The sequence below is a fragment of the Occallatibacter sp. genome, assembly GCF_036502485.1.
Lineage (GTDB): Bacteria > Acidobacteriota > Terriglobia > Terriglobales > Acidobacteriaceae > Telmatobacter.
This window is the reverse complement of record NZ_DASXYM010000173.1, coordinates 1-57053: the sequence shown is the minus strand read 5'-3', so window position 1 is coordinate 57053 and position 57053 is coordinate 1. Positions and strand designations below refer to the sequence as shown.

Below are 57053 nucleotides of genomic sequence, written 5' to 3'. Positions count from 1 at the left end.
CCGCGGAGGAACCCCGGATGGCGAAGAATATCACACCCGGATGAACGGGAAAGTCTATCGAGCGAATAGGTTTGTTGTCATCCGCATTCCTCCGCCTGCCGGCTGCGACGGCTCCCCGAAGGTGAGATGCGTCTGTTGTGAAATCCGCTTGCGCCTCAACGGGACCGAGGTTCTGCCACTTTTCGAAACGGTTCGCCGGCCAGAATACTTGAAGGGCCGGAGCATCCGCTCCGGCCCTTCGATTTGCAGAGGCTGCCCTGTCGGCCAACCTATTTTTTGGTTTTTGGCAGGAACCTGTACTCGACGCCTACGGAGAACGCGGCGTTCACATCCCACTGTTTTGCCTTGGTTCCGTAGTTGATGCCGTAGTGGGTCCACACCGCATCGGGCGACATGCGAATGACCCAGCGCGCCGAGCGGTTGAGATCGAAGTGGCCGCCCATGATGGTGGCAAAGGCGATCTGGTTGTTGTAGAACCCGACTGTCTCGGCGGTAGCGTGATAAGCGCCGAGGTCATGCTCGAAGTCGCCGTAGGTTCCGCCGGCAAGCACGTGCGCGGTGATAGCGCCGTGTTTATTGTGGGGGCCGAGCCATTCCGGCCCGGCGGCGAACATGTACTCGGCGATGAACGGCCCCTGAATGCCAGCCGCGTTGGGTGCGGCGCCGCTGGTGCCCAGGGAGGGACGGAATGTGCCTTCAAGCCGCCAGCGCCGGGCCAGGCGATACGAGGCGTTGAATGTGGGGCCGCCCAGGTTGGCGCCCTGCAGCAGGTTGGGGCCGGCCTTGATGTGGCGGTAGGCCAACTCCACGGACATCTCCCATTTGTTGTCGTAGCGGACCCCGGCGAGCGGGTCGATGGCGATGTAGGCGGGCTGGGGGGTGGTGTCCGCGGGTGGCGGCACCTGGGACTGGCTGGACGATTCTTGTGCAGAAACACGAACACCGGCGCACACGACGAGCGCGGCAACAGCCAAAGAGGCGGTAAAACTTGCTGGGAAACGCATCGTTTTCAAGATTACAGGACCGTGCCAAGGCCGGACAACGCGGCCGATGGCCTTTTCGGTAGTCGGTTGGTACAGGGGTGGGACGATTTTGGGAACTCAGGGTGAGCAGCGCTCAGCCCACTGGGAGTAGAGCAGGTAGTAGCCGGTGTGCAGAATCTCGCTGACGGTGTCATCCCATTCCGAATCCTCTCCGGGGGCGGCGAGCGAGGGAGCGGCATGGCCATGCCAGAGGATGGGTGTGCGGCTGAAGATCAACTTCGACCGGGGCAAATGGCTTGTGCTGGTCACTACCTCGGCTGTTTTCCATCCATACTGCTTCATGATCCGCACGGAAAAGCAGGCGTTTTCGATGGTGTTTTCGGATTTGGGTTCGAGAACGATGGCGGACGAGGGAACGCCCTGCGCCTCAAGAAGACGGGCCATGACCGCGGCCTGGATGTAGCGACCATTTGGGCCGCCCGAGACGATGACGTGCCCAGCCACGCCACGATCGTACTCGTGCACGCCTTCAGTGATGCGCGAAACGAGGGCGGGAGTGGGGGTGCCGTCGGGGTCCACGTGGGCACCCAGGATGATGATGGCGTCAAAGCGGCTGGCTGTGGTGTTTCCCTGGGGGGCGAAGACGCGGGCCAGGATTGCCCAGAGGAGCAACGCCACACCCGTTGCGAGAACGGCGAGGATGATCCGGGTGCGCGGCTTGAGGCGGCTGCGGGACCGCGAGACGGCGCGCACGTGCGCGGTGGAGGAGCGTCGCGGGCGCTTCATGGGGGTTTGTTGGCGGAGCTGTCTGGGAGTGGATTGCACGGAATCGCGGGGCGGCCTCTGGCTTCACTTTATCGCGAAGGGCGGGGCTGGCGGGAGAGCCGATGCTTGATCCGCGGATGGCCAATCTCTCCTGATGGATCGAAACAGGACGGGCGTGGTCAGATCAGGTCGAGCGGCTGCTCCCACCCGGAGAAGACGATCTCCGCGAGCGGCTTGCGGGTGCGCGGTACCGTTTCAAGGTTGCGCTGGTACTCGACCTTCAAGGCCGCGGGCTCGCCCAGGTAGCCGATTGCGTTGACTGAACCGAGGTGGTAGTCCTCGGGAATATTGAACAGCCGGCGCGCCAGGGCGTGATCGAACCCGGCCATCTGGTGGCTGTGCAGGCCCAGCGCCGTGGCCTGATAGCAGAGCGTCGCGTCGGCCGCGCCCAGGTCGTGCATGGCGTACTGGTTGGCGCTGCCATCCTTGGAGAAGCTGGCTTTCGCGAGGCCCAGGACCAGCACGGGCGCCGAGCCGGCCCAGGCCTGGTTCCACTCGCCCAGTGACTGGAAGATTTTGTTGTAGGCGTCGTGATGCGGTTCGGGCTGCGTTTCCGGGTGCGCTTCAGGGCCCGATTCGGGGCCGCGGAGGCCCACGATCCAGCGCCAGGGCTGCTCATTGCTGGACGAGGCCGCCCAGCGCGCCGCCTCGAACAAGATGCGCAGGTCTTCGGAGCTTACATTGCGGGAGGCATCGAAGGAGCGCGGGCTCCAGCGCTCCAAGACGACGGGCAACACGCGCGGAACAGCCGGAGCGTGCTTGAGTTGTTCAACTTCCTGGGCGGTCAGGGTCATGCGGGGAGCTCCACAAAAGGGGAATGGCTGCCCTAATTGGATTGCAAGGAGGCGGGGAGGATTCCCGGATTCAGCCGCCGCGCCGCTCAGTGTTTGTCAGACGACGCGAAGGCGGCGAAGCCGCCGGCGATGGCGACCACGGCCAGCAGGCAGCCTACCAGCAGGGCTGCGCCGGTCGCGTTTTGCAGGGACTCGGGAACCAGGGCTTCGAGGTGGAGGGCGCGGGGCGCGTCGGCGATCCAGGCAAACCAGCCGGCACTGTTGCGCACCTGGGAGATGAGGAACGCGACCGCCGCCACCAGCGCCACGGCAACGGCAAACACCTGCGCGCCGAGGAGAGGGCGGCTGATGCGCTGGATGGCTGCATTGCGGCGGCGAAGCTGGGCGCGCCACCACAGCACGCCCGGTGACTCCAGGCGAGGTTCTGACGATGCCATGGCCCGTTCACGCCGGAAGGCCTGCGCCAGCAGTACGCGCTGCGAGCAGGCATTGCAGGCAGTCACATGGGCGCGGAGTTCTTGGGCCGCGGCATGGGGCCAGTGGCCGGCGCGCAAGGCATCGGCCAGTTCCCTTTCGCGAGTGCACGTGCCGAAACTCATCGCGCGCCTCCGCTGTTGGGACCTGCATGGTTTGGACCGGACTGGTTTGGACCGGACTGGATGAGATGGGCGGCCCGGCGCCGCGCCCGGAACAGGAGGAGGCGGACGCTCGCCGAGGCCAGCCCGGTGATGGCAGCGATTTCACGGTGGGAGTAGCCCTCCGCATAGGCGAGCCAGAGTAGCTGCCGCTCGCGTGGTTTGAGAAGCAGCAGCGCCGGGCCGAGCAGCGCGCGGGTGTCCGCGGCCTCTGAGGTATCGGGGGCGCGAAAGTGCTCTTCAGAGAGATCGTCGATGGCGGTTGTTTTGGGACGACGCCAGTGATCGCGCATGAGGTTGGTTGCGATGCGGAACAGGTAGCGACGTGCGGCCACCTCACCATCTACATCGGTGCGCGGGGCGTCCGCGGCCAGAAAGCGGATGTAGCTCTCCTGCAGCAGGTCGTCAGCCAGCGCCGGATCGCCGGAGACGCGGGCGAGGTAGGCCCACAGGGGCCGTGCGGAGCGCTCATAGAATCCTGCGAAGGCATCGCTATCCATGTCCGCCCACGAGGGAGCCCCAGGTCTCACTTCTGAAACCCGGGCTCCTGCGATCGGCTGCGGAATGGTGTTTTCGAGCGGCATGGGTCTGTGCTTCCTCACTGTACGCTCTCCGGAGCACTAGCGGTCCAGAGGCGTGTCGAACGTTTGCGCGTGCCCTGCGGGCGGCATCAAGCCCAGCCGCCCGGCCAGCACCCAGGTGATGCCTGCGGAGATGATGAAGCCGACTCCGGGCATGAGGGTCAACACGCCCAGGACCCGCATGGGGGCCTGGTAATCGGCACCGGTGTTGCGCAGCAGGAGGAATCCCGCGCCCAGCAGCACCAGCACCACGCCGATCTGGATGGGTGTGAGTACGCGCGCCACGGCATTGGGCATGCGCTGGGCATTTTCGGCATGGAGCGGGATGGGCGCCGCTTCGAGGAAGCGGCGTCCGGCGTCCGTCTCCATGTACGCGGCGAGCTCCTGGCTGGAGGAGAACTTGTCGATGAGGCGGCCATGGACGTCTGACTGCAGCTTGAAGATGCGGCTCCAGCGGCGGCTCTCGATGAACACGCGCGCGCCCCAGACGGCGGCGGCCAGGAAGCACCCGAAGGCCAGCAGCGGACCCAGGGCATCGCCGATGAACGAGTCGAAGCCGGTGTGGCGGTTCACGCGGTACACGTCGGGCCACACCTCGCGGGAGAGCGCCTCATCGGGCGAGCCGTCCTGCGGGTCCATGTGGGTGAAGAGGTAGAAGTCGGGATTGCGCGCGACCTCAGGATGCGAGGTGAGGAAATCGGCCAGCTGGGGATTGTTGCGGCTCACGTAGCTCTGGTCGGACAACAGGGACGGATCGTGGGAGATGACGGTGGTGAGGGTGGGGCTCAGTCGCAGCAGCTCGATAAGCTGCCGCTGGGTGGCGGCTATTTCTTTCTTGCTCAGCTCGGGATTTGCGGGCTGCTGCGGGGCCTGCGCGGCGGGGGGCTGCTGTGCGGCGGGGTGCCGGGGGGCGGGGCTGGGAGCCTGAGCGCCGGCGACGGCCAGCGGGAGAGCCAGGAAACAGGAGAGCCAGGGAAAACTGCGTTTGTATGCCATTGGGACACCTCGTTCAGCGGTTCTACTGAGACAACGTTTAGACAACGGACTTGGTTAACCGATGATTCCGTTCCGCTGCGTTTACAGAAGAGTGAAGTGTCAAAAAAGTCCTAACGCTATGTCACGCCTGACACGTCACAGGCGCATGAGTTTTGCACCTGATTTCACAAGTGCTGCGCGACAGATCTGGCGTTTCCGAGGGAATGGCGGGTTCAGTTCTTGGGGGCCCTGACGGATCTTTTGCCTGATTCCGCGCCGTCCACCTCAAGGGACGAGCCAACACCTCTCATCGAGGGGCAATCCATTGAGGGTGCGCCTGAAGACGAAGAATCTCTTGAGAACTGACCGTCGTACTGCCTTCGCGCGCGGTCTTATCAAGGATTCAGAGGGTTTATCATCATCAAGGGTCGTGGCTTGAAGTTGCCGCGCTTTTTTTGTGTGTTCGGGGCGCGGGGAACAGCGGGTCCTTCGCTGCGCCAGGATGACAAGTCCTTGGGGTGTTTGGACAATTCCTTGGGGTGTTGGGACAATTCCCTGGGTGTCCGAACGATTTTCTGGAATGTCCTGGAATGTCCGAACGGGAAGACGGAAGAGACGTGATGCGAGCAAAGACGGCGGTAGTGCTGGGCGCCCAATGGGGCGACGAGGGCAAGGGCAAGATTGTGGATGTGCTGAGCGAGCGCTTCAGCGCCGTGGCACGTTACGCCGGCGGGCATAACGCCGGGCACACGGTCATCATTGGAGGGCAGAAATTCGTCCTCCAGCTCATTCCCTGCGGGGTCTTGCGGAAGGGCTGCCAGGGCGTGATCGGCAACGGCGTGGTGCTTGATCCCATTGCGTTCCTGAAAGAAGTGGCGCGGGTGAAGGAACTGGGCGTTGAGGTGGATGGCGCGCTCAAGGTGTCGAACCGCGCGCAGGTCATCCTGCCTTATCACCGCATGATCGAGCTGGCCGCCGAGTCGGCGCCGGGGCGCAAGAAGATTGGTACCACCAGCCGCGGTATTGGGCCGGCCTATGAGGACAAGATGGCGCGCGGCGGCCTGCGGGTTGTGGACCTTCTGCGGCCCGACCTGCTCAAGACGCACATCGAGGCGGCGTGCGCGGAGAAGAACAACATCGCTCACGCGCTGTTCGGCACGGATCCGCTGGACTCGGCAAAGATTTACGACGAGTACGCCGCGGCAGCCGAGCAGGTTCGACCGTACGTGACGGACACCGCGAGGCTGCTCAACGACATTCTGCGCGACGGCGGCAGCGTGATGTTTGAGGGCGCGCAGGGTACGATGCTCGATATCGATCATGGAACCTATCCCTTCGTCACCTCTTCGAGCGCCACGGCCGGGGGCGCCTGCATCGGCACCGGCGTGGGGCCGACGGCCATCGGCACGGTGATCGCAGTGACCAAGGCTTATGTGACGCGCGTAGGCGAGGGACCCTTCCCCACCGAGATTCACGAGCCTATCGGCGACCAGCTCCGCGCCCGCGGCAACGAATATGGCGCGGTCACTGGACGGCCCCGGCGCGTGGGCTGGCTGGACATCCCGCTGCTGCGCTATTCCAACCGGGTGAACGGCGCCGAGTGGCTGGTGATCACGAAGATGGACGTGCTCGACGAACTGTCCGAGATCCCCATCTGCGTGGGCTACGAGATTGACGGCAAGGTCACCGATGAGATTCCCGCCGATGTGCTGGGGCTGGAGCGGATCAAGCCTGTCTATACAAATCTGAAGGGCTGGCATTCTTCCACGGAAGGGATTACCGACTTCGAGAAGCTGCCGGCGGCGGCGCGCGAGTATCTCCGTTTCCAGGAGCGGGAGAGCGGGGCGAAGATTGGCATGGTGTCCACGGGCCCGGATCGGGACCAGACCATGGTTCTGCCCGAGTTTGCCGCGGCGCTGGACGAAATCCACCGCTAACGTGTGGTAAAAGCAGACAACAGGCCCAGTCCGGCACTACGCGGCAGGCGGAAGGATTGCCCCAGATGGTTGTCACCTTTACGGTTCGAATGACGTTTCAATCAGAAGACCGGAACGAGATCCAGGACGCGCTGCGCAAACTGGCGGAAGCGTCACGGCAGGAGCCGGGCTGCGTCACCTATATCCCGCACTGCGTGCAGGGCGACCCCGACGCGGTGCTTATTTACGAGCAGTACAAGGACAATGCGGCGGCAGAGGCGCACCGGGCCTCCGACCACTTCAAGAAGTATGCGGTGGGCTGTCTTTACCAGAAGATGCGCGAACGCAGTCGGGAGGACCTGATCGCTCTCGTATGAGGAGCGGCTGCGTCCAAAAGGGTAAGTGGCAGGCATGCGCTCTCAAATGAGAGAGATTACAAATAATTCATGGCAAATCGTTTGACCGGCACGCCAATTCAGGGCTACTATCCGGTACGCTTATGCCCCACATAGTTGTACGCTTCTCTATCCGAAAGGCGCTTTCGGTGATCGCCGCGCTCGTGTGCCTGAGCACAGGAGCAGCCCTGGCGAAGCCGGCGCTGGACCGTGCCGAGCGGCACGAGAGCCGGCATGAAATCGACCAGCTCGAACAGAGCTGGAAGGATGCCATTCTGCGGCGGGACGTGCAGGCCATGGATCATCTGCTGGCCGAGGATTACATCTCCATCACGGCCAACGGCACGCTGCAGTCGAAGGAGCAGACGCTTCAGGAGCTCAGATCCGGATCATTGCACTTTAATTCCATCGATTTCGCCGACCGCAAGGTGCGGTTCTACGGGCAGACCGCGCTGGTCACTTCCCGCGCAGAGGTGAATGGAGACTCGGGAGAGGGCAAGATCATTGGCAGTTACCGGTTCACCCGGGTGTATGTGCGCGATCCGCATGGCGAATGGAAGATTGTAAGCTTTGAAGCCAGCCGGATCCGCGAGGCCGGAGAACGCAAGTAACCGTACCGCCCGCGATTGAATTTGCCGGCGAGCATCCTTCCGCAGTACCTCTCGCCAGGCGATGCCGTTACTTTATATCGTTTGAAACATTGACCCGGGCAGACACATACTAAAGATCAGGGAAATTGCCGCCAATCAAACTGTGTGGCGTATTCGCAGTTAGGATCAGGCGGGAGAAGCAGCAATCCAGCTGGGGGCGTGCTTTCAGCCGATTCCGGCGGCAAGCATACAGAAGCTTCGGGTTTGCTTCTCTCTGCGCACAGCATCCGCAGCAGGCCTTGAACGTCAGGAGTGGACACCATGAACCATCGGCAACTGGGGCTCCTAAGATCTTTTTCGCTATTCTTCCTGCTTCCGGGACTTGCCGGTCTTTTGTTTTCGGCCATGGTTTCCACGCACTACCTGGACACGCTGCCGCGTCTGCCTGTGCCAGCCGAGATGCGCATGGTCCCGCGCAATATTCACGGGACCGTGGTGTACCAGACGGAGCAGGAAGATCGTATGCTCACGCTGGTGGAAGATTGCTCCGTGGGCGTCTTTCTCATCGGCCTCGGGACCGGACTGGTGTACCTGAGGAAATGGGGAATCGCGCAGGCGCTTAGCGCGGAAGACGACGACCAGGTGCCTGAACAAGCCTGAGACAAATTTCGTCATTCTTTGTGCAGGGCGCATTTCGGGGCGCAATTCTCCTCTTCTACAATCTGGATCATGCCTGAGCTTCCCGAGGTAGAGACCATCGCGCGAGGCGTGAACGAGCGCGTTCGCGGCGATCGCATTGCCGAAGCGTGGTTCAGTTCCGCGCCGCAGACCTTCAAGACCGCGCCGCAGATCCAGGCGGAGGGGTTGGAGGGCAGCGTCATTCTGGAAGTTCATCGGACGGGCAAGCACATTGTGTGCGAACTCAGGTCCGGAACGGCGCGGGGCGGGGGAAGAGCGGGCAAAGAGGCGCGAGCGGATGGACTGGGGCGCGATGCGCAGTCCCCGGATGCGCAATGGATCGTGCATCTGGGAATGACCGGCCGTCTGCTCGTCACCACGCCTGACGGAATGGTGGAGAAACACACGCATGCCCGGCTGCGCCTTGTCAGCGGCCGCGAGATCCGCTTCGTCGATCCGCGGCGGTTCGGACGGCTGGAATATCGGAAGTTGAAGCACGACCAGGGATTCACGGCGCATGGCGCCGAACCGCTTACGATCGCCAACGAGGATTTTGCGGCGCTTTTCCGCGGCCGCAAACTGGCGATCAAGGCAGCCCTGCTCAACCAGACGCTGCTTTCCGGTGTGGGCAACATCTATGCCGACGAGAGCCTGTTCCGGGCCGGTATTCGTCCGCGGCGCGCTGCCGGACGGATGACGCGCGCCGAACTGGAGCGGCTCCGGGAATCGCTGCGGAGCGTCCTTCAGGACGCGATCCGGCTGGGGGGCTCTTCTGTATCCGACTACGTGGATGCCGAAGGGGTGCGCGGCTTCTTTCAACTGGAGCACAGGGTTTATCAGCGTACGGGGGAGCCCTGCCGGGAGTGCAAAACGCCGATTCGCCGCATCGTGGTTGGCGGCCGGAGCACGCACTACTGTCCGAAATGCCAGAAGTGAAGGCACGTGCCGGGCTTTGGGTGGCCGAGGCCGACGGATTCTATGAAATTCCGTATCAGCTTCTACCAGGAACTCTATAAATTCGGTATGAAGAGCGTCGCGTGAGCCACAAGTGGCTGAAAACAATGAAAGCCAGCATTGGCACGGTGATTGCTATATAGAGGGTGCCAGTGATGTACAGGCTGTCAGGAAAAGCGGCAGCCCAGGAAACAGCGGCACCCGGATATGAGTCCCCGCCTAAGAGCGGATAAGAGTGGCCAGCCGGGGCCCGATAAGAGACGGTAGGCTTAAGCCGCCGCGCAATCATAACGGGGGAGGCCAGTGACCCCGATCGTTACCGAGAACGCCGCTCCTTGCGAGTGGCGTTTGTCGTATACGACAGTTTTCCCAGGGAGTTCAGTGACGCAGTTCCGGGAACACCGGAGCTTGTGTGAGGGAAGACACGAAAGTGCTACTTGCCACTGGAGCCCGGGCACTGTAGTATCAGATTTGCCGAGAAAGTGGCTGAAGCGAGCCCCCGTTTCCGGGGAGAGCGCGCTCGCCACCAGACTAGGAAATTCGCCCGGGAGTTCTGGATTCACGGCTCAGGATCGGCGCAATCTCCCCGTTGAACGGCATCACGAGAGGATGAGAGTAGCGGCGCTGGGATAGAGGCTGTGCGCCTGACTCGTCGGCTGTGAAACTCGGGGGCCGAGTCAGATTGAGCGCTTAGATTTTTCCGCGATATCCGCAGATTGCTGCTCTGAACACGAGAACTCCGGTGCGCCCGAAGGCGTAGTCACCCATAAGTAAGCCGCGATTTTTTAGAGAAAGGCCCCGCATAGGTCAGCACATCAGCGCAACAGACGTGACGAACCGGGTCATAGCCGACGCCGGGCAGAAGTTGCAGCGTTTGATGACCGAAGGGTCCTCTTGAAGAGAATGTGGCGCGTCGCAGTTCGCTGCGCAAGCAGGCCGACGCGCACAGGGTAGTGCTGATTCCGGTAAGGAAGCAGCAAAAGCAAGGCAATCCAACAGCACAGTGCCAGGAAGTGCACGCATGACGACAGAACCAACGCAGCCCCAGTCTGAATCGGGGCCGGGCCCGGCAAATGGCCAGGGCCAATCCCAGGGGCATCGGCGCCGCCGCCGCCGCCGCAAGAACAAATCGAGCCACTCGGGTGCTCCCCAAACGCAGCAGGGCCAGCAGCCCCAGCCCCAGCCCCAGCAGGCGCCGCTGCCGCCGCCGCCCCAGGCCGCCGCTCCCAGACCGCCGCAGCAGCAGATGCAGCAGCGCCCACAGGGACAGGGTGGCAGGAAGAAGAAGAAATTCTTCCAGAAGGGCGGCTCTCAGCAGGCCCAGGCAAGCCCCGGAAACAGCATTCATCCGCCGCAGAACAAGCGCAAGACCAAGCAGCGCGGTCCGCGCGAGTTCGTCGGTCCCATGGACCATAGCTACCGCGTGGCAAATGGCAATGTGGCTGATATGGCTGGATCCACCATTCCCTCGCCCAACAACGGGAATTTTTATCCAGACGTGTACGTGTCGCCCACAGCGGCGGCGTCTGTCCGCCATGACTCCCCTACGCGCATCTTCTGCTTCATTGAAGACTTGTTCTTTCTGGCGAAGATCAACGAGACCGCGCGCAAGCTGGGCGTAAAGGTGGAGTTCGTCAAGGGAAGCGAGAAAGACTCGGTTGCCCGCATCCTGGAGGCTCCGGAAAACGAGCGAGCGCGCCTCATCGTCTTTGACCTGAACAACGCCAACGCCAAGCCGATGACGTTGATTCCCAAGTTCAAGACGAAGTTCAAGCGCTCCACCTCGATTGTCGGCTTCCTCTCGCACCTGCAGGGCGACCTGAAGGCCAAGGCGGTGGAAGTGGGATGCGACACGGTGATGCCGCGCTCCGCGTTCTCGCAGAGCCTGCCGAACCTTCTGCGCCGGTACGGCCTGGAAGAAGAAGAAGAATACGTCCCACAGCCGGTGTAAGAAGGCAGGGAGCAGGGAGTAGAAAAGCCAAGAGCGCATCCTCGCGGGTGCGCTCTTCTTTGTTCGAAATCTACCACCAGAGCTCCGAGCTGCCCCTATGTTCCCTATTCCTGTTCCCTGCTTTTATCCCGGCGGCCAGCTCAGATGTCGGCCGCCCAGCACATGCACGTGGAGGTGATCTACGGTCTGCCCGGCGTCGCGACCGCTGTTCACGACCAGGCGATATCCGTTCTCCAGCCCTTGCGTGCGTGCAATCTCCGCGGCTTTCAGCAGCAGGTGGCCCAGCACATCGGCATGCTCGCTGCTCGCATGGGCGATGGAGGGGATGTGCTCGCGCGGCACAACCAGGAAGTGCACCGGCGCCTGGGGATTGATGTCGGCGAATGCGTACGAGTGCTCGTCGCTGTGCACGGCTTTCGACGGAATTGTTCCCGCGGCGATTTTGCAGAACAGGCAATCCATGGCGACCAGTGTACAAGAGGGGGGACGCACTCAAGGATTGCGCTCTTGCCAAGGTAGGGCAACTTCGATGTTTGAGGGCGGCATCCTAGCACTCGGAACAAGAAGCCCTATCTTACTTGGAGACACTTACAATGAAACTAAACCCCACCTTCAGGCGGTTGCTGGGAGGCCTGGCACCTGTGGCGCTGCTTCTGGCATTCGTCGCACCCAGGACCGTCGCTGCGCAGGCAACTGATCAGGATCACGTCGTGTCCTCGCAGGCGCTCGACCAGCAACTGGCGAACTCCTCCGCCGCACGCCAGCAGAACATCGACACGCTGCAGAAGCTGCTGGAAACGCCGACCGCGCAAAAAGCAATGCACGATGCGAAGGTGGATCCGCAACAGGTGAAGAGCGCCATTCCCACGCTGAGCGACGACGAGCTGGCGAATCTCTCAGGACGAGCTAACAAGGCGCAGAGCGATCTGGCTGCTGGGTTCATAGGACCTGGGCTGTTCACCATCATCATCCTGGCCATCATCGTCATCATCATCATCATCGTGATCCACTGACGATGCGGAAGCCGGCTGTTTATGCAGGAATGGCGCTTGCCGCGGCCATGTTGACCGCGCAGGCGCCGGCTGCTTTCTTCATCGATGTTCCCTTTGTGCATCAGCCGAAGGAAGGCTGCGGGGCCGCGGCCCTGGCAATGGTGATGCAGTACTGGGATGGGCAGGCCGCGCACGCGAATAGCGCCGCGGCGGTGCCGGCCGATCACGATGTCGCCAGCATTCAGGAGGCGCTTTACTCGCCGCACGATCACGGCATTACCGCGTCGTCGATGCAGAGCTATCTGGAACAGCATGGGTTTCGCGTATTCGCTTTGAACGGGACCTGGGATGATCTGGAGCAGCACCTGCGCAAAGGCCGGCCGCTCATCGTCGCCATCCGACCCGACGGGCAGCGCGCGTTGCACTATGTTGTGCTCGACGGTCTTGATACGGCGCGTGGACTGGTGATGATGAACGATCCCGGCGAACGCAAGCTGCTTACCGAGGAACGTACTTCATTCGAGAAAGTCTGGAAGGCTACACACAATTGGTTGCTGCTCGCCGTTCCTGCCGCCGCGCACTAACTGCTCTCGCAGGTCTCGCGATCGTTCTCTGCATACGTGCGGAGTCGCAGTGCCGTGCGGCTGAAGATAAGTGGTCGCAGATACATCAGCTCTACTTACAAAAGAACTGGGAAGCGGTGGCGCGGGACGCGGAAGGATCCGGCGAAGCGTCCGCTGACGTGGCGTTCGAGCGTGGCATGGCCCTTGCGCATCTGCAGCGCTGGAGCGATGCCCACGCCGCGCTCGTCGAAGGTCATCGGCACTGTCCTGAGGACAAGCGATTCCCGGTTGAGCTCGCGGGTGTCTCCTTCCAGCAGAAACATCTGCCGGAAACCGCGGCGTGGCTGCGCAACGCGCTGAAGCTCGATTCACATGACGAATACGCGCTGAACTTTGCGGGCACCACCTATTACCTCATGGGCAATCTTGACGCGGCGTTGAAGTACTGGAACCGCGTGCACAAGCCGTATATTGCGAGCCTGAAGGTGGATCAAAATTTGCAGCTCCAACATCGTGTTCTCGATCGCGCGTTCGCGTTCAGTCCGGCGGCCGTTTTGCGGCGCGACGAGTTTGCCGCAACCGAGACGCGGCTGCATGCCCTCGACATTTATCCGATCTACAGCCTCGGCCTGCAGGCGCGCCCTGATGGCAAACTTGACGCGGAGTTTCACGCTTTCGAGCGGCACGGTTTTGGCAGCAATCGCTGGCAGGCGCTGATCTCCATTTTCGGCGGCCTGCCCTATGAGACCATCTATCCCGCTTATTACAACGCGGGGCACGGCGGCCTGAATGTGGAATCGCTCTTTCGATGGGATGCCGAGAAGCAACGGGCCTGGGCCGATATGAGCGCGCCGTGGCATGGTATGCCGCAGTGGCGCTGGAGGGTGTCTGCTGACAATCGATGGGAGAACTGGAGCGTGCGGCCGTTGTCGGCGAATGGCTCCGAAGCCGGATCGCTGCGGCTCACCAAGCAGGCGGGTAGTGCGACCTTTGCCTCGTTCCAGAGCGGGCGCACGCAATGGGCGCTGGGCGCCGAAGTTTCGCATCGCCGCTTCACGAACGTGGCGTTCGGGGCCGGCTCTGTCTCTGGGCTCAATTCCGAACTGGTGAATGGCGGCTTCCAGGTCAAGCAGCTTGCGTCGATGGACGACAACACCGTTGACCTGCCGGAGCACCGCTTCACGATCCACACGGGCGCTACCTCTGAAGTGGCGCGCCTGTGGTCGACACCAGCACGCATCTACGGCAAGTTGCAGGGCGATGCGCGTCTGCGCTGGTTCCCACGGCAAAGCGGCGATGCCTGGGAAGTACAGCAGCGCGTTCGCGGAGGGACGACGTTCGGCACGCCGCCGTTCGACGAGCTGTGGATGCTGGGCGTGGAGCGCGACACAGATCTGTGGCTGCGCGGCGATCTGGGAGCGCGCGGCGGTCGCAAGGGCAGCTCTCCACTTGCCTCGCGCTACATGCTTGCGAACTCGGACCTGATTCGACGTGTTTATTCAAACGGGCTCATCAGCATCAAGGCCGGGCCCCTCTTCGACGCTGCGCGCGCTGCTGCTCCTGCGACCGGTCTCGCACCCAACCAATGGCTGTTCAGCACGGGAGCCGAAGTAAAGCTCACCGTGTTGGGCGTGGGCGCGGTTTTCACCTACGGCCGCGATCTGCGCACCGGAAATAATGCGTTCTTCGCCACGCTGGCGCAATAGTTCTCAATCACTCACTTCGCGGTTGCTGCCGGCTGTGGCGCGGATTCAGCGGCAAGACGCCGCAACCGCTCACTCACATTCCAGAAGGCGCGGCCGTCGTGATACGCCGCCTTCCAGATAGACCCTTTGTCCTGGGTCAACGGCTTCCCGTCCGCTGTGGTCAGGTTGAAGTCGCCGCCATTCTGCCCATCGATGGTGTGATTGCGGATAAACTCCCACTGCGCCAGAAAGCGCTCGAAGTATACGGGATCATCTTTCCCGTACCGCTCGTGCATGAGGAGCAGGGCATTCAATCCTTCGCACTCCACCCACCACTCCTTGCTGGTATTCTCCGGCTGGCCGAACGTGGTGCCCTCGTGAAAGAAGCCTCCGTTCTTCGCGTCCCATCCGTAGGCCAGGGCATGATCCACCAGCATTTTCGCCATACGCTCAGTGGCCTCGCTGGCTTTCTTGTGCAGCACCTCATCGGTCTCGAGCATCAGGTACGCGGTTTCCACGTCATGCCCATAGGAGTCGTGATCGGGGATGGCCTGCCACTCATTGGTGAAGTAAAGGTTCATCACTCCGGGCGGCCCGCTGATTTTGTCGCGCACAATCGCAAGCAACTCTTCGAGCCGCGCGCGGATGGTCGCATCCGGCCACACCGCATAGAGCTGCGTAAAGGCCTCGAGCAGGTGGATATGCGTGTTCATGGACTTGAAGCCGATGGGGCCAATGCCGTTGCTCTCCACACGGCCATTCACAATCCGCATGGGCACCGGTGTGCCATCGCGCGTCAGCCACTCGAAATAGCCGCCGCTCTTCGTGTCATGCGCGTGCTGATCGATCCAGGAAAAGCCCTTCTTCGCAAGTTCCAGCGCCTGCTCGTCATGCGTGGCCTGGTAGGCGGCGGCGGCGCCGTAGATGCAGAATCCGATTCCGTAGAGTTCTTTGTGATCGCCGAATTGCGGCGTAGTCTTTCCTTCGTCATCCAGTCCCCAGAAGAAGCCGCCGTCCTGCTTGTCCCACATCACGTCCCGCAAAAACTCCACGCCGTGGCGCACGATGGGCGCGAACTCCTGCTTTCGCTGCGGCTCGCGCATGGCGGCCTGCGCGGCGACCCACGTCATGCGCCCCTGAAACACTGAGAACTTGCCATCGCTGGGCAGCTTCTTCCAGTCGCGCGCAAAGTGCGAATGAAACCCGCCATGCTCGTTGTCCACCGCGCGGGGAAACCACACGCCCAGCACGTCTTTGTGCAGAGCATCTTCCACTTCGCCTGCCAATTTGAGATACGTGTCACGCGTGGGCTGCGGCTGCGCCGCAACGTCGGGCGACTGCGCCACGCACATCCCGCGCACCAAGAGCAAAAGCAAAAGGACGGAACGAAACCGCACAGGCGAACACCTTTCATGCAACCGGAATCCGCACGATGCTAGCACACGGGTGGGGCAGAGCGCGTCCGCCGCAGGGTTCTGTCTACGCGATCTTTTCCTCACGCTCACGCGGCGGTATCAGGAACAGCCGCAGGCGCAACAACGCGTCGGCGTGAATCAGCACCGCGATACCAGCTCCGATGGCGGTGCACCACCCGCGCCGGTGCGCAATCTCGATTCCGGGGATCTGATTCAGCGAAAGAAGAAACACGATATATCCCGTTAGAGCGGTGGTGAACAAGGCGTAGTTCACCGCATTGGTGGCATATGCAAGGAGGGCGAAACACGCCGCAATCGCCGCCAGGTAGACTGGACGCGGCGCGATGTGCGCGATGAACAAACTGCCTAGCCATGCGCCGGCGAGCGTACCCAGTACGCGAGCCGCCGCGCGGGTCAGGCTCTCCGCCCAGGCTGGTTTCTGCACCAGCAGCGCCGTCATTGGAATCCAGTAGCCGGATTGAATACCGAGGCGACGGTAGACCTCAGTTGCCAGCAGAATGGTGATTAACAGGCGCAGAGAATAGCCCGCCGCCTCACTTGTGGAGAGCGCCGGAATGCTGAGCGGAATGTCGTGCAGCAGTTGCCGCACTGTCCCGTCTTCCTGGCGCACGGCGTCCAGCAGCGACGAGGCTACGGTCCACACGTCCCTGTGCAGGTTAGGCAGCAGTTTCAATCCTGCCGAGGTGACCACCAGTTGCACCAGTCCGCCTGCAGCCACCAGCCCCGCGCGGGTCAGCGCCGGACCCGCTGCGGTGGGGAAGGCCGAGGCCACGAGCAGCGCGACGCCGGCCTGCTGGCCCACCCACGCGAGCCCCGAGTGCCGCGTAGTCAGCACTCCATAGACGACCGCGCAGATGCCCGCGGCAACCAGCAGCGAATAGTCGCGGTGCCCGGCCACGGTGCCCGCCAGGGTCGCGACGGAGGTTGCAATGACGGCGGCAATCATGGGAATCAGCCGCGAATCTGCAATGCGCTGATTGGGCCCGAAGCCCACCGTGAACGCGCCGCCGCCCGCGATCAGGCCGCCCGCGGGGTGACCTACCGCCACGCCCGTAAACAGACATGCGGCTACCGCGGCGGCACTCACCAGCGGCAATTCGAACATGAATGCAGACCAGTTGAAGCTGTACAGGTCCGCAAAGAAGTGCGGACCCGCCGGGGCACTGCCGCGGGAAACTTCGTTGGCTGCCATCGCAAGAATAGGATGCGGGTCGTCGCGGAAGTGCTCGCTTTTGTTGGGAGCCCGAGTTCCGACTCCGCTCGCATCGCTAACTCCGGCGCCCTTCAGCTCGTGTGATCCAGAACGACTTTCCACCCCTTCGGCCCCTTGCGCCACACCAGCGAGAAGATGCCGTCGTCCTTGGTCGCTTCGCCTTTTTCAGTGCGTTTCAGGTGGAACTTTCCCGTCACCAGCGCCACGTCTTCTTTGCCGCAGGCTGCAGGCAGCAGCCGCACGTCAATATCAGAAAACGTCAGCGTGCCCATCTGCGCGGGGGTGCTGTACGCCTTCTTATAGCGTTCCAGAATCGGACGATATCCCTTGCCCACCTGCGTTCCGATGAAAGTCGTCTCGGGCGAATCCTCGTAAGCTTTCATGAAAGCGTCCACGTCGCCGCGGTTCCACGCGGCCGTCTGCTCCGTCATGATGGAGCGGATGGCGGCCTCGTCGCCTCCTGCGGCCGGCGCGCCCAATTGCGCCCAGGCTGGGGAGGTGCAAGCCAGGCGACCACAGCAGATAAGCATCGTCAAGAGAATCAGTTTCCGCTTCACGGCGGACCTCCGAGGAAGTAGTTTTCGATCAAGCTTACAATGAAATCATGGCCTCGGCTGCAGCTTCCTCCCCGTTTCGCGTGGTGCACACGGTCTGCTCGCACGACTGCCCGGACAGTTGCGCCGTGCTGGTTACGGTGAATGAGGAGGGCCGCGCGATCAAGGTGGAAGGCGACCCTAGTCAGCCCGTCACCAACGGATTCCTGTGCGGTAAAGTGGCCAAGTATCTTGATCGTGTCTACGCCCCGGACCGGGTCTTCTATCCTCTGCGCCGCAAATCCGGAGTTCCCAAAGGCCCGCTGAGTCGTGGACGAGAGCTCGATAATTTCGAGCGGATATCCTGGGACGAAGCGCTGGACGGTATCGTCGCGCGCCTGCAGCAGATCGCCGAGCGATACGGCCCGGAGTCGATTCTGCCCTACAGCTACGCCGGCAACATGGGCCTGCTTGGTTACGGCTCCATGGACCGCCGCTTCTTTCATCGGCTGGGCGCCAGCCAGCTTGACCGTACGATTTGCGCTGAGGCCGGCGGCCAGGCATGGAACCACGTCTACGGGCAAAAGCTCGGCACGGCCACGGAAGATGTGCGGCACGCCAAACTGATTCTTGCGTGGGCGGGCAATATCCACGGCAACAACATCCACCTGTGGCCCATGGTGGAGCAGGCGAGGCGCAACGGCGCACGCCTGATTGTGATCGATCCGTACCGCACGCGCACCGCGGCTCTGGCCGACTGGCACATTGCAATCCGTCCGGGCACCGACGTGGCGCTCGCCCTGGGCATGATGCATGTCATCCTGCGCGAGGGGCTGGAGGACCGCGCCTATATCGAAGGCATGACGCTCGGCTTCGAGCAGCTTGCGGAGCGGGTGCGCGACTACACGCCGGAAAGCGTGGCCCACTGGACCGGCATGACCGCGGCCGAAGTGGAGCAGCTTGCCCGCGAATACGCCACCACCCACCCTGCTTTCATCCGTATGAACTATGGCGTGCAGCGAGGCGAGAATGGCGGCGCCGCCACCCGCGCCATTTGCATGCTGCCCGCGCTCACTGGGGCCTGGAATCATTGTGGCGGCGGCGCGCAGCTCTCTACCTCCGGCGCTTTCAAGTGGAACAGACAGGCGCTCGAGCAGCCCGACCTCGCTTTGAAGTCGCCGCTGAAGCGGCTGGCTCGCGTAGTGAATATGTCCACTCTCGGCAAGGCTCTCACCGAACTGGGCCAAAACGGCGATGCGAGCGACGGCCCGGCGGTGCACGCGCTATTCGTCTATAACTCCAATCCTGGCGCCGTCGCGCCCAATCACAACGCGGTGGTCCGCGGCCTCGCTCGGACTGATCTTTTCAGCGTCGTGCACGAGCAGTTCTTTACCGATACGACGGACTACGCCGACTACATCCTGCCCGCGACCACGTTCCTGGAGCACACCGACGCGCAAGGGGCCTACGGTCATTACTTCGTGCAGTACTCGCATCAGGCCATTACGCCGCTGGGAGAAGCCCGCTCCAACGTGTGGCTGTTTGGTCAACTCGCCGCGCGCATGGGCTTCGACGAACCATGCTTTCAAGACACGCCCGAGGAGATGATCGCCCAGGCTTTGGCGCTGGATGAGACCGGCCATTCCACGAATGCCGGGATGGACAACATCACGCTGGCCGAGTTGCAGCAGAAGGGCCATCTCCCGCTTGCGTTCCATGGCGACCCTGAGAATCGGCCGTTCCTGCCCTTCACCTCGGGAGCAGTTCCGACGCCCTCCGGCAAGATCGAGTTGTACTCCGAGACTCTCGGCTCCATGGGGCTCGACCGTCTGCCTGGTTTCGTTCCCCCCACAGAGTCCCGCTGGTCGGAGGCGGCAGAGCAGTATCCGCTCGAGCTTCTCGCCCGCAAGAACGACAACTACATGAACTCGACTTTTGCCAATCTGCCGGGCCACCGCAAGATGGAAGCCCGCACCAGCCAGAAGCTCGAGATCCATCCAATGGACGCGCAGCCCCGCGGGATCGCCGCCGGCGACGCCGTCCGCATCTTCAACGACCGGGGTTCGCTCAAACTGACGGCACTGCTGAACGACGCCCTCCCGGCCGGTGTTGTGGCCGCTCGCCTGGACTGGGCCAAGCTCCACCCGGACAGGGTCAATATCAACGCCCTGACCAGCGAGCGACTCACCGACATTGGCGCCGCGCCTACTTTCTACTCCACGCTGGTCGAAGTTCTGAAGGATCAGGACGCGGACACATAGGCTGCGCAAGCCGTCAATCGTCAGCGAATGTCCACCGTTTTTACCGGGATGGGGAGGCTGAGAGCTGAGGGGTGAGAGCTGCTTTCCAGGAGCTCAATCAGGTTTTCAGGGATTACACGCGCGGCCCGGAAGAGTTAGAATTCCCACCGCGGGCCCGCCGGGACTGGCGCGGCCTCTGGAAAATCAACAACCATGAGCATTACGACTGTTCTCATCGTGGTGGGCGTTCTTGCCGCATTTCTGCTGTTCAAGCGGATGGGGCAGATCTCCTCCAAAGCCGCGCGGGCACACCTGCTCAAGGGCGCTCTCATTGTGGACGTGCGCAGTAACGCCGAGTTCCAGGCGCATCACCTGCCCTACGCGCTGCACATCCCGCTGGAGGAACTCGAGACGCTGATCGCCCGCCGGGTGCGCGATAAGAACCAGGTTTTATTGCTGCACTGTCAAAGCGGTATGCGGAGCCAGACGGCGCGGCGCAAGCTGGTGCACCTTGGCTACGCTCATGCCTTTAATCTCGGGTCTTATTCCCGTGCCGAGCGCATTGTCGGGCATCGATGAACTCAGCCTTCGTGCCGACTTTCCGTCTGCGCGCCGCCACAGAAGATGACCTCCCGGCACTGCACGCCGTCATTGAGGCGTCGGTCCGGGGCCTCCAAGCAGGCGACTACACACCTGCCCAGATCGAAGGCGCTCTTGGGACGGTACTCGGGGTCGATACGCAACTCATCCGTGACCGCACCTATTTCGTCGCCGAAACCGCAGGCGATCCGGTCCGGATCGCCGGCTGTGGAGGCTGGTCCATGCGCAAGACTCTCTTCGGTGCAGATGCAGGTCCAAAGCGCGAGCCTGCCCGCCTCGACCCGCGCACCGGTGCCGCCAAGGTCCGCGCCATTTTTGTGCACCCTGACTTCGCGCGCCGCGGCCTCGGCTCGCTGATCCTTGCCACAGTCGAAGATGCTGCGCGCCAGGCAGGCTTCAGCCGCTTCGAGATGGGCTCCACACTCACCGGGGTTCCTCTCTACCGGCTCAAAGGTTATGTTGAAATTGAACCAATCGCCGTTCCTCTCGCCAACGGCGAGTTTCTGCGCGTCGTGAGGATGACGAAAACTGCGGAGGATAACCGCGGGTGAGATAGCGCCGCAGGAGCGCGTTCACACCCGCGCGCCCGTTCTTCGATTTTTGGCCTCAACGGCGTTTTTCAGTTCCCCTGCTCGAACAACGCTCCTAATTTTCCTCCAGCCTGGGGAGCCTGCGTGTCAAGGAAATGAACGAGCTCTTTCAGGACTGCTCCTATGGAAGCTGCATTTTGCGGGTTCATTTCCCGCATATAAACATCCAGAGGCCGCAGATAGGGAGCTCGACGAAACGCATCCTCACTGTCCAGATCCCTGCACAATTCGGCATAGGTCATCCGTGAGCCCTGCGCGGTGGTGAAAGTGTCTCCGATGACCTCTTGCACGGGCAGCCAAATTCCTTTCTCGCCTCGGTCCCATACGAAAGCTCGTCCGGCACTTACCAGATGCTTTTCCAGTTCGACGCTGAACGAAGGCACAATCTCCCGGAAGGGCGCCTGCGCCATAAAGCCTCGGGCGCACTGAAAGTAGCAGCATGTGTAGTAAATGGTGCTGACTGAGAATACGCCTTCATAGCAGGCCCACACGGCGAAATCCGGACGCGTATGATCGCGAGCCACGTGGTCTTTGAGCAGCGTGAACCAGCCGAGCACTTTTCCCTGTTCCGGCGAGTTCAATTTGTCCCCCAATTCGTCGAGGCGACCGGACAGCATATCGGTGTAATACCGCAGAGGCGCGAGGTATTTCTGCTTGAGCGCCTTGATCTGCTCGCGTTGTTCGGCCAGCTTCTGCGCGTCTATCTGTTCATAGATCCGCTGCTTTTCGCGTTTGAAGTTCGCCCGCGCGGTAAAGTACGCGATCAGGCCGCTCACGACAGCCAGCAGCAGACTGGCCACTCCGCCAATCAATGCCAACAATGCACTTTCGTGAAAGCTTAGCGGCACGGATACCAGGAAAGCCAAATTGGACGACACTGACAGGTGCGGCATGGGAAACTCCCTCCCGTTCTGTGACCGGGGTCGGATTGGCCGTAAGGAACAGCGAGTGTAACAAGCCGAATGAGGCGGAGCAAGTTCATTCAGCGCGCAGCAGCGTGACCGCGGTGTTGACACCCCTAGCAATCTAGGTCTACTGTGTCCATACCGAGCTGCCTAGGGGTGAAACGATGGCCACCAATGATCTGCAGGGAACACTTGAACTATTGGTCTTGAAAACGCTCGCTGCAACGGGATCACTGCATGGCTATGGAATCGTGCTGCACATCCAGCGCGCGTCCGATGAGTTGCTCACGGTGGAGGAAGGGTCGCTCTATCCTGCACTGCACCGTATGGAGCAGAACGGCTGGATTCAGTCGGAATGGGCGCTGACGGAGACCAGGCGCAAGGCGAAGTACTACACGTTGACGGCGCAGGGCCGCCGCCAGCTCGATCGCGCGGAGAAAAGCTTCGATGACCTGGTGAAGGGCGTGAGGGCGGTCTTGCGCTATGCGTGAGAAAAAGCAGGGGGCCTCAAGGACAAAGGGGCGCAGGGGCAAGAGCAGGTCGGGGAGGTTGTGATGAGTGCATTACGCCGTATCGCTAATTTGTTCCGCAGGCCGCGGATGGACGCGGAGATCGCTGAAGAACTGAAGGCGCACGTTGATATGCGGATTGAAGACAACGTGGCGCGCGGAATGCGGCCGGAAGAGGCGCGGCGCGAGGCGCTGCTGGTTTTTGGCAATACCACGGTGATGCGGGAAAAGGTGGCTGCGGTGGATGCGAGCCTGGCGCTCGAGAATCTGGCCCGGGATACGCGGTTTGCGCTGCGGCGCATGCGCAAGTCGCCGGGGTTTGCTGTGACGGTGCTGCTCACGCTGGCGATTGGCATTGGCGCCAACGCGGCGGTATTCAGTGTAGTGAACAGCGTGCTGTTGCGGCCGCTGCCGTATCCCCATTCTGACCGGCTGTTGTCGTTGTGGCTGGATGCGCCGGGTGCGGGTGGCCTGTCGAACTTCGAAAGCGGGCTGCAGATGTCTCCGTCAATGTACCTGACGTTTTCAGGGCACAACAAGACTTTTGAGTCGATCGGGGTGTGGGCCGCGCAGCCAGTGAGCGTGACGGGGCTGGCGCAGCCCGAAGAGGTGCACGCCAAGATGGTGAGCGGAGGTGTGCTGGAGGCGCTGAGCGTGCCCGCAATTGCGGGGCGTTGGTTCAGCCAGGCGGACCAGGACCCGCACGGCGCGAAGACCGTGATCTTGGGCTACGGGTACTGGCAGCGCCGTTTTGGCAGCGATCGAAACGTGATTGGTCGCAGTATTCAGGTGGATGGAATCACGCGCGAGATTGTGGGCGTGATGCCGCGCGGCTTTCGCATTGTCGACAGGGATTTCGACGTGCTGCTGCCGCTGGCTTTCGATCCGCAGCACCAGAAGCTGGCGCCGTTCGGGTACAGCGGGGTGGGGCGGCTCAAGCCGGGAGTGACAATCGAGCAGGCGGACGCGGATGTGTCGCGGCTGATGGGTTTGTGGATGGATTCGTGGTCGAACGGGCCGGGGACGAATCCGCACTTCTACGAGCGGTGGAAGATCACGCCGCACTTCAAGAGCTTGAAGAACCTGGTGATCGGCAACGTGGGCAGCGTGCTGTGGGTGGTGATGGCCACGGTGGGGCTGGTAATGCTGATTGCGTGCACCAACGTTGCGAACCTGCTGCTGGTGCGCGCGGAGGCACGGCAGCAGGAGCTGGCAGTGAGGGCCGCGCTGGGCGCGGGCCGGGCGCGGATTGCCCGCGAGTTGCTGGTGGAAAGCGTGCTGCTGGGCGTGCTCGGCGGGGTGCTGGGGATCGGGCTGGCCTACGGCGGATTGCGGCTGCTGGTGTCAATCGGGCCTGCCAATCTGCCGCGGCTGGCGGAAATCTCGATGGACGCACGATCGCTCGTGTTCACGCTGGCATTGTCGGTAATGGCGGGGCTGCTGTTTGGATCGATTCCGGCGTGGCGCTATGCACGGGGTAAGGCAGCGCTGAACACAGGCGGCCGCACGGCAAGCGTGAGCCGCACGCGGCAGCGAACGCGCAACGCACTGGTGGTGGCGCAGGTGGCCATGGCGCTGGTGCTGCTGGTGAGCGCGGCGCTGATGATCCGCACGTTTGCAGAATTGCGTAACGTGTCGCCGGGGTTCACAGGTGCGGAGCACCTGGAGACGATGCGGATCGCGATTCCGGACACGATGGTCAGCGATCCGAAGATGGTGACGCGCACGGAGCAGCAGATCGCCGAGAAGATTGAGGCAATACCTGGGGTGCGGTCGGTGGGCTTCGCTGTGGCGGCGCCCATGGAAGGAGTCGATCCCAATTGGGATGAGATCGGCGTAGAGGGGAAAGTGTATCCGGGCGGTGAGCCGCCGCTGCGGATGTTTAACTATGTTACCCCGGGATTCTTCTCGACGATGGGAACGCGCATTGTGGCAGGGCGCGACTTCACCTGGGACGAGCTTTACGGCCTGCGGCCGAGGGTGATGGTGTCAGAAAACTTTGCACGCGAAAATTGGGGATCGGCAGCGAACGCGCTGGGCAAGCGGGTACGGCAGTTCTCGAAGATGCCGTGGCAGGAAGTGATTGGCGTGGTAGAGGACGTCCGTGTGCACGGGGTGGACGAGAAAGCTCCCGCAATCATCTACTGGGGCGCGCTTCTGGAGGATCCTTACAGCGCGCAGCCTGCGATCGAAACCGAGCGTATGGTGCGGTACGTGATTCGCAGCGACCGCGCGGGGACGGAGAATCTGCTGAACCAGGTGCAGCAGGCCGTGTGGAGCGTGAACGCAAACCTGCCGGTTGCATTGCCGGGGACGATGCAGGAGATCTACAGCCAGTCGATGGCGCGGACATCGTTCACGCTGGTGATGCTGGGGATTGCCGGCGCGATGGCGCTGCTGCTGGGGGTGATCGGGATCTACGGCGTGATCTCGTATGCCGTATCGCAGCGGACGCGGGAGATCGGCATCCGGCTCGCACTGGGCGCGCAGAAGGGCGAAGTGCGCTGGCTGTTCATGCGGTTTGCCATGACGGTGACCGGCGTTGGAGTGGCGATTGGACTGGTGGCGGCGGCGGGGCTGACGCGGCTGATGTCGTCGCTGCTGTTTGGGGTGAGTCCAATGGACCCGCTCACGTTTGTGGCGATTCCGCTGGTGCTGGCGGTGGCGGCGGCAGTGGCCAGCTACCTGCCGGCGCTGCGCGCGTCGGGCGTGAACCCGGTGGAAGCTCTGCGGGCGGAGTAAGGAAGCGAGGGTCAGGGGTATGGCTATCATTCGGCGTATTGCGAATCTCTTTCGGCGTTCGCGCCTCGACGCGGACATTGCGGCGGAACTCGAGGCCCACATTGAAATGCGGGTGGAAGAGAACATCGGGCGTGGCATGAGCAGCGCAGAGGCGCGTCGGGAGGCGCTGGTACGGTTCGGCAATCAGACGTCAACGCGGGAAGGGGTGATGGGCGCGGACGCGGCGCTCAGCATCGATTTGTGGTGGTCCGATGTGCGTTATGCGATGCGCAAGCTGGTGAAGACGCCGGGATTCACCGCGATTGCGGTTGTGTCCCTGGCTGTGGGTATCGGCGTGAATACGGCCATCTTCAGCAATATGGATGCCGTGGTATTGCGGCCGCTGGCTGTGCCCGCCCTCGACCGCGTGGTGACTGTGGCGTCGCAGAATAATAGCGGCTATCAGCCAGTGTCTCTGGCCGATTACGAGGACTGGCAGCGAGAGAGCCGGACATTTGAGGAACTCTCCGCACGACGTGAAGCGCAAATGAACCTGACGGGTGCGGGAGAGGCCGTACAGATTGAAGCCGCGTTGACTTCGGCCAGTTTCTTCAGTGTGCTCCGCGTCGACCCGGTGCTGGGAAGGCTTTATGCGGAGAGCGAGTGCCGGGCCGGGCGGGATGGGGTTGCCGTGCTGAATTACGGGTTTTGGCAGCGGCGTTTCGGCGGAGATGCGCAGGTACTGGGCCGCAAAGTCGAATTGGACGAGCGCGTGTACACGATAGTCGGGGTTCTGCCGAAGTCTGTGCAGTACCCGTCAACGGCGGATGTATTTCTGCCTTTGGCGCCGCCGCCGTTACAACTGCAGGACCGAAAGGCGCACGACTATCTTGTAATCGGCCGATTGCGCGAGGGCGTGACGGTGGGGCAGGCGCAAGCGGAAATCCGCACCATCGCCGACCGGCTCGCGCAGGCTTATCCTGGCACTAACACGGGCCTGACAGTGCATGTGGAGCCGCTGCTGAACGGCATCAACGGCGACTACACGCCCCTCTTTTACCGGCTGGTGATGGGCGCGACGCTGTTTGTGTTGCTGGTGGTGTGCGCCAACATCGCCAATCTGCAGATTGCGCGGGGGATCCAGCGGCGTCCGGAGATTTCCATGCGCAGGGCTCTCGGCGCGAGCCGCTGGCGGCTGATGCGGCAACTGCTGATTGAGAATGTGCTGCTAGGCCTGGGCGGCGCGGCGGGCGGGCTCGTGGTAGGGCAGGTGTTTCTGAAGGTGATGAACTCCTACATGCCGGCAAGCATTGCACGGTACATGTCGGGTTGGTCGAACATTCACCTCAGCGGGCGCACGTTCTTCTTCTCGATGGTGCTTGCAATGCTGGCGGGCGTGGTGTCAGGTCTCGCTCCAGCAGTGGAAGCTGTGCGGGTGAACCCGGCGGAGCAGATCCGAGCGGGCTCGCGGTCCAACATCGGGTCGAAGCGCAATCACCGGCTGCGCAGCGTTTTCGCGGTGGCGCAGATCTCGCTAGCGGTTTCGCTGGTGATTGGGGCGGCGCTGATCTCAAAGGGCATGCAAGCGATGCTGCACGGGGCAGATGTGTACGAGCCGCAGAAGACGCTGATGTTTGACGTAAAATTGCCGGCGGCGCGGTATGGCACCGCGCGGGAGCGAGCGGCCTTTTACACAGCTTCTCTGGCACGGCTCAGGAGCCTGCCTGGTGTAAAGCACGCGGAACTGATGAGCGCCCTGCCTTACAGCGATAACGATTGGGTGAGGGATATCGAGATTGAGAATCGGCCGGTGATGCCGGGGAAATTCCAATCGGGCATGTATCTGCCCGTGAGCGAAGGGTTCCTGCCGGCGCTGCAGATCGCGATTCAAAAGGGGCGTGGATTCACTCGGAACGACACGCTCGACACGGTTCCAGTGGCGGTGGTGAGCCAGCGGTTTGTGGAGCAGTTTTTCCCAAACGACGATGCACTCGGGCACCGGGTTCGCATGGGAGGGCACAACAGCACGGAACCGTGGCTGACGATTGTCGGGGTAGCGCAGGAGACGAGCTATTCACAGTGGGACTCGACCCCGTACGCTGCGGTGTACGTGAGTACGGCGCAGGTGGCGCCGGCGAGCACAGAATTTGCAGTCATCGCAAGTAGCGAGAATGCTTTGCCGATGGCGCCGGCGGTCAGACGCGCGCTCGCCGGCATCGATCCGGCACTGCCGCTGAACGCGCTCCAGACATATCAGCAGTTCATGCACGAGAAGCTCACGGGGTTGATTTACGCATCCGCCATGCTGGTCATCGACGCGTTCATTGGTCTGCTGCTGGCGGCGATCGGTATCTTTGGTGCGATGGCCAATCTGGTGGGCGAAAGGACGCGGGAGATCGGAGTGCGGCTGGCGATGGGGGCGAGCCGCGATGATGTGCTGCGGATGATACTGCGGCGCGCTTCGTGGCTGGCGGGAACGGGGCTTGCACTGGGTCTGACGATGGCGTTCTGGCTGGCAAAGGTGCTGGCAAACCTGCTGCGCGGGGTGAGCCCGCACGACGCCGTTGTGTTCACGTCGATCAGTATAGCGATCGCCACGGTGGCTCTTGCGGCGAGTTGGCTTCCCGCGAGGCGTGCGGCGCGCATCGATCCGATGGAAGCGCTGCGCGCGGAGTAGACCGGCTGGTGCGTGGGCGGCCGGGAGGCCGTCCTCTGCCCAACTGACTCCTACCGAACTGGCCGCGGCTGCGTCCAATGGGCATCGGACGCCAGGGGACGGTTTTCCGGGGAAAGCCCGCGCCGGATACAATAGGTCAAAGCTGACCATATTCCCGGCGTACGGCCATTTTGGTGTTTTTGGAGCAGGTGCACGTGAGAAGTAGTTTTTGCCGCCTGGCGCGGCTTTCAAGGTTTGCTGCGGCGATGATGGCTGCGGCTCTGCCCGCCTTTGCGGCTGCGCAGCAGGCCACGCAAACCAGTCTCTCCGCGGAGACGCGGGATATAAATGGCCGCACGCGGGCCACCCTCTCAGTTGCGGTTGCGGCCGCTGACGGCCAGCCGGCCGCGGGTCCGGTAGTCATCCAGGATGGCAAGCAGCAGCTTGCCGGCGCCGCGCTCGATGCCGAAGGCAAAGCGCAGATCGTCGTGGATCTGCTGCCCGGTGACCACCATCTTAAGGCGGTGTACGCGGGCGGAATCGGCTTCCAGACCTCGAAGTCAGACGCCTCTGCCGTGAGTGCCGCCGCACCCGCGGCGGCGGACTTCGCCATTTCGGTAAGCCCCGGCACGATGTCGCTGACACAAGGCCAGTCCGGAACATTGGTCGCTTCCGTGACGCCCATCGCTGCCAGTGCGCTTTCCGCGCCGATGTTTGTCACGTTGTCGTGCGGGGGGTTTCCTGACCAGTCTTCGTGCTCATTTACGCCCGAGAACGTCGAGATTCTGCCCGGCGCAACCGCAGCGGTGAAAAGCAACCTGGTGATCACGACCCAGGCCGGTAGCGCGAGTCTGGCGAAGCCACCCATGAAGCCGGAAGCCAACCCGGTGAGTTGGGCGCTTATTCTTCCAGGCGCATTGGGATTTGCAGGCATGGCATTCGCCGCCCGGCGGCGACGCTGGCTGAGGCAGCTGTCGCTTATTGCCTTCATTGGGGTGGTGACCACCCTGGGAATGACGGCCTGTGCTCCGCGCTACAACTACTTTAATCATGGGCCGACTCCCAATCTGCCCACCCCAGCCGGTACATATACGCTGAACGTCACAGCGCAGTCGAGCAACGGCGTTACGGCGACAACGCATAACACGACGTTTGTCTTGACGGTGAAGTAAACCGCTGCACCGTTTTCATGCAAAACTGGCATCCTCTTCCGGCGGGGGTCTACTCGGTCATCGAGCAGACCCCCGCAAGCGTTTTGCTCGAATCTGCGGCGCGCGGGACTCCGTCGCTGGGTGCACAGGTTTCACGTCTGTTTCTTGGGCCAGCGCAGATTCTAGTTCCACGCACCCGAGCAGAGGTCGACGAGTGCCTGGTGCAGATCGAGACCGCGGCGGCTGGGGGGCAGTTTGCCGCCGGATTCATGACGTACGAGTGCGGCACATGCTTCGAGCCGCGTGCGGGGATGCGCGGCCCTCACCATGCCGAGCCGCTTGCGTGGTTCGGCATCTACGACCGGTGTTACACCTGGGATCACATGGCGGGCAAGTTTGTTGGCGTGGTACCGCCCGAGTTCAATTCGAGTCAGCGCACGCACCACGAAGACGCGGGAACGGCGACGGTGGTCGGCTCCGTCTCACTGGCGCTGACGGAAAGTGAGTACGCGGCGCGCATTGCGGCGATCCATGAGTGGATTCGGGCCGGGGATGTATATCAACTCAACTTCACGCTGTTATCGCAGTTCCAGGCGCCGGAGCAGTGCGCTGCGCTCTACGCAGAACTGCGGCGTCGCCAGCCGGTGGAGTACGGAGCGTACATTCACTGGGAACAGGGCAGGCACATCCTGAGCTTCTCGCCGGAGTTGTTCTTCCGTATCGATCGAAAGGGCGAGTCGCGGCATATGACGACGCGGCCGATGAAGGGTACCGCGCGGCGCGGCAGAACCACAGCTGAAGATCGAAATGTTGCACAGTGGCTGCAGAACGACCTCAAGAATCGCAGCGAGAACGTAATGATCGTGGACCTGTTGCGCAATGATCTGGGCCGGCTGTGTGAATTCGGCACCATCGCGGTCTCAGATTTGTTCGCGGTAGAGCGCCACCCTACGCTGTGGCAGATGACATCGACCGTGTCAGGCGCGCTGCGGCAGGGCGTGTCGTTTGGCGATGTTGTGCGCGCGTTGTTTCCGTCGGGATCGGTGACCGGTGCACCCAAGATCCGCGCGATGCAACTTCTGGCTGAGTTGGAGGTGCAGCCGCGCGGCGTGTACACCGGGATGATCGGATTCTTGTCGGCGCAGGAGGCGGTTGCCAGCGTGGCGATTCGCACCGTGGAAGTGGAGGGACGGAGCGCGAAGATGGGCGTGGGCAGCGGGATCGTGATCGACTCGGATGCGCGGGAGGAGTATCAGGAATGCCGGCTGAAATCGCAGTTTCTTACCGAGCGTACGCCGCACTTCGAGCTGATAGAGACGATGCTTTGGCGCGGAGCGTTTCCGCTGCTGGAATTGCACCTCGATCGTCTGGAAGATTCAGCGGACTACTTCGGATTTGAATTTGATCGCGCTGAGGCGCAGAGCCGGCTCATGGCTGCGGGCACTGCCATGCGCGACGCTGAGGCGCGCAAAATACGCATGCTGCTGTCGCCGGACGGCAGCCTGACGATTGGCTCAGAACTGCTGCCGGGTCCATCCGCAGCGCCGCTGCGCGTGTGCATCGCAAGCGAGCGGACCGATGCTGCGGACAAATTCTACTTCCACAAGACTACGAACCGGCCGCTCTACAGGCGCGCACTCCGAGCCGCGCAGGAGGCGGGATTCGACGATGTGCTGTTTTTGAATCTCGAAGGGCAGGTGACGGAGAGCGCGCTGGGAAATGTTTTCCTTGAGAAAGACGGACAGCTCTTCACGCCGCCCGCTGCCTGCGGGCTTCTTGCGGGCGTATTTCGGCGGCATCTGATGGAGACACGCGGCGATGTTGTGGAGCGTGTTCTTTGGCCCGAAGACGTGAAAGCCGCGGATCGCGTTTACTTGTCGAACGCGGTCCGCGGCCTTCGTGCGGTGGATTTCCGGTTTACGGGAGAAGCTTTTCCCTCTGCTTAGAACGAGTAGGACAGGCCGGTGATGACGGTGTAGTCGGCAAAGGCGGCGTCACCATGAATGCCGTTGGCCAGATCCGTTACGCTCGTCTTGCGGTTACGCTCCATGGCCCATGGGCCGCTCGCGGTGAACATGTAACGGCCACGAGAGTACATCATGCCGGGCTCGATGGAGATGACGTAGCCAGGGCGGCGGAACCCGTTACTCGAGCCAAAGGCATCGCGGACCGGCACGCCCTCCATGCGACCGCCCATGCTGAGCGCCAGGCCGCGCAGAACATTGACGCCGGTGACCGGCCGCGAGAATCCGCCGCGCCACAGGTACTGATCCGTGGCGGAGACAACCTGCTCGCCGGGCTGCTTGCGATAGGTGAGCACGCCGGTGGTGTCCTGCGGGCTGAAGAGCCAGGAACCCGTGAAGTAGGCCGTGGTGTGCAGGTAGAAGGGGTGATAGGCCTCCGTGCCCAGGCTGAATCCCCATGTTCCATCACCGGGCTGAATCGATTCATCGAATGGCCTTGTCTGCGCGCCGCCGCCGGCCAGGGTCGTGGTGCCCTTGGCATCGTTGATGCCCGTGGGGAGCTTGAGCTGCGCGGAAATAGATACGTTACCGCTATTTTCTGTGGGCGGACGGAAGATCCAGCTGTGCACGCCAACCGTGACGTCGCCGATGCCGCCGGAGTGGTAATAGTTCGTGTCGGTGGACTGGCCGTGGCGCGAAGCCGTCATGCCAGGGATGCTGGCGATAACGCTGAGGCGCGGGGTCATCTGGTAATTCAGATCAAGTTCGAACAGGTTCACGTGATTGACGACAGCAGAGTGCTGTTCCTGGCGCTGTTCCTGGTAATCCGTGCCGATGTAGTGGCGGTACGAATTGTAGACGCGGTATCCGGTGGTAATGGTGAGCCCGTGCAGCAAGCCACTGCCGGCATAGTGGTGTGCCTGGGCCTGGGTGCCAGGATCCAGCCCGGAGATGACCGGCTGCGGAGAGTGCGCCGCGACGCATCCCTGGGCGTGGGCGGAACGATGCGTTCCGAGCAGGGACACCAGGAGAGCGGCGGAGACAGCCGCCGGCTGAAGGATTCGTTTCATCGAACTGTTTCTCCTCAGGGAAGTGGGGAATGCTGCGCAAGGGCAGCGTGGCCTCGTTAAACCCGCCACGGGCTCGATCCACGAGCGACTAAGGCGGGCAATGCTGACGAAAGTAACAGGCTTTCAGTGATGGAGTCGTGAGAAGAGCGATGGAGGGGAATCTCCAACTTTCGGTGGGGGAAAGGAAAGCGGCTCGGTCGCTATCGTGAGAGAACTATGCTTTGGAATTTTCGGCTTTCCCGATGGATTCTGGCGCTGGCCGTGTGTGCCTGTGTCGCGGCTCCGGCCTTTGCAAAACACGCGCCGGATCCTGGTTTCAAGTCCATGGATGGGCAATCGCACAAGCTGTCAGCGTTGCGAGGCCAGGTGGTGGTGGTGAACTTCTGGGCAACCTGGTGCGGGCCATGCCAGGAGGAACTGCCGCGGCTGGCGCAGATGGCGGCGAGCTATGAAGGCAAGCCGGTGAAGTTCGTGACCATCTCCATTGACGCACCCAAGGATCAGCCGAAGATCCCCGGCGTTCTGCAGCGGCTGAAGGTTCCCGCAGACAGTTGGGTAGGCGGAAACACCGACATGCTGGCGGATTTTGGTTTGGGAAACATCGTGCCCGGTACCGCTGTGCTGGACGAGCGCGGCGAGGTGGTGGCGCGCATCATGGGCGAAGCACGCGAGCAGGATGTGCGCACCGCGGTGGATTGGCTGCTGGGCGGGAAGACGGGGCCAGCTCCAGCGGCGGTGACGAAGCGGTATTAGAGCAACGAACCTGCTCTCGGCCAGGGCTCAATGTTAAAAATGTTTGACATCGATTGAGAGGCGCGCTAACGTTGCAATGTCAAACGTTTTTGACATGGAGCGATCCCCATGGCGACCCTTTCCTATCGAGAGAAATCCCTCTACGCCTCCCTTGCCGCTGAGTTTGTGGTTTACGGTCCCTACTTCTTCCTGCACCAGCAGAACTCGGTAAACAACGTGGCGGGAGTGATTGTGGGCATCATCGCGCTGCAGTCTGTTCTGCAGGCGATTATCGCGCTGGTGACGAGAAACCGCGTGACCGACGAGCGCGACCACCTGATCGAATTGCGCGGCTATCGCGCTGGCTATCTGACCATCGCCACGCTGATGGTCGTCGGCCTGGGAATGCTGTGGTTCCATGCCACGATGGGCCATATTCACCTGGAGAACCGGCAGGCCGGACTGCATTTTCTGAGCGTGTTCTTTGGAATGTTGATCATTGCCGATATTGTCAAGACGGCGACGCAAATTGTGTCGTACCGGAGAGCCCTGTGAAGTCCGGGATCCGCAATCAGATTCGAGAGCTGCGGGCTGGCCGCGAGATGACGCAGCAAGATTTGGCGGATCGCGTGGGAGTAACGCGGCAGACGGTCATCGCCATGGAGCAGGACAAATATTCGCCTTCGCTTGAGACTGCCTTCAAGGTCGCGATTGCGCTGGGCGTGACGCTGGAGCAGTGCTTTCGCTATGAGCCAAACGGCAAGCGGGCCTGATTCGAGTTCGTGTGGTCAAGCTTGCATCAAGTGTCGGCTGAATCGGGCCCACTGCACGGGACGGGTCCTTGCAGGCACACGGGGTGTTGGAGAATGATTGCCGGAGTGGCGGTTGGTCTCATCACCCGGAGCGACACCAACGTCCGGCTGCGCACGCCGTGAGGGTACTCGATGAAGGCATTGGTAAAGAGCAGGAGCGAACGCGGCCTGTGGCTGGAAGACATTCCCGAACCCACGATTGGGATCAATGACGTACTGATCCGGGTTCAAAAGACGGGCATCTGCGGGACCGATGTGCATATTTACCAGTGGGACGAGTGGGCGCAGAAGACCATTCCGGTTCCCATGGCCATCGGGCATGAGTTCGTCGGCGAAATCGTTCAAGTGGGCTCGAACGTACACGATTTTCATCCCGGCGACATTGTGAGCGGCGAGGGGCATGTGACCTGCGGCCATTGCCGCAACTGCATGGCTGGCAGGCGTCATCTTTGCGCGCAGATTTTCGGGTTGGGAGTTGACCGGCCTGGCGCGTTTGCGGAGTTCGTCTCGCTGCCCGTGGCCAACATCTGGCGCCACGATCCCGGGATTAATCGAGAGGTCGCCGCCATCTTCGACCCGTTCGGCAATTCCGTGCACACGGCGCTGTCATTTCCGGTTACGGGGGAAGACGTCTTGATCACAGGCGCGGGACCGATCGGGATCATGTCCATTCCGGTGGTGAAACATGCGGGCGCGCGGCACGTGGTGATCACCGATATGAATCCTTACCGGCTGGAGTTGGCGCGGAAGATGGGCGCGACGCTCGCCATCAATGCCAATGAGACTCCGCTGGCCGAGGTGCAGAAGCAATTGCACATGGCGGAAGGTTTCGACGTAGGCCTGGAGATGTCCGGCAATCCGGTTGCGCTCCGCGACATGATCGCCAACATGTGCCACGGAGGAAAGATCGCGCTGCTGGGCATCCCCGCAAGGCCGTCGGAGATGGACTGGCGGAAGGTGATCTTCAACATGATCACGATTAAGGGCATCTACGGGCGGGAGATGTACGAGACCTGGTACAAGATGAGCGTGATGCTGGAGTCGGGCGTGAATATTTCGCCGGTGATTACGCATCGGTTCGATCATACGGAGTTCGAGAAGGGATTTGAGGCGATGATGTCGGGTCAGACGGGGAAGGTGATTCTGGACTGGACGACGGCCTCGAGACGTTAATCACGTACATAGATGGGTGCCCCGTTCAAGCTCTGCTTGGGCGGGGGAATCTCCCCTTGTGAGCCCATGAGGACAGGGTGGTACAACGGTAGCCATGCGCGACGGATGGGTGCGGATTTCACGAGGGATGCGAAAGAGAATCGGTTTCGCTGTGGCTTTGCTCGCTGCGGCTGTGAGCTTTGATGTTGCCGCCTTGGCGCAAACTGCGCAAGACGGGTGGCTCAAATACTCCGCTGAGTTCGGAGTAGCCATCGACGCCGACCACTCGCTTGTCCGGACGAAAGTGCTCGGTTCGGGTAATGTCCTGGCGAGCGCACAGGGCGAACTGAGGGGTCTACGTGACTCTACACTCCCCGCGAAGCGGCTCAATAAAGCAGATGTTTATGTGGTTCTTGGCATTGCGTCGATGTTTCGCAAGGAGCTTCCCTCGGTCGCGATTCCTGCTGACCTGCCAGCCGAAGGCTATTGGATCAAGGCTCTGACGCTCGAGGGGAAGAAGACCATAGTCGTTGCCGGCGGGGATGAGCGCGGAGTGCTGTACGGGACGTTCGACTTGAATAGGCGGCTTTCGCAGCGTGAAGACTTCGCCAAGCTCGAGATACGGAATCAGCCGGCGATGCCTATCCGCTGGGTGGATGAGTGGGATAACGCGGATGGCTCCGTCGAGCGCGGGTATGCGGGACGGTCGATCTTCTTTGATGGCGGCCACGTGCGCGAAGACCTCAAGCCCGCAGCAGAGTATGCGCGGCTGCTGGCTTCGGTCGGTATCAATGGATGCAACATCAACAACGTGAATAACGCGGCACCCTTCCTGGAGCCCGGAATGCTCAAGGAAGTGGCGCGCATCGCCGATGCCATGCGGCCGTGGGGCGTCCGAGTGGGCCTGAGCGTTGATATCGCCAGTCCGCAGAAGATCGGCGGCCTGAAGACATATGACCCCGTCGATCCAGATGTGATTGCGTGGTGGAAGAAGAAGGTCGATGAGGTGTACGCCACGATTCCGGATCTGGCGGGGTTTACGGTGAAGGCCGACAGCGAAGGGCAGCCTGGGCCGGCGAGTTACGGGCGTACTCCCGCCGATGCGGCCAATGTGCTTGCGAATGCGCTCATCTCCCATGGCGGCGTGGTGCTGTATCGCGCATTTGTCTATAACCACCATCTGGATTGGAAAGACCCGAAGGCCGACCGCGCGCGGGCGGCGTATGACATCTTTCATCCGCTGGATGGGAAGTTTGCGCCCAACGTGATCGTGCAGATCAAAGAGGGCCCCATCGATTTCCAGGCGCAGGAGCCGGTGTCGCCTCTGTTCGCGGGGCTCGAGAAGACGAACCAGGCGATGGAGCTGCAGATCACGCAGGAGTACCTGGGGCAGCAGCGGCACCTTGTCTACATTGCGCCGATGTGGAAGGGTGTGCTGGATTTCGATCTGCGCGGGGAGAATCGGTCGACGCCGGTGAAGGAGATCATCGCGGGAAAGAGCTTCAACCGACCGCTGGGCGGCATGGTCGGAGTGGCAAGCGCGGGGCAGGATGGGTGGCTGGGTTCGCCGCTGGCGCTCGCCAATCTGTATGCATTCGGAAGGCTCGCGTGGGATCCGAATCTGACCGCGGAGCAGATTGCCGAAGAGTGGACGCGGCAGACGCTGGGCAACAATGCCGAGGTGGTTCGCACGGTGGATGCGATGCTGATGCAGTCGTGGCCCGCATATCTGCATTACACCGGGCCATTAGGCATGCAGACGCTGACCGATATTACGGGCTCTCACTATGGGCCCAACATCGAGGCCAGCGAAAACAATGGCTGGGGGCAGTGGCATCGCGCGGACCACGAGGGTGTGGGCATGGACCGCAGCGTGGCGACGGGAACTGGATATGCGGGGCAGTATCCACCGGAGTTGGCGAAGCAGTATGAAGACGTGAAGACCACGCCGGATGAACTGCTGACGTTCTTTCATCATGTGCCGTATACGTGGAAGCTGCATGACGGTAAGACGGTTATTCAGTACATCTTTGACAGCCACTACCAGGGCGCGGAGGAAGCGGCGCGGCTGGGTCGGGAGTGGGCGACGCTCGCGGGGAAGGTCGATCCCAAGGTTTATGACGAGATGCATAAACGGCTGGAGTACCAGGCAGGGCACGCGATTGTGTGGCGCGATGCGATTGTGCAGTACTTCCTTAAGCTGAGTGGCATTCCCGATGACAAGGGGCGCGCGGGGCATTACCCGGGAAGGCTGGAGGCGGAGAACGCGCGGCTGTCGGGGTACAAGGTGGTGGATGTGCAGCCATGGGAGGATGCGTCGGGCGGCAGAGCCGCCACCTGTGGTAAAGCTAGCTGCTCCGCCGAATGGGCATATGACGGAAAGCCGGGACGGTACGACCTTGCCGTGCAGTATTTCGATCTGCAGAGTGGAGATGCGCTGTTCCGGTTGACGGTCAACGGGCAGGAAAAGGCGAAGTGGGTGGCGGATGCGAAGCTGCCTTCGCGGACGCTGCATGGAGATAACTCGACGCGGTACGTCGCGCATGGCGTGGATTTGAAGGAAGGCGACATCTTGCTCGTGGAGGTGGCGCCCGAGGGAAGCGACCCGGCGGCGCTGGACTATGTAGAACTGACTCCCACGGCAGCGCACTGAGTCAGTATCGCGTTAGGGAAGCGTGCTGCAGCAGCAAGGGTATGCTGGGAACAGAGTGCTCTTCCTCTCCAGGAGATTTCCTTGACTCGACCCTTCTCGCGGCGCGGGTTTCTGAGCGCTGGTGCGGCGGCTGCGGCCGGCGCTTCCTTGTCATTTGCGCAGGATGAGCCGAAGCAGAACCCTGCAGTGGAGCCGGCGGCGATCGCGGCCCTCCCCAATCTGAGCAGTCAGGCGCGGCCGTTTACCAAGGCGGAGCGTGAGGCGCGGATGGAGCGGGCGCGCGGCCTCATGGCGGAGAACAAGATCGACGCGGTTCTGCTGCCGGCGGGAACGACCAATCTCTACTACTTTGCGGGCCTGAAGATCTGGGGCGGCGAGCGAATGATGGCGCTGGTGCTGCCGGCGAAGGGGAAGTCGTTCTTTGTCTGTCCTGCATTTGAGGCGCCGCGGCTGCACGAGGCAGTTGCGGCTGGTCCGTTTGCAAATGGTGCGGACGTTCTGACGTGGCAGGAAGACGAGAGTCCGTATGAGCTGGTGGGCAAGGGACTGCGGGAGCGCGGCATCGCCTCCGGTACGCTGGCGGTGGACGAGGCGGCACACTTTTTCTTCGCCGATGGCTTGCGAAAGGCAAATGCGCAGCTCACGGTGGTGAATGCGGTGCCGGTGACAGCGGGTTGCCGCATGGTCAAGGAGCGGCACGAAATTGAATGCATGCAGCTGGCGTGCCGGGCCACATTGGCGGTGTACAAGGCGGTGGCCGAGTCCGTGCATCCGGGAATGACGAACGCCGACGTGGAGCGGATGGTCGTTTTGGCTTATCAGAGGGTTGGGTTTCGCGGCGATGCGAGTCTCAACATCGATGAGTTCACGGCGGTGCCGCATGGGTCGACCAAGCCGCAGACGCTGCGCGAGGGCTCGATCCTGATGCTCGACGACGGCTGCACCGTGGAGGGGTACAACTCCGACATCACGCGCACGTTTGTGCTGGGCAAGCCTACGGCGAAGCAGGCGGCGGTGTTCGACCTGGTGAAGAAAGCGCAGACAGCGGCATTGCACGCGGCCCGGCCGGGAGTGCCGGCGGCCGACGTGGATGCGGCGGCGCGCAAGGTGATTGAACACGGCGGCTACGGGCCGGGTTTCACGTACTTCACGCATCGCGTGGGGCACGGCATTGGCCTCGACGGCCACGAGTGGCCTTATTTCGTCAGGAATGACATGTACGGGTGGGATCGGGCGCCGCTGCTGAGGGCCCGGATGACGCTGAGCGACGAACCGGGCGTGTACATCAAGGGCGAGTTCGGAATCCGAATCGAGGACGAATTGCTGGTGACGGAAAGCGGGGCGGAGCTGTTGACGCCTCAGAGCCCATCGTTGGCAGACCCGTTCGGCGCCTGACGTCCGGCAGGTGGAGCCGGGTACCGCACTGCATTCGAATGCGATGCGCGACCAACGCCTGGACAAGTCGGTCCCTGTTCCCTGACCACCTGGGTTTCGCGTTATGCTTTTTGTTTGAGGTGAACCCGAATGGCTTCGACCGCGACGCGTCCTCAACTAGCCCATTTGACAGCTATCCTGAACGAACTCAAGGATAAGGGTACTTATTTCCACCTCCGCGTCCTCGACGACCAGCAGGCGCCCGTGTGCCACTACGACGGCAAGCAGGTGATCAACTTGGCCAGCAACAATTACCTGGGCCTGGCCAACCATCCCAAACTGATTGAAGCCTCTCTGAAAGCCACGCGTGAGCTTGGAGTGGGCTCCGGCGCGGTGCGAACCATTGCCGGGACCATGAAGATCCACATGGAACTGGAGGAGAAGATCGCGCGCTTCAAGAATGTAGAAGCCTGCGTTGTCTTCCAGAGCGGATTTGCGGCCAACGCCGGCACCGTCAGCGCTATTTTGGGCAAAGAGGATTTCATCCTCTCCGATGAGCTCAACCACGCCAGCATCATCGATGGCGCCCGTCTCTCTCGCGCGAAGATTAAAGTTTTTCGCCATAAAGATGTGGCGCACTGCGAAGAGCTTCTGCAGGAAGTGGCCAACGAGCCCGGCCGCAAGCTCGTAATCACGGACGGCGTTTTCTCCATGGACGGCGACATTGGCCCAGTGGACAAGCTGGCGGTCCTGGCTGAGAAATACGGAGCCATCATGATGGTGGATGATGCTCACGCTTCCGGAGTCCTGGGCCGCAACGGACGCGGCAGCATTGACCATTTCAAGATGCACGGCCGCGTGGACGTGCAGGTCGGCACGTTATCAAAGGCCATCGGCTCGCTCGGCGGATACGTCTGCGGATCGCGAGATCTGATTGATTATCTCTACCACCGCGCTCGTCCCTTCCTGTTCTCCACATCGCACCCGCCGGCAGTGGCCGCGTCCTGCATTGCAGCGTTCGACATCCTGGAACAGGAACCCGAGCGTATTGACCGGCTGTGGGAGAACACGCGCTACTTCCAGGGCGAACTACGCCGCGCCGGCTTCAATGTGGGCGGCGTAAACACCCCCGCAACGGAGACACCTATCACGCCGGTAATCCTTGGCGAAGGCAGGAAGACCATGGAATTCTCACGCGCCCTCTTCGACCATGGGGTGATGGGCACTGGCATCGCCTTCCCCACCGTTCCCGAAGGCAAGGCGCGCATCCGCCTCATCGTCACCAGCGAACACACCCGGGCGCAACTGGACCAGGCGCTCGAAACCCTGGAGCGCGTGGCAAAGCGCATGGGAGTCCTACAATAGCAAGCAATGATCGCTCATCTGCGCGGGAAGCTCATTCATAAGGAGCCCGGCCAGGCCATCTTGGAATGTGCCGGTGTGGGATACGACGTCACCATCTCTGTTCCGACATTCACTGCGCTTCCAGGCGCGGGGGGTGAAGCGTCCCTGCACATCCACACGCAGGTCAGCGAGGACGCGATCGCTCTTTTCGGCTTCATGGATCGCGAAGAGAAGCGCCTCTTTGAGCGGCTGATCACGGTGAGCGGCGTAGGGCCCAAGCTGGCCATCAAGATTCTCAGTGGCCTCTCCAGCGAGCGAACCGTGCAGGCCATCCGATCCCAGGATCACGCGCAGTTGGTGCGCATCCCGGGTGTTGGCAAGAAGCTGGCCGAGCGTCTTGTGGTCGAACTGAAAGATAAGCTGGACGACTTCGCTGTCGCACCCACGCCTAGCGCAGTTCAGGGCGCGGCGGTGGACGATGTTCTGTCCGCCCTGGTCAATCTCGGCTACCAGCGCCCTGCCGCCGAAAAGGCCATTGAGCAAGCGGTCAGCAAAGAAAAGGCGCTGGCCGGTGACTTCGACGGTCTGTTCCGAGCGGCCCTGAAGATCATTCGCTGATGTTTCGTATCGAGCTTAAGGACTTTCCGCGGTCACGTACACTAGCAACGTGCGCCCGTTGGAGGTAAACTCCCGCGGGCGGCGGTGGGACTTGAGAATGGGTCGCCTGGCGGGATGCAGGAGTTCTTGATCACCACGCCTGTGCTCATCAGGCAGTCGCGGATATAGTCTCGCGCTTCTTTGCACCTAATGTATGCGCGAGACACTCTCGCCATTCAGAAACGGGCGCACCTTCGCCCCTCGGGAAGCGTTACACTCTTCTCTGCAATGGCTATTGTGAAGACCACCGCACCCGCACCTGCCGATCCCTGTTTTCGCTCTGAGGCCCTGAAGTTCCTTCGCAACCTGGCGCGCCACAACGACCGCGAATGGTTCACCCCGCGCAAGGCGGAGTTTGAGGAACTGCTGCGCCAGCCCATGCTCTCCGTCGTCCGGAAGATCACCGACGCCATGCTGGACTTCGCGCCCGATCACATCCGCCCCGCGGAGAAATCGCTCTTCCGCATCTACCGCGATACCCGATTCTCCAATGACAAGCGCCCGTACAAAACGCACATGGCTGCCTGGTGGACACACACCGGGCTGGATAAGACTTCAGGCGCCGGCTACTACTTCCATGTAAGCGCCAAGGAAGTGATCATCGCTGCTGGCTCATATATGCCGGAAAAGGAACAACTCGCTGCCATCCGGCATTGGCTGCTCGATCACCATGCCGAGTTCCGCAAGCTGCTGGGCCGCCCAGCCATCAAGAAGGCCTTCACGGAGTTTGAAGGCAACACCCTCTCGCGGCCGCCCAAGGGATTCCCTGGCGATCACCCGGCGCTGGATCTGGTGAAGTGCAGGCAGTGGGGGCTCAGCGCGACTCTGCCCGCGGAGGCGGCCCTCGATCCCAGGCTCGCCGCCACAGTAACCAGGTACTTCAGGCTGGCGGCGCCTCTTGTAGACGCGCTCAATACACCCATTGCGGCAACTCTGAAAACGAAGAAGAAGGTGTTATTCGGTCTTCATTAGTGGATTGTCGCAGGGAGGCTGGGCGTAATTGCGGAGCCGGGTGTAGGAAGCTTGCTTCACCCGGCCCCGCTCCTGAAGGGATCGCTGCCGATCGGAAATCGCCGGGACTATTCGGAAAGAACCTTCTCCACCGCTGCCGCAAGATCTAACTGCCCGGATTCCGTCAAGTGCTCCACATCCCAAAACAGCGTCTGATTGGGGTTTGCACAAACTGTGGTCGTCGTCAGGCAAGGTGTGGTCACGTTCACAAATCCGTAGTTCGCCGGCTTTTTCACGATTGCATTCAGAAGCGCAAAGGCATCTACGCGCAGAATGGACACGCCCTCTACGTGCTGTTCCAGGCTCACTAGAAGATTGAGCCATTGGTTCGTTGACTTGCTTGCAGCCGCGGCGAAGACCGTGCGGGCTGCGGCCGCGGGCAGCAAGCCCACGTTGAACAAGTTTGGAATCAAAAAGTGCCGTGCACCGGCTTGGCGGAGCGCAAGTTCGCTGAGCGCGATGTTCACTGCGATTTTGAAGCCCAGCGCCTCGGGATTCCCAGACCCCAACAGAATGTCGTTGCCCCCACCTTCAATAAGGTAAAGCGCATTGGGATCAGCCTTTCCCCCATGCGCGCTGAGATACAGTCCCACCTGCTGCGGAACGCTCGGGACGGTACCCTGCGGGGTGACGAGCGGCGCGGTGACCAGTGCGCCCCCGAACGCGTAGTCATTGCCGCCCACAAGCGAAGGCCCTACCGGCACGTGCAGCGATGCGGCCACGTATTCAACCCATATGGGGCCGTTCGAAAATTGGCCCAGAAAATACGGCGGCGACTGAGGCTCGGCTCCGTTGGTCGCCAGATAAATATTGCCCACATCGGCGTAGCTATCACCAAAAACGTAGAGCGCAGAAAAGGATTGCCCGGCAAACGCCGGCACCGCGGCCAGCATCAGGAAGCACGCGAGGACCAGAGAGCGAAGAGCAGCAGACATTTTCATTCTCCTTGGCTGGAATAGGCTTAAACAAAGGTTGGGGAACGTTCGCGGCGATCTTTGCGAGAAGAGTACTACACCAGGGATGAAAAATGAGAGTTTTTGGGGCGTTCCGAATGAAAGCCGTATGGCTCCGGACTGTCATACCGAGTTCGTTCGTATCAATCGTCTTTTGCCAGTGTCCCCAACCATGCGGTTTTAGTGGGAAAGGCTTGCCCGAGCCGGCAAGAATCGCGCCGCAGCTCAGTTGTGAACACGCGGGCAACTTCACGATAGTCGACTATACGAAGTCCATGCGGCGAGGAAGCGGGTGAACCTGTGTCGCAGGAATGGCCCGGTGAACACCTTCATCCAAGCTTAAGGTGCCGGTGGTATGGTCACATTGTCGTAGTGGGGAGACACAATGCAGAGTGTTCTTAGCCGTTGGGCGCTTCCGCTGCTGGCCACCTCGCTCGCAATTCCAAGCGTCGTGGTGGCGCAGGCGAACTACCAGGTCATTGATCAGTGGAAGATTGGCGGCGACGGGGGATGGGATTACCTGGTCGCGGACGGCGCTGCGCACCGGCTCTACATCACGCATGGCACCAAGGTGGACGTTGTGGACGCGACGTCAGGCAAGATCACAGGATCCATCACGGGGCTTCACGGTACCCACGGCGTGGCGCTCGACCCGGAAGGCAAGTACGGATACATCTCGGATGGGGGCGGAAACGCTGTGGTGGTGTTCGACCGCTCCAGGCTCGCGACGGTGGCTACGATCCCGGCGGGTACGAATCCTGATGCAATCATCTATGAGCCCGCCACCAAGACGGTGTGGGCGTTCAACGGGCGCAGCAAGGATGCTTCAGTGATTGACGCCGCAACCAACAAGGTGGTCGCCACGATTTCGCTTCCCGGCAAGCCGGAGTTCGCTCAGGTGGACGGACAAGGGAACCTGTACGACAACATCGAGGACAAGAACGTCATTGTGAAGCTGGACGCCAAGGCGAAAAAGGTGGTGGCTACATGGCCGATCACTTGCGATTCGCCATCGGGACTGGCGATAGATACCGATGAACACCGGCTCTTCAGCGTGTGCGACGGGAAGAAGATGTCGGTTGTTGACTACAGCAGCGGAAAAGAACTGGGCACCGCGACAATTGGCGACGGACCGGACGCAGCCGCCTATGACGCGAAGGACAAGCTGGCGTTTGCCTCGTGCGGCGAGGGCGTGCTGAGCGTGGTGAACGCGGGCGCGAGCGGCTACCCGACTGTGCAGACTGTGCCCACGCAGCGGCGCGCTCGGACCATGACGTATGACCCGACGACCGATCGTATCTATACCGTGACGGCTGAATTTGGGCAGGCTCCGGCAGCAACAGCTGACAATCCAAGACCGCGGCCGCCGGTGGTGCCGGGGTCCTTTACCGTCCTGGTGATCGGGCGCAAATAGGCACGCTGCAGAAAACCCTTTCGGTGCCCCACCTTCGCTCTTGCCCTCGCGCGGAGCGAAGGTGGGCTTCTTTTTTTGCGGGCAGATCATCGCCAGTTTGTACACTGTAACTGTGAAGGTGATTCTGATCATTTGCGCCGTTATAGTGGCTGCCGCGCTGGTTTTTGCCGATTACAAATGGCGCAAGTGGGTTGCCGCACGGCGTGCCGGCCGAGACGGGAGCGCCAATTCCCGCGTATGAAACATATGACCGCCCGCAACTTTCCGGTCGTGCATTTCGTTACAATCGACAGGAGGGAGCCGTTCAATCACTATGCTCACGGTCTTTCGCGCCTCGGGCGCTCGTTTTCTGGTTGCCTTTTCTGTTCTTGGCATTGCTACCGCAGCGCCTGTTGCGCGGGCGCAGTTTGCCGCACCTCCCAAAGGAACACAGGTGCATGACGCTTCCGCGCTCAAGCCGCCGGCGGGCGCACGCGTGGCCATTGTGGAGTTTGGCGACATGGAGTGCCCAGACTGCGCGCGGGCCAATCCACTGCTCAAGGAAGCCAGCGAGAAATACCACATTCCGTGGGTGCGGCATGACTTCCCCTTGGCGCAGCACGCGTGGAGTTTCCAGGCCGCGGTGAACGCGCGGTGGTTTGACCAAAAGGCCGGCAAGAAAATGGGCGATGAATATCGTGATGCAATCTTCGCGAACCAGCCCTCATTCGGAGACGAGCCCGCGCGCATGAACGACTTCACCCAGAAGTTTGCGGCTGACCACAAGATTGCGTTCCCGTTCAATGTGGATCCGCTGGGAAAACTGGCTGCCGATGTGAAGGCCGACTACGCGCTCGGGCAGCGGATCGGCATTGAGCACACGCCCACGATCTGGGTGGTCACCGCGCAGTCGAAGGGCGCCCCTTTCGTCGAGGTGGTGGATCGAAGCAAGCTGTACCAGCTAATCGATCAGGCAGTTGACGATACCAAGGGCGCCACTCCAGCTACGAAAGCGGCAGTCAGGCATCCGCAAGGAAAGTAGCAAAATAAGCTATCAGGTGGACATGTGCTGAAGGGCAGGCGCAAAGGGCGCGGCTGATGTCGCGCCCTTTGCGCGCTGGCCGTGAGTTCAATCAGGCGTTCAGGCGGCGCTTGGCTTCGAGCACGCGCTCCAGTGCTTCATCCGCCGTTGCGCCAACAGAAGATAGATGACCCATCTTGCGGCCGGGCCGGGCCGATAACTTCTCGTATAAGTGGACCCGCACGCCAGGTACTTCCATGGCGGCTGCAAAGTCTGGTTCGCCGTTGAGCCAAACATCGCCGAGCAGGTTCACAATGGCACAAGGTGAGATGAGTGCCGTATCTCCGAGGGGAAGGTTCAGCGCAGCGCGCACAGCCTGTTCAAACTGACTTGTGACGCATCCGCGCTCGCTCTGGTGATAGCTGTTGTGAGGTCGCGGCGCGAGCTCGTTCACGAAGAGTTCGCCTTTCTTCGTCACAAACATTTCAACGCAGAGCAGGCCTTCAATTTCAAGGCCGGCGCTGATCTCGCGTGCCAGTCTCTCAGCTCGTTCTTCAAGTTCCGGTGGAATGCCTGCGGGCAGGACGCTCCACGCGAGGATCTGATTTTCGTGGTGATTGCGTGCGGCGGGAAAGCTGCGGACTTCGCCGGACGGGTTGCGCGCAGCCATCACGCTGATCTCGATGTCAAGGTCGAGCGCCTGTTCCGCTACGCAAGGATTTCCGCCTAGCGACTTCCATGCTGCCGCGATGCTCTGTTCGTTTGCGGCCTGCTCAAGCCCAATGCGCGCCTGCCCTCGGCCATCGTAACCGCCGCGCCCAATTTTGAGGAACACGCGATTGTCGAGCTCGGACACGGCTGCCGGCAGTCTTTCTTCGCTGTCAACAACGCGGAATGGACCTACGGGAAAACCATGGTCCGCTAGCCACGGCTTCTGAAGAGTCTTGTCCTGGATGATGCGGATGGGTTCCACACCAGGGCGAAGCGGCGCGATGTCGGAAACGCGCTGCAGCGCATCCACACCAATCTGCTCGATCTCGAGTGTGACGGCATCAGCTCCTGCTGCCAGGCAATGCGCGGCGTCGGCGTCGTCCCACTTACCCACGATGGTTTCATCGACCACGAAACTGGCGGGGCATCGTTGCTCAGGATCCATTACGCGAATGTGATAGCCCATAGTGCGCGCGGCCATCGCCATCATGCGGCCCAACTGTCCGCCCCCGAGAATGGCAAGAGTGCCGCCGGGCTGTACTTGCATTGGACTGTTACTGAAGGTCAAGCTGGCAGCTCCTGATCGAGAACTTCCTGGGTGCGCGCGGCGCGCCATTGCGCGAGGCGTTGATAGAGGGCTTCGTCGGTGGTGGCGAGCATCTCAGCGGCGAAAATAGCGGCGTTTGCTGCACCTGGCTTGCCGATAGCCAGAGTTCCGACCGGCACTCCCATCGGCATCTGCACAATGGAAAGCAGCGAGTCAAGACCGTTGAGCATCGTAGCAGGCACGGGCACGCCAAGCACAGGGAGCAGCGTCTTTGCAGCCAGCATGCCGGGCAGGTGCGCGGCGCCTCCGGCTCCCGCGATGATCACCCGCAGGCCGCGCTCGCGCGCCGTTTCAGCGTAGTGGAAGAGAAGGTCAGGCGTACGATGCGCGCTTACAACTTTGGCTTCGTGAGGGATCTCGAGAGCGCGCAGAATCTCCACCGCAGCGGAGAGGACCTCGTAATCGCTCTTGCTGCCCATAACTACGCCGACCAATGGCTGAGCATCCATGGGCTGATTATACGAGGCGGCGCTCTGGGTCTTGAGTTTGAGAAACACTGATTACGAGCTCACAACCTTCTGAGATAGCGAGGCGCTCAGTGGCGATGCCAAGCCTCCACAGCTACCTGCAACACTGCTATGAGAACACTGAACGCGGCGACAAAACCCTTGGCGCGCTGCCAATTCTGCTCGTGGCGTTCCATGCGTCGTTCAAGTTCTGCGAGACGGCCGCCGTTGCCATCCCCCATGAGGCCGTTCATCTGGTTTTTGAGGACTGAGAGATCGCTGAGCACTTGGGCTTCAAATTCATTCATCATGCGCATGTTCGGAACTCCGGTGATCCGAGTGGAGGACCTCGCTACAGCCCGCAGGCCCTCCGCTCCGCTCAAGAAACAAAGCTGAAATGTGACAGTTACGCGCTGAGTGGCATGTTAAGGACTAATACCGCGGAAAACTCGCTGTAGTTCGGCGGGTCAGCGCCATCGAACATGCGTACGTAGAAACGGTCGGACGCGCTGCGCCGTGTGAATGTGAGGTTCGGCTGCGAACCCCGCATTACTAAGCTAGAGTCTTCGCCCGGCATGAAGGCGTGGTCGCGATTGCGGATTTCGAATCCGCCGCCCCCTGGCGCTGCCGATCCGGTGTTGATGGAAACATTGTTGCCGCTGATCGCTGTCACTCTGAGCGCATTGAGGTTCGCGGCATACGCGGGTGCGGCAGGCACAGGAAGCCACGTGTCGGAGGGCACGGAATCACTGGCGCGAATGGCGAGGTCCTCGATCCAATCGTTGGCGAAGTCGACCTCGTACGTCACCAGGTCAGGCGTGCTTGCGCCATAGACTAGCTTCACCCTGCGCACCACCACTTGAGTATCAAGATGGCAAGACGGCACGTTGAGAGCCAGAGCATCTCCTGGCCAGACGTCGGCTTGTAATTCGAGGTTGTTCCCGCGCCACATGCCGGACCACAGCGCCGCCGAACTGGTCGAGGATGCAAGCAGGGCCGCGGCCGCATTGCGGCAATCAGCCGAGCTGCGCGGGGCGGGATTCGTAACCGATCCGATCCAGGCCAGTGTGAGATACGAGCCGTCCGGCGGCAGTGTTTGCTGACTCCCGTTAGCTACAGCTCGTCCCACAGAACGGCCCACCGCGCGATACCACACCGTGATCTGCTCCCCCGCCGCAGGAGTAACGCCCGTAGTGAACACCAAATGCCCCGAGCGTTCCACGGCGCATTCGGCAGATTGCGCAGCCGTCCCGAGCCGGCGCGTGAACAGGGTGCCATCGGATGCCTTGCTCATAACCCATGCAGATCCCAGGCTGCTAACGCTGAGCGCCCGCATAGAGCCATGCAGGTCGATGCTGCTGGCCGCCAGCACTGAACACGATGCAGGCAAATTAGAGAGATCACCCTCATAAACACAAACCGGCATCGACGCAACGCCGTTCACAAATTCCTGAATCTCGAGCTGCAGCCGCGCCGGAGAAAAGACAATCTGGCCTCCCAGCGCAATCAAGCCCGCGTCACCAAACGACAGATACATCGCGCGGGCGCTTTGCTGCTCGGGCGAGTGGACACGAATGCGCAACGTGTATTCGTGATCTGGGTCAAGGACGACCGTCGGACCGCACGCAGAGCCGCACACCACAGCTTGGAGGGATACACCCCCTGTCCCCGGTTGCGCCGTCGCCTGGAACCCCGCGAAACAGGAAGCGCTCGTCACATCCCCAGAGAAAAACGCGGCAAGAAGACCGGCGCTTTCGGCGGCGAGTTTCACACCCGCGGCTTCGAGTAAAAGCGTACCGGCCATTTCTACTGGATCAAGCCAGGTCAACTGCGTCTCACCGTCGATGCCGTTGCCTCCTCTCATGATCAGTCCCGAGGCTCCCAGCCCGAAAAACGTGTTGCCGCTTGGATTGCTCCAGTTACGGGTATCGATACCCGGTTCGTCAAATCCCTCCGCGAGGATATTCGCCTTTGATGCGGGCGGAAAGTATGGCGCGTCCGCGAGCACAAAGGAGTTAGTCAGGCCATCTGCCACGAATACTTCCGTAACATACGCTGCAGGTTCGTGCAGTCCGCAAACTGTAATGTCATTAGCCAAATCGCGTCGCACATTGCGGGTAAACGTGAGATTCGCGAGAGTCAGGCTGCCGTCCGCTTCATCCAGGGAGTGAACGGCCGTTGGTATCGAGTTGAGTACGAGTTTTCCCGCGTGAGCACGGTAAGCGGCCCGCGCCTGACTTGCTATTTGGCCCGCCGACTTGCTGAAAGGTGCGCCGGGATCGGGGGTGAAGTGGCTCACTCGCGTTTGCAGAGTGAGGCCGCCATATTCGAGTTCGGAGGAACCGGTGTGCGCGGCAACATTGGCCAGCAGTGCACCCGCCGTGAGTCCGCTCGCCCCTTTGCTGCCTGACACCGCCGCTTGGTCAAGAAGGATTTCCTCGCTCACTGCATGAATGAGGAGCCGGTATTGCGCGCCTTCCATCGCCATGCCGGCATACTCCGGCTGTGGAGTGGCCGCAATGTAACCAGTGAAGTAAATGGAGCCTTCGTCGCCTGCAACCTCGATGTGCTGAAAGCGCGCCGGAGACGCTAGCGAGCCGCCAGACGGCAATGCGAGCGAAAACCGGCAGACGGAGGGCGCATTCAAGGTGCGTTCGATCGCCAGTGGCGCCGAGGCATCCAATGCCATGGTGTAATCCTGATTGTTGATCGTAAGATGCATGAGTTACCTCGGCTGAGTTAGCGGCGAAACGATTGATGCTGGAACATTCTGACGAGCGGCAACCGTGAGCGTTAGACCAGCGTGTTCTTCGCCGGTAAAAGACTGCGATAGCAAACCACGCGCTCGTTGTCGAGCGGATCAGTGATGGGGAGCGCCAGACACTCCGCATTCAGGCAGATGCGTTCAAGGCGGCCCTGACCTTTGCCCGTGAGCGATTGTGCGGTCTCTTCTGCGCTCGCCATCGATTGCAGCCGCGGGTAATGGAAGCAAATACGGTCGCCCTGCGAGCCTTCCATGACGAAGAGCGCCGACCACTCGTGAAAGAAAGTGCCGCCCTCGCGATCTACAAACCCCGCAACAACCTGCGCCTTAGCGCCCTGGGACGGAACACCGCACGGCAGTGGCGACGCCAGCGTGAGCGACGACGCATTCACCTGCGCCACCAGTGCGACGTTGAATGTCACTCTGCGCACATAGTCCGCATCCTTCAGAGGCTGCCGGAGATAGGAACCAACAATCGGCCACCCTAGGAATCCGGTTTGTCCGGTATAGTCCACGTCTATTGCAACCAGCTGTCCGGGTGAAAACTTCCCGGCGTCACCTGCAGCCATGGCAAGGCAGATGGAGGTGGATCCACTCTGCACGGAAACGGCCTTAATGGCCTCCGCCCCGGTAGGTTGCGCGATCCCTCCTGCAGCGGGAGCAAGGACGTTCATGTGCTGCGACCCGGTCGCAAGCGCCATGTTCAGCTTGGTCCAGGCGAGAAACTGAAAGCTCACCTGAGCGCCTAGAGCTTCATGCACTTGCTGCTGTGCGGCGATGGGAATCCCGGTGTTCACCGTCGTTGTCTTGCTGACCGGCTTGCGGGTGAAGTTTTGAATGAAGCCGAGGCTGATCCACGGCGGAGGCGGATTGTCTAAGTCGAAGCTGCTCGCGCCAGCCGGGTCAAACAGAACCGGCTGCTGTGCCGCACGACCGACGGGTGCATAGTAAGCCCGCACGCGGCGGCTTACCGGCGCGACGGCTTTAATCCAGTTCACGGCGGCGGACATCATTCACCTGCTTCCTGGTAGCTGTAAACCATGACTTTTGCGGATCGCATCAGGCGATCGCGCTGTGTAACCACCGGCGAGAAGACAGGATCATCCCAGAAGACCTGACTGAGCATCGCCATAGTCGGCTGCCGGGAGTAATCCAACTTAGCGGTGGCGAACGGCTGAAGAATGGCAAGAAGCTCACCATCCATCTTACTTAGAGCCCGGCCGCGGTCCAGCCCCCCGAAGGTTTGGCAGCCGCAGGTGTTGTATACGATCTCGCACTCGTCCGCGATGAGAGACGAGGCAAGGTCGATGTCCGCACCATGCCTAAGCCAGCGCAGAATGAAGACATCATTGGGTAACTGCGCAAACGGAGCTTCCGCTTCTTCCACGAGAATGCCCGGGCGTACGGTCCCGCGCAGTACGAGAGTACGCTCGGGATTGAGTGCGGCCAGCCGGTTGCGAAGGGCCATATAGAAGGAATCTTTCGCGTTTTGCATAACATCTCCGAGGGTGTTCAGGTCATGCTTCACAATCAACAGGGTTATCTCGCTGAGCCGGCGCATCGCCCCTCTTACACGCCTTGCGAACGCGCTTCGCGAAGCAACAGGCGATAGAGGTAGATCCGCCCGAAGGCCTCATTGGCTGCAATTGACTCGATCAGATACTCCTGTCCGGCGACAGTGATTGAGAGAGTCATGGCGAACAGTGCCTGCGCAGAATCAACTTCCAGGGCACTCAGTTGGTCCTCCACGCTGCTGGCAGAAACCAGCAGCTCCCACTTGGACGGGCTTCCACTCTGCCAACTGGGACGACACTTGCGCATCACCGCCGGACTGAGGATGACATCGGCAAACGTCGAAGGAATGAGGCCAACCTCGCATTGAGCGCCGTCGGAACAGGGGCTGGCAACGCGAAGCTGTGCTACGGCTCCACCTACCGATCGGAGCAGCGCGTCTGCCAGCATCTGTGGTGCGCTGGTTGCATTGCGGGATGCGGTATCTGACATGGATCACCCCACGCGAGTCGCAACATAGGGACGAAGCCATTGCTTCACGGTATCGTCCAGGAGCGAGCTCGAGAAATACTGCATTTGCATGGTGTCGATCTTGCTGGCCTTTGCATTCAGTGCTGGCGTGGATTGCGCGTTGCGCACAATCTGCGCACATGCGCACTTGATGTCATCTCCAACCTGTGCCAAGCCAGCCGAGTAAGCGACAGCGATCTCGTTGAATGGAAGACCGAACAGGTTCGTCGGCAGCGTCAGTTCCCCGGTTTTGGCATCCAGGTCCACGCTTCCTGCATCGATCGAAGTCCATTGGCCAGGGAGCGAAAAGGCCCAGGCCGCATCGAACAGCAACTCATTCGATACCTCCCCGCGACGCGGCCGCGCGTACCGCGCCTGGATGCTGATGATCGGCGAAGTGGCTACACCTAGTGCCGCGAGCGGCAGATAGGTGAGCCGCACCGCTTGTACATCGCACGTAATGCGAAGACGTTCCGTGTACTCGATGATGTTGAGGTCGGGACGGCGGCAATAGCTGTTGATCAGCGCAGTAGCCGCGCTGATCCAGTCTGCCGACGTGGACGCCGGGAGACCGTAGTCGGGGTATTCCTCTGGCTGGAGGTATGCCATGGTTCCTTCTTTCCGCAATGCGTAATTCACGGCTTGTGGTTGTCATTCACCAGTTCTCAGCTACAGAACACGAACCGGACCTGATTGCAGGCAGCGTCTGTGAACTGTGAACTGAGAACTGGGAACTGTCCGTGGTTTAGCGGTCTACGAGCACTTGATAGTGCGCATAGCTTGCGCCCTTCACTACAAGGCCGCCGAACTTCACCGCGACATACTGGTGTGTGAGCGAGTTAGGCATGCCAAGCTGGAAGATGCGCGGCGCCGCATCCCCAAGCCAGTGATACTCGATCAGATCCTCGGTGACGATATAGGCCGGAAGTACCGCTGACCCCGAACCGGGAGTGCCGGTGTAACCCAGACTCCAGTCTGGAATCAGCGGAAGGTCCCCCGCCTGCGTGGAGAGCATCTTTACGCGGAAACCGCCCGTCACCTCATCGGAGTTCAGAACCACATTGAAGTCGCTCTTCATTTCGCGATCGATGAGATCGAGCAGGACGGGGTTGGCGTAGATGGCGGTCGGACGTACGTGGTAGCCGTTGTTAGCCACCATCTGCGCTACCGTTGACTTAAGTCCGTCGACAATGGACTCCGATATGCCGATCGTCTTGGTATTGCCGGCGGCGGCAATCTGCGCAATCGCACCCATGTACTGCGTGGTCGTCGGCCCGGAGAGGCTTGTGTCATTACCATTCCACAGCGCCACGTCGTGTGTCACCATCACACCTGAGACGGTATCCACCAGGTCCTTCGCCTGCAAATACGCGAACTGTTGCTGCTGCTTGCCGAGTTCGATGTCGAACAGGTTGTAGTTGATCTGCGCGACAATCGCCTTCAGAGGGACGCTGCGCTCCACACGGGTGGGACTCACTGTGGGTGCCGCGATGGAACGCGGGTTCACAAAACCCGCGGCGCCGGGATTCGGGATCGCGCTCTCTTCAAAGAAGCGCGAGGGATGACCGGTAGCGGGAATCTGCTTGATTCGCTGCCCGAACGGACTTGAGCGGCGGCAGATGTCGAAGATTTCCGTCTGGTACAGCGGCACCTCCACGGCCCCAGGTCCAATGTAGTCGGCTGCGGCATGGATGTCGGCGAAAGAGACTGAGTTATTCATGATGTGCTTTCTGCCTGATTGGCGGGTTGGCGCTGGAAGACAGCTATCAGCCGTCGGCCATTAGCCAGGCGTAGTCCAGCGTAAGTTGTGGTCTTGCTCCCTGACGGATTGATCCGCGTGAGCAGGAATCAGCCCTTCTGCGAGTTATGTGCTGAAGGCTCAGAGCTGATGACTGACAGCTGAACTTAAGACAGCGCGCCCGCACGGAGTAACTGGCTTTTCACCGCGATGCGCTGTTCAAGACTAAGTCCGCCCAGCGCCGCGTCGAGGTTGCGGACATCGACCGGACCGTCGCCAATGCCGCGTTTCGCCAGCATGTCCGCGGTTGAGGCGGGCAACGTCTTCCGACCCGCGGGCGGCGCAGAGACCGTCGCAGTTGAAGACGCACCGGCCGCGGCTGCCTTCAAATCCGCGATCTCGCGCTCCGCGGCCGCGAGCTTGTGCTCAAGCTCTTCTTCGCGCCGCGATTGTTCAACCGTCGCGGAGATCTTCTCGACTTCGCCTGTGATCGCAGCTTGGCGTTCTTCAATCCATCCCAGCGTGCGTTCCAGCAGGGTGGCTGCATGTTCAAGACGTTCGGCAACTTGCTCGTGGTTTTCCATAGGTTCCTTTCGTGAATGGCAGCTATTCCCTTTCGGCTCTTAGCTGCTGAGTGATCCGGCACCACGCCGGCTGGATGAAGTGGGCAAAAGAAAAGCCCCGCGCATGGCGGGGCAATCATCGCGAGGCCAGAGCTGTTAATTCACGCCGTTGGGCCCTCATGACCGGCAACTACAAGGAGCCAACAGGCCTTTCGCAGAGCGTTACGCCGAAAGCTGCTGGTCAACTGCTGACGTCTGGCTTTTAGCAATCCAGAAGCTGGTTCTGCGGTAGGCGGCCTTGTCTCGCAACAGAATCGCCGCGCCCGTGAAGGTCACCTTGGTGAGCTTCCAGATCGGAGCGCGCATATCTTCCACTTTCGCGTCTGCGATTTCGTAACTCATTCCCAGGATGCTCGGCCCGTGAGCATCAATCGCCTTCGCCACATCCGGAAAGTCGCGAGCGTAGAGATAACCCCGCACCAGAAGATTGTCGCCGCTAAGCGTGGCCTCGGTAAGCAGGCCGATCTTGCAGCGGCAATCGTGGCCGTCCCAGGCAGGGCGATAGTCGATAGCCATGCCCAGCAAGGATGGAAGCGCCTGCTCGGCAGCCTCACCGGTGAGCAGCACACGGTGACCGCGCGCGCCCGACGGAGCTTTGTCGCTGGGCGTGTTAACAAGGGTGAGAATTCCTTCAAAGGGCACCCGGTTAGGGTGTCCGTGGACAGGTGGAATGTGTACTGCCATGGCGTGCAGGTGCATGTCATTTTCCCAATTCTGATATGTGGGTGGCGAAAGCCTCCATCGGCAGAGACTCGTAAGTGAAAGATGGAATCAAACGGAAGGCTTAGCGCTCAGAACTGACGCCGCGCCCAGTGGCGGGTAGCCGCGCAATGCGCGGACTTCATTGACAGTGAGAACTCCCGCCTGTAGAAGCTGAACCTGCACCGACAACTCGGTCTCCTCATCGCGGGCGCTCAGATCGTTGAATACAAACTCGAATTCACGCCAGCCGATGCACTTACTGAACAGATCGCGCGTGATGTGGCCCGCAATTAGTTGCGCCAGCGGTGAGATAGCTCCGCGGAAAGCCTCGTCGGCTAACTCGCCGGCTGTGGAGCGATTCACGTCGCCCTCCAGCCCCAGCAGCATCGGCGGCAATCCAAACGCATTGGCCACCATGCGGATCAGGAATTTCTGCCACTCAAGGCGCAGATCTGCGTCCGTGCCCTGGGCAAAGCGCAACACCTCCGGCTTCTGCTCAGTGGAGATGAGCGGAACACGGCCCGTGCCCTCGATCTCGTCCTGCCACCAGCGGATAAGCCGGTCGTGCTGCGCGGGTGTCGCCTCATTCAGCCATAGCGCATATTGCGCCACAGAGTTAGCAGCCAATTTGCCTGCAAATCGATGCGCCGCAAGAAACTGATTGATTGTCTCGAAGGCAACTTCCAGAGGGCCGAGGCCGAACGGCGTGAAACTGCGCGGGTTCATCCGGATGTACATCAATTCGTCGTCGCGCAGGTCCACGCCGCTGTCCGCTTGCCCAGCAGGGCACTGCGCGTACCGCGGCACGTCGAGCGAGCCGTCCCACTTGCCGTTGATGCGCACTGACGCGCCATCCACCGGCCATAGCATGGCCGGCCGCTCGGCGTCGCCGGTCGTTTCCATTTCAATGGCGCCGAAGCCGCCCGTGAGCGCGTCTTCAATCACCTGCTCCATGAGAGTACGAAAACTGTCGGCAGGGTTAGGCTCCTCGAGCACCAGTCGCAGCGCGTGAGTCCTGGCAAGCGCCTCGGTGGGATCCATGCTGCAACCCCGCCGTATGCGAATCTGCCAGTCCATCGCAGCCACCCTGTCTTTAATCACGTTGATAGCGCGCCGCACCACAGGCGTTTCCGCAAAGCGGCGCAGGTTGGCCGGCGTAGGTTTGGGCATGAGCTTCCCGGGATACTGCACCGGGCTGAGGATGGCGGGCAGAGCCAGCGTTTTTCTCTCGCCTTCAGCGGCTTCGAGCCTTGCCGGCTTATTCTCGCTGCGCAGAAAGGCGCGCAAATGGGTGGTCAGTTTCACGGGTCACTCCTTGGGTGAAGGAAGAGATAGGGAAACCGGGGCCTGCGAAAAGCGACTTAGAGCAAAAAAGCAACAGCCGCTGTCCGACTGCCGCAGCGGCTGTTACTCGCAAAAAAAGCGATCGCCCGAAGACGATCGCCGGCTCTATTCCTTAATCCCTGCTCCTGTTCCCTGCTTCCAATTGTTATTCCAGCCGTAACTCGCGTCTCGCAGTTGCGGCGATGTTAGGTAAGTCGGTGGTGGTAAGCACCCGTATCTCGTGCTCCTCCATGGTCTCAATGCCGAAGCGGTACATCTCAAGCCGCTCCGGCTCCTCGTCTGTGGCGCCAATGCGCGCGGCCGGTTCCACAATCGCCGTCAGTTGCAGTTGCGCTTTCTCCATCCGCTCCACGCCAGCGCGCAGACTCGCTGAAGAAAACGCCAGCACCTTCGCCATCTCTACTCCAGGATCAAGCGAAACACCCTGAAACATCTTGATGACACCATTAGGCCGATACCCAGCGTCGATCCGCAGCGGATCTCCGGGCCGAGTGTAGTCGGCCGCGCGGATCTGCTTGCGCATCAGGCCCCACACCTGGGCCCGTTCAAACTCATTCCTCATCGCCGACTGGATGGCGGCACGCCCCGACAACCTCGACACGCGCTCGCGCCTGGGGGGCTCTACGTACATGCGCATCAGCTCTTCCATCCCGGTGATCAGACTTTCCGCAAGATATCCCTTCGGTTCAGTCATCTGCACGTTCAATGAGAGCGACTCATCCAGAATGCGGGTGAACTTACGTTCCGCTTCAGGCCTGCCCAGGTCCTCCTGCAATCGCCGGCGAAGCTCGTTCTCCATGCCCTCCAGCATGGCAGTGTCGGCATCCGGATCCAGGCACCGCACGCGACGCCAATCACGGGTAAACCGCACATCGAGCCGTCCGCCTTC

The 57053-nt window shown here is 61.4% G+C and carries 54 protein-coding genes; 28 read left to right on the top strand and 26 right to left on the bottom strand.

Features of this window, described 5'->3' with window-relative positions; translation table 11 throughout:
• Nucleotides 1-269: 269 nt before the first annotated feature.
• The 6 genes from VGL22_RS21140 to VGL22_RS21115 all read right to left on the bottom strand — a co-directional run bounded on the left by VGL22_RS21140 (nucleotide 270) and on the right by VGL22_RS21115 (nucleotide 4814).
• Nucleotides 270-1004 carry a hypothetical protein gene (locus tag VGL22_RS21140; RefSeq protein WP_465268950.1) on the bottom strand — a complete coding sequence of 245 codons (735 nt, stop codon included), beginning with the start codon at nucleotides 1002-1004 and terminating at the stop codon, nucleotides 270-272.
• Nucleotides 1005-1100: 96 nt separating this feature from the next.
• The gene (locus VGL22_RS21135) at nucleotides 1101-1769 is read right to left on the bottom strand and encodes a YdcF family protein (RefSeq protein ID WP_465268949.1); all 669 of its coding nucleotides are present in this window, start codon (nucleotides 1767-1769) and stop codon (nucleotides 1101-1103) included.
• 158 nt (nucleotides 1770-1927) lie between these two features.
• The gene (locus VGL22_RS21130) at nucleotides 1928-2602 is read right to left on the bottom strand and encodes a nitroreductase family protein (RefSeq protein ID WP_465268948.1); all 675 of its coding nucleotides are present in this window, start codon (nucleotides 2600-2602) and stop codon (nucleotides 1928-1930) included.
• Between the two features lie 86 nt (nucleotides 2603-2688).
• Nucleotides 2689-3201, bottom strand: a complete 513-nt coding sequence (locus VGL22_RS21125) for a hypothetical protein (RefSeq protein WP_465268947.1) — start codon at nucleotides 3199-3201, stop codon at nucleotides 2689-2691.
• The gene (locus tag VGL22_RS21120; protein WP_465268946.1) at nucleotides 3198-3839 is read right to left on the bottom strand and encodes an RNA polymerase sigma factor; all 642 of its coding nucleotides are present in this window, start codon (nucleotides 3837-3839) and stop codon (nucleotides 3198-3200) included. The genes VGL22_RS21125 and VGL22_RS21120 overlap by 4 nt, the downstream gene beginning before the upstream one ends.
• An 18-nt stretch (nucleotides 3840-3857) precedes the next feature.
• Nucleotides 3858-4814 carry a hypothetical protein gene (locus tag VGL22_RS21115; protein WP_465268945.1) on the bottom strand — a complete coding sequence of 319 codons (957 nt, stop codon included), beginning with the start codon at nucleotides 4812-4814 and terminating at the stop codon, nucleotides 3858-3860.
• A gap of 599 nt (nucleotides 4815-5413) precedes the next feature.
• On the opposite strand from VGL22_RS21115, the gene VGL22_RS21110 reads away from it, so the two are divergent.
• The 6 genes from VGL22_RS21110 (at nucleotide 5414) to VGL22_RS21085 (ending at nucleotide 11277) form a co-directional block, all read left to right on the top strand.
• Nucleotides 5414-6730, top strand: coding sequence for an adenylosuccinate synthase (locus VGL22_RS21110; RefSeq protein WP_465268944.1), 1317 nt, complete (start codon nucleotides 5414-5416; stop codon nucleotides 6728-6730).
• A gap of 65 nt (nucleotides 6731-6795) precedes the next feature.
• Nucleotides 6796-7086 carry a putative quinol monooxygenase gene (locus VGL22_RS21105; RefSeq protein ID WP_465268943.1) on the top strand — a complete coding sequence of 97 codons (291 nt, stop codon included), beginning with the start codon at nucleotides 6796-6798 and terminating at the stop codon, nucleotides 7084-7086.
• A gap of 122 nt (nucleotides 7087-7208) precedes the next feature.
• Nucleotides 7209-7715, top strand: coding sequence for a nuclear transport factor 2 family protein (locus VGL22_RS21100; protein WP_465268942.1), 507 nt, complete (start codon nucleotides 7209-7211; stop codon nucleotides 7713-7715).
• 300 nt (nucleotides 7716-8015) lie between these two features.
• The gene (locus tag VGL22_RS21095; protein ID WP_465268941.1) at nucleotides 8016-8354 is read left to right on the top strand and encodes a hypothetical protein; all 339 of its coding nucleotides are present in this window, start codon (nucleotides 8016-8018) and stop codon (nucleotides 8352-8354) included.
• Between the two features lie 69 nt (nucleotides 8355-8423).
• Complete coding sequence (gene mutM / locus VGL22_RS21090) at nucleotides 8424-9308, top strand: bifunctional DNA-formamidopyrimidine glycosylase/DNA-(apurinic or apyrimidinic site) lyase (RefSeq protein WP_465268940.1); 885 nt, start codon at nucleotides 8424-8426, stop codon at nucleotides 9306-9308.
• 1039 nt (nucleotides 9309-10347) lie between these two features.
• Entirely contained in the window at nucleotides 10348-11277 is a 930-nt protein-coding gene (locus VGL22_RS21085) for a response regulator (protein WP_465268939.1), read from the top strand.
• Between the two features lie 123 nt (nucleotides 11278-11400).
• Here VGL22_RS21085 and VGL22_RS21080 read toward each other — a convergent pair whose 3' ends face one another.
• Nucleotides 11401-11769, bottom strand: a complete 369-nt coding sequence (locus tag VGL22_RS21080; protein ID WP_465268938.1) for a histidine triad nucleotide-binding protein — start codon at nucleotides 11767-11769, stop codon at nucleotides 11401-11403.
• A 101-nt stretch (nucleotides 11770-11870) separates the two neighbouring features.
• Here VGL22_RS21080 and VGL22_RS21075 point away from each other — a divergent pair, with 101 nt between their 5' ends.
• The 3 genes from VGL22_RS21075 (at nucleotide 11871) to VGL22_RS21065 (ending at nucleotide 14538) form a co-directional block, all read left to right on the top strand.
• On the top strand, nucleotides 11871-12290 hold the full coding sequence (locus tag VGL22_RS21075; RefSeq protein ID WP_465268937.1) for a PA2779 family protein: 420 nt from the start codon (nucleotides 11871-11873) through the stop codon (nucleotides 12288-12290).
• A gap of 29 nt (nucleotides 12291-12319) precedes the next feature.
• The gene (locus VGL22_RS21070) at nucleotides 12320-12853 is read left to right on the top strand and encodes a C39 family peptidase (RefSeq protein WP_465268936.1); all 534 of its coding nucleotides are present in this window, start codon (nucleotides 12320-12322) and stop codon (nucleotides 12851-12853) included.
• Nucleotides 12854-13029: 176 nt separating this feature from the next.
• Nucleotides 13030-14538: a hypothetical protein gene (locus tag VGL22_RS21065; RefSeq protein ID WP_465268935.1), complete on the top strand. Its 1509-nt coding sequence runs from the start codon at nucleotides 13030-13032 to the stop codon at nucleotides 14536-14538.
• Between the two features lie 11 nt (nucleotides 14539-14549).
• On the opposite strand, the gene VGL22_RS21060 is transcribed toward VGL22_RS21065, so the two are convergent.
• The 3 genes from VGL22_RS21060 to VGL22_RS21050 form a co-directional block, all read right to left on the bottom strand.
• Entirely contained in the window at nucleotides 14550-15914 is a 1365-nt protein-coding gene (locus VGL22_RS21060) for an AGE family epimerase/isomerase (RefSeq protein ID WP_465268934.1), read from the bottom strand.
• A gap of 82 nt (nucleotides 15915-15996) precedes the next feature.
• Entirely contained in the window at nucleotides 15997-17268 is a 1272-nt protein-coding gene (locus tag VGL22_RS21055) for an FUSC family protein (protein WP_465268933.1), read from the bottom strand.
• Nucleotides 17238-17723, bottom strand: a complete 486-nt coding sequence (locus VGL22_RS21050; protein WP_465268932.1) for a YybH family protein — start codon at nucleotides 17721-17723, stop codon at nucleotides 17238-17240. Before VGL22_RS21050 ends, VGL22_RS21055 begins: the two co-directional genes overlap by 31 nt.
• Before the next feature lie 47 nt (nucleotides 17724-17770).
• On the opposite strand from VGL22_RS21050, the gene VGL22_RS21045 reads away from it, so the two are divergent.
• The 3 genes from VGL22_RS21045 (at nucleotide 17771) to VGL22_RS21035 (ending at nucleotide 21090) form a co-directional block, all read left to right on the top strand.
• Entirely contained in the window at nucleotides 17771-19960 is a 2190-nt protein-coding gene (locus VGL22_RS21045) for a molybdopterin-containing oxidoreductase family protein (RefSeq protein WP_465268931.1), read from the top strand.
• A gap of 192 nt (nucleotides 19961-20152) precedes the next feature.
• Nucleotides 20153-20518: a rhodanese-like domain-containing protein gene (locus VGL22_RS21040; RefSeq protein ID WP_465268930.1), complete on the top strand. Its 366-nt coding sequence runs from the start codon at nucleotides 20153-20155 to the stop codon at nucleotides 20516-20518.
• Nucleotides 20519-20529: 11 nt separating this feature from the next.
• Entirely contained in the window at nucleotides 20530-21090 is a 561-nt protein-coding gene (locus VGL22_RS21035; protein ID WP_465268929.1) for a GNAT family N-acetyltransferase, read from the top strand.
• A gap of 68 nt (nucleotides 21091-21158) precedes the next feature.
• Here the strand turns inward: VGL22_RS21035 and VGL22_RS21030 are convergent, their stop codons facing one another.
• The gene (locus tag VGL22_RS21030; protein WP_465268928.1) at nucleotides 21159-22022 is read right to left on the bottom strand and encodes a hypothetical protein; all 864 of its coding nucleotides are present in this window, start codon (nucleotides 22020-22022) and stop codon (nucleotides 21159-21161) included.
• A 176-nt stretch (nucleotides 22023-22198) separates the two neighbouring features.
• On the opposite strand from VGL22_RS21030, the gene VGL22_RS21025 reads away from it, so the two are divergent.
• The 5 genes from VGL22_RS21025 to pabB all read left to right on the top strand — a co-directional run bounded on the left by VGL22_RS21025 (nucleotide 22199) and on the right by pabB (nucleotide 31017).
• A complete protein-coding gene (locus VGL22_RS21025; RefSeq protein ID WP_465268927.1) occupies nucleotides 22199-22525 on the top strand; it encodes a PadR family transcriptional regulator in 327 nt (108 codons plus the stop codon).
• A gap of 63 nt (nucleotides 22526-22588) precedes the next feature.
• Nucleotides 22589-25285: an ADOP family duplicated permease gene (locus VGL22_RS21020; RefSeq protein ID WP_465268926.1), complete on the top strand. Its 2697-nt coding sequence runs from the start codon at nucleotides 22589-22591 to the stop codon at nucleotides 25283-25285.
• Nucleotides 25286-25304: 19 nt separating this feature from the next.
• Nucleotides 25305-27941 carry an ADOP family duplicated permease gene (locus tag VGL22_RS21015; RefSeq protein WP_465268925.1) on the top strand — a complete coding sequence of 879 codons (2637 nt, stop codon included), beginning with the start codon at nucleotides 25305-25307 and terminating at the stop codon, nucleotides 27939-27941.
• Between the two features lie 194 nt (nucleotides 27942-28135).
• Nucleotides 28136-29092, top strand: a complete 957-nt coding sequence (locus tag VGL22_RS21010; protein WP_465268924.1) for an Ig-like domain-containing protein — start codon at nucleotides 28136-28138, stop codon at nucleotides 29090-29092.
• A 17-nt stretch (nucleotides 29093-29109) separates the two neighbouring features.
• Nucleotides 29110-31017 (top strand): aminodeoxychorismate synthase component I, encoded by a 1908-nt coding sequence (gene pabB, locus VGL22_RS21005; protein ID WP_465268923.1) that lies wholly within the window; start codon nucleotides 29110-29112, stop codon nucleotides 31015-31017.
• Here the strand turns inward: pabB and VGL22_RS21000 are convergent.
• Entirely contained in the window at nucleotides 31014-32105 is a 1092-nt protein-coding gene (locus VGL22_RS21000; RefSeq protein ID WP_465268922.1) for a hypothetical protein, read from the bottom strand. The two genes, pabB and VGL22_RS21000, sit on opposite strands and share 4 nt — an antisense overlap.
• Before the next feature lie 216 nt (nucleotides 32106-32321).
• On the opposite strand from VGL22_RS21000, the gene VGL22_RS20995 reads away from it, so the two are divergent.
• The 9 genes from VGL22_RS20995 (at nucleotide 32322) to VGL22_RS20955 (ending at nucleotide 41801) form a co-directional block, all read left to right on the top strand.
• Nucleotides 32322-32858, top strand: coding sequence for a TlpA family protein disulfide reductase (locus VGL22_RS20995; protein WP_465268921.1), 537 nt, complete (start codon nucleotides 32322-32324; stop codon nucleotides 32856-32858).
• Between the two features lie 108 nt (nucleotides 32859-32966).
• The gene (locus VGL22_RS20990; RefSeq protein ID WP_465268920.1) at nucleotides 32967-33392 is read left to right on the top strand and encodes a hypothetical protein; all 426 of its coding nucleotides are present in this window, start codon (nucleotides 32967-32969) and stop codon (nucleotides 33390-33392) included.
• A complete protein-coding gene (locus tag VGL22_RS20985) occupies nucleotides 33389-33610 on the top strand; it encodes a helix-turn-helix transcriptional regulator (RefSeq protein WP_465268919.1) in 222 nt (73 codons plus the stop codon). The genes VGL22_RS20990 and VGL22_RS20985 overlap by 4 nt, the downstream gene beginning before the upstream one ends.
• A gap of 171 nt (nucleotides 33611-33781) precedes the next feature.
• Entirely contained in the window at nucleotides 33782-34822 is a 1041-nt protein-coding gene (gene tdh, locus VGL22_RS20980; RefSeq protein ID WP_465268918.1) for an L-threonine 3-dehydrogenase, read from the top strand.
• A 127-nt stretch (nucleotides 34823-34949) separates the two neighbouring features.
• On the top strand, nucleotides 34950-37454 hold the full coding sequence (locus VGL22_RS20975) for an alpha-glucuronidase family glycosyl hydrolase (RefSeq protein WP_465268917.1): 2505 nt from the start codon (nucleotides 34950-34952) through the stop codon (nucleotides 37452-37454).
• 81 nt (nucleotides 37455-37535) lie between these two features.
• The gene (locus VGL22_RS20970; protein ID WP_465268916.1) at nucleotides 37536-38849 is read left to right on the top strand and encodes a M24 family metallopeptidase; all 1314 of its coding nucleotides are present in this window, start codon (nucleotides 37536-37538) and stop codon (nucleotides 38847-38849) included.
• Between the two features lie 129 nt (nucleotides 38850-38978).
• Nucleotides 38979-40193 (top strand): glycine C-acetyltransferase, encoded by a 1215-nt coding sequence (locus tag VGL22_RS20965; RefSeq protein ID WP_465268915.1) that lies wholly within the window; start codon nucleotides 38979-38981, stop codon nucleotides 40191-40193.
• A gap of 6 nt (nucleotides 40194-40199) precedes the next feature.
• Nucleotides 40200-40790 carry a Holliday junction branch migration protein RuvA gene (gene ruvA / locus VGL22_RS20960; RefSeq protein WP_465268914.1) on the top strand — a complete coding sequence of 197 codons (591 nt, stop codon included), beginning with the start codon at nucleotides 40200-40202 and terminating at the stop codon, nucleotides 40788-40790.
• 267 nt (nucleotides 40791-41057) lie between these two features.
• Nucleotides 41058-41801: a DUF2461 domain-containing protein gene (locus VGL22_RS20955; RefSeq protein WP_465268913.1), complete on the top strand. Its 744-nt coding sequence runs from the start codon at nucleotides 41058-41060 to the stop codon at nucleotides 41799-41801.
• 107 nt (nucleotides 41802-41908) lie between these two features.
• On the opposite strand, the gene VGL22_RS20950 is transcribed toward VGL22_RS20955, so the two are convergent.
• Nucleotides 41909-42775 (bottom strand): SGNH/GDSL hydrolase family protein, encoded by an 867-nt coding sequence (locus VGL22_RS20950; protein ID WP_465268912.1) that lies wholly within the window; start codon nucleotides 42773-42775, stop codon nucleotides 41909-41911.
• Nucleotides 42776-43178: 403 nt separating this feature from the next.
• On the opposite strand from VGL22_RS20950, the gene VGL22_RS20945 reads away from it, so the two are divergent.
• The gene (locus VGL22_RS20945; protein ID WP_465268911.1) at nucleotides 43179-44207 is read left to right on the top strand and encodes a YncE family protein; all 1029 of its coding nucleotides are present in this window, start codon (nucleotides 43179-43181) and stop codon (nucleotides 44205-44207) included.
• Nucleotides 44208-44520: 313 nt separating this feature from the next.
• Nucleotides 44521-45228 (top strand): DsbA family protein, encoded by a 708-nt coding sequence (locus VGL22_RS20940; protein WP_465268910.1) that lies wholly within the window; start codon nucleotides 44521-44523, stop codon nucleotides 45226-45228.
• Nucleotides 45229-45319: 91 nt separating this feature from the next.
• Here VGL22_RS20940 and purK read toward each other — a convergent pair whose 3' ends face one another.
• The 13 genes from purK to VGL22_RS20875 all read right to left on the bottom strand — a co-directional run.
• Complete coding sequence (purK, locus tag VGL22_RS20935) at nucleotides 45320-46465, bottom strand: 5-(carboxyamino)imidazole ribonucleotide synthase (protein ID WP_465268909.1); 1146 nt, start codon at nucleotides 46463-46465, stop codon at nucleotides 45320-45322.
• Between the two features lie 17 nt (nucleotides 46466-46482).
• Nucleotides 46483-46974 carry a 5-(carboxyamino)imidazole ribonucleotide mutase gene (purE, locus tag VGL22_RS20930; protein WP_465268966.1) on the bottom strand — a complete coding sequence of 164 codons (492 nt, stop codon included), beginning with the start codon at nucleotides 46972-46974 and terminating at the stop codon, nucleotides 46483-46485.
• An 86-nt stretch (nucleotides 46975-47060) separates the two neighbouring features.
• Nucleotides 47061-47288 carry a hypothetical protein gene (locus tag VGL22_RS20925; protein ID WP_465268908.1) on the bottom strand — a complete coding sequence of 76 codons (228 nt, stop codon included), beginning with the start codon at nucleotides 47286-47288 and terminating at the stop codon, nucleotides 47061-47063.
• An 89-nt stretch (nucleotides 47289-47377) separates the two neighbouring features.
• Nucleotides 47378-49693 carry a hypothetical protein gene (locus VGL22_RS20920; RefSeq protein WP_465268907.1) on the bottom strand — a complete coding sequence of 772 codons (2316 nt, stop codon included), beginning with the start codon at nucleotides 49691-49693 and terminating at the stop codon, nucleotides 47378-47380.
• Nucleotides 49694-49764: 71 nt separating this feature from the next.
• Complete coding sequence (locus VGL22_RS20915; RefSeq protein WP_465268906.1) at nucleotides 49765-50748, bottom strand: hypothetical protein; 984 nt, start codon at nucleotides 50746-50748, stop codon at nucleotides 49765-49767.
• Complete coding sequence (locus tag VGL22_RS20910; RefSeq protein ID WP_465268905.1) at nucleotides 50745-51296, bottom strand: hypothetical protein; 552 nt, start codon at nucleotides 51294-51296, stop codon at nucleotides 50745-50747. Before VGL22_RS20910 ends, VGL22_RS20915 begins: the two co-directional genes overlap by 4 nt.
• 8 nt (nucleotides 51297-51304) lie before the next feature.
• Entirely contained in the window at nucleotides 51305-51739 is a 435-nt protein-coding gene (locus VGL22_RS20905; protein WP_465268904.1) for a hypothetical protein, read from the bottom strand.
• A gap of 3 nt (nucleotides 51740-51742) precedes the next feature.
• Entirely contained in the window at nucleotides 51743-52366 is a 624-nt protein-coding gene (locus tag VGL22_RS20900; RefSeq protein ID WP_465268903.1) for a hypothetical protein, read from the bottom strand.
• Nucleotides 52367-52502: 136 nt separating this feature from the next.
• Nucleotides 52503-53477 (bottom strand): hypothetical protein, encoded by a 975-nt coding sequence (locus tag VGL22_RS20895; RefSeq protein WP_465268902.1) that lies wholly within the window; start codon nucleotides 53475-53477, stop codon nucleotides 52503-52505.
• A 185-nt stretch (nucleotides 53478-53662) separates the two neighbouring features.
• A complete protein-coding gene (locus VGL22_RS20890; protein ID WP_465268901.1) occupies nucleotides 53663-54079 on the bottom strand; it encodes a hypothetical protein in 417 nt (138 codons plus the stop codon).
• 201 nt (nucleotides 54080-54280) lie between these two features.
• A complete protein-coding gene (locus VGL22_RS20885; protein ID WP_465268900.1) occupies nucleotides 54281-54817 on the bottom strand; it encodes a hypothetical protein in 537 nt (178 codons plus the stop codon).
• A gap of 72 nt (nucleotides 54818-54889) precedes the next feature.
• Entirely contained in the window at nucleotides 54890-56125 is a 1236-nt protein-coding gene (locus tag VGL22_RS20880; protein WP_465268899.1) for a phage portal protein, read from the bottom strand.
• Between the two features lie 184 nt (nucleotides 56126-56309).
• A partial coding sequence (locus tag VGL22_RS20875) for a DUF3037 domain-containing protein (protein WP_465268898.1) occupies nucleotides 56310-57053 on the bottom strand: 744 nt, incomplete at its 5' end.

Excerpts from the sequence above, each read along its gene's own strand:
- VGL22_RS21140 (WP_465268950.1), bottom strand. The coding sequence starts at position 1,004 with ATGCGTTTCCCAGCAAGTTTTACCGCCTCTTTGGCTGTTGCCGCGCTC.
- VGL22_RS21135 (WP_465268949.1), bottom strand. The coding sequence starts at position 1,769 with ATGAAGCGCCCGCGACGCTCCTCCACCGCGCACGTGCGCGCCGTCTCG.
- VGL22_RS21130 (WP_465268948.1), bottom strand. The coding sequence starts at position 2,602 with ATGACCCTGACCGCCCAGGAAGTTGAACAACTCAAGCACGCTCCGGCT.
- VGL22_RS21125 (WP_465268947.1), bottom strand. The coding sequence starts at position 3,201 with ATGAGTTTCGGCACGTGCACTCGCGAAAGGGAACTGGCCGATGCCTTG.
- VGL22_RS21115 (WP_465268945.1), bottom strand. The coding sequence starts at position 4,814 with ATGGCATACAAACGCAGTTTTCCCTGGCTCTCCTGTTTCCTGGCTCTC.
- VGL22_RS21110 (WP_465268944.1), top strand. The coding sequence starts at position 5,414 with ATGCGAGCAAAGACGGCGGTAGTGCTGGGCGCCCAATGGGGCGACGAG.
- VGL22_RS21105 (WP_465268943.1), top strand. The coding sequence starts at position 6,796 with ATGGTTGTCACCTTTACGGTTCGAATGACGTTTCAATCAGAAGACCGG.
- VGL22_RS21100 (WP_465268942.1), top strand. The coding sequence starts at position 7,209 with ATGCCCCACATAGTTGTACGCTTCTCTATCCGAAAGGCGCTTTCGGTG.
- VGL22_RS21095 (WP_465268941.1), top strand. The coding sequence starts at position 8,016 with ATGAACCATCGGCAACTGGGGCTCCTAAGATCTTTTTCGCTATTCTTC.
- mutM (WP_465268940.1), top strand. The coding sequence starts at position 8,424 with ATGCCTGAGCTTCCCGAGGTAGAGACCATCGCGCGAGGCGTGAACGAG.
- VGL22_RS21085 (WP_465268939.1), top strand. The coding sequence starts at position 10,348 with ATGACGACAGAACCAACGCAGCCCCAGTCTGAATCGGGGCCGGGCCCG.
- VGL22_RS21075 (WP_465268937.1), top strand. The coding sequence starts at position 11,871 with ATGAAACTAAACCCCACCTTCAGGCGGTTGCTGGGAGGCCTGGCACCT.
- VGL22_RS21070 (WP_465268936.1), top strand. The coding sequence starts at position 12,320 with ATGGCGCTTGCCGCGGCCATGTTGACCGCGCAGGCGCCGGCTGCTTTC.
- VGL22_RS21065 (WP_465268935.1), top strand. The coding sequence starts at position 13,030 with ATGGCCCTTGCGCATCTGCAGCGCTGGAGCGATGCCCACGCCGCGCTC.
- VGL22_RS21045 (WP_465268931.1), top strand. The coding sequence starts at position 17,771 with ATGGCCTCGGCTGCAGCTTCCTCCCCGTTTCGCGTGGTGCACACGGTC.
- VGL22_RS21040 (WP_465268930.1), top strand. The coding sequence starts at position 20,153 with ATGAGCATTACGACTGTTCTCATCGTGGTGGGCGTTCTTGCCGCATTT.
- VGL22_RS21030 (WP_465268928.1), bottom strand. The coding sequence starts at position 22,022 with ATGCCGCACCTGTCAGTGTCGTCCAATTTGGCTTTCCTGGTATCCGTG.
- VGL22_RS21025 (WP_465268927.1), top strand. The coding sequence starts at position 22,199 with ATGGCCACCAATGATCTGCAGGGAACACTTGAACTATTGGTCTTGAAA.
- VGL22_RS21020 (WP_465268926.1), top strand. The coding sequence starts at position 22,589 with ATGAGTGCATTACGCCGTATCGCTAATTTGTTCCGCAGGCCGCGGATG.
- VGL22_RS21015 (WP_465268925.1), top strand. The coding sequence starts at position 25,305 with ATGGCTATCATTCGGCGTATTGCGAATCTCTTTCGGCGTTCGCGCCTC.
- pabB (WP_465268923.1), top strand. The coding sequence starts at position 29,110 with ATGCAAAACTGGCATCCTCTTCCGGCGGGGGTCTACTCGGTCATCGAG.
- VGL22_RS21000 (WP_465268922.1), bottom strand. The coding sequence starts at position 32,105 with ATGAAACGAATCCTTCAGCCGGCGGCTGTCTCCGCCGCTCTCCTGGTG.
- VGL22_RS20995 (WP_465268921.1), top strand. The coding sequence starts at position 32,322 with ATGCTTTGGAATTTTCGGCTTTCCCGATGGATTCTGGCGCTGGCCGTG.
- VGL22_RS20990 (WP_465268920.1), top strand. The coding sequence starts at position 32,967 with ATGGCGACCCTTTCCTATCGAGAGAAATCCCTCTACGCCTCCCTTGCC.
- tdh (WP_465268918.1), top strand. The coding sequence starts at position 33,782 with ATGAAGGCATTGGTAAAGAGCAGGAGCGAACGCGGCCTGTGGCTGGAA.
- VGL22_RS20975 (WP_465268917.1), top strand. The coding sequence starts at position 34,950 with ATGCGAAAGAGAATCGGTTTCGCTGTGGCTTTGCTCGCTGCGGCTGTG.
- VGL22_RS20965 (WP_465268915.1), top strand. The coding sequence starts at position 38,979 with ATGGCTTCGACCGCGACGCGTCCTCAACTAGCCCATTTGACAGCTATC.
- ruvA (WP_465268914.1), top strand. The coding sequence starts at position 40,200 with ATGATCGCTCATCTGCGCGGGAAGCTCATTCATAAGGAGCCCGGCCAG.
- VGL22_RS20955 (WP_465268913.1), top strand. The coding sequence starts at position 41,058 with ATGGCTATTGTGAAGACCACCGCACCCGCACCTGCCGATCCCTGTTTT.
- VGL22_RS20950 (WP_465268912.1), bottom strand. The coding sequence starts at position 42,775 with ATGTCTGCTGCTCTTCGCTCTCTGGTCCTCGCGTGCTTCCTGATGCTG.
- VGL22_RS20945 (WP_465268911.1), top strand. The coding sequence starts at position 43,179 with ATGCAGAGTGTTCTTAGCCGTTGGGCGCTTCCGCTGCTGGCCACCTCG.
- VGL22_RS20940 (WP_465268910.1), top strand. The coding sequence starts at position 44,521 with ATGCTCACGGTCTTTCGCGCCTCGGGCGCTCGTTTTCTGGTTGCCTTT.
- purK (WP_465268909.1), bottom strand. The coding sequence starts at position 46,465 with ATGCAAGTACAGCCCGGCGGCACTCTTGCCATTCTCGGGGGCGGACAG.
- purE (WP_465268966.1), bottom strand. The coding sequence starts at position 46,974 with ATGGATGCTCAGCCATTGGTCGGCGTAGTTATGGGCAGCAAGAGCGAT.
- VGL22_RS20925 (WP_465268908.1), bottom strand. The coding sequence starts at position 47,288 with ATGCGCATGATGAATGAATTTGAAGCCCAAGTGCTCAGCGATCTCTCA.
- VGL22_RS20920 (WP_465268907.1), bottom strand. The coding sequence starts at position 49,693 with ATGCATCTTACGATCAACAATCAGGATTACACCATGGCATTGGATGCC.
- VGL22_RS20915 (WP_465268906.1), bottom strand. The coding sequence starts at position 50,748 with ATGATGTCCGCCGCCGTGAACTGGATTAAAGCCGTCGCGCCGGTAAGC.
- VGL22_RS20910 (WP_465268905.1), bottom strand. The coding sequence starts at position 51,296 with ATGCGCCGGCTCAGCGAGATAACCCTGTTGATTGTGAAGCATGACCTG.
- VGL22_RS20905 (WP_465268904.1), bottom strand. The coding sequence starts at position 51,739 with ATGTCAGATACCGCATCCCGCAATGCAACCAGCGCACCACAGATGCTG.
- VGL22_RS20900 (WP_465268903.1), bottom strand. The coding sequence starts at position 52,366 with ATGGCATACCTCCAGCCAGAGGAATACCCCGACTACGGTCTCCCGGCG.
- VGL22_RS20895 (WP_465268902.1), bottom strand. The coding sequence starts at position 53,477 with ATGAATAACTCAGTCTCTTTCGCCGACATCCATGCCGCAGCCGACTAC.
- VGL22_RS20890 (WP_465268901.1), bottom strand. The coding sequence starts at position 54,079 with ATGGAAAACCACGAGCAAGTTGCCGAACGTCTTGAACATGCAGCCACC.
- VGL22_RS20885 (WP_465268900.1), bottom strand. The coding sequence starts at position 54,817 with ATGCACCTGCACGCCATGGCAGTACACATTCCACCTGTCCACGGACAC.